Here is a 57,671-nt window from a genome sequence, read left to right on the forward strand (position 1 = left end):
ACGTCCGCACTGAAGTGGTCGCAGGCCTGACAACCTTTGTCACCATGGCCTACATCATCTTCGTCAACCCCAACATCATGGCCGACGCTGGCGTCGACCATGGCGCCGCCTTTGTCGCCACCTGCATTGGTGCAGCGCTGGCCTGCTTCCTGATGGGCCTCTATGCCAACTGGCCGGTCGGCCTGGCTCCCGGCATGGGACTGAACGCCTTTTTCACCTATACCGTCGTCGGCGAAATGGGCTATGACTGGCAGATCGCGCTCGGCGCTGTCTTCCTGTCCGGTGTGATATTCGTGATCCTGAGTTTCTGGAAGATTCGCGAGTGGCTACTGAACAGCATTCCGATGAGTCTGCGCTTCGCCATGGGCGCCGGCGTCGGCCTGTTCCTCGGCCTGATCGGCCTCAAGACCGCCGGCATTGTGGTCGACAGCCCGGCGACACTGCTGACCCTGGGCTCCTTCACAGAGCCCTCGGCCCTGCTCGCCGCACTCTGCTTCCTGTTGATCGCCGTGCTGTCGCACCACCGCGTGTTTGGCGGCGTGCTGATCAGCATTCTGGCCGTGACCGCCATCGGCTGGGCGATGGGGCTGGTTGAGTACCACGGCATCGTCTCCATGCCCCCGAGCCTGGCACCAACCTTCCTGGCCATGGACATAGCCGGCGCCTTTGACGTCGCGATGATAAGCGTCATCCTCGCCTTCCTGTTCGTCAACATGTTCGATACCGCCGGCACACTGATGGCGGTCGCACACCGCGCCAACCTGATTCGCGAAGACGGTTATATCGAGAACATGAGCAAGGCGCTGAAAGCAGACAGCAGTTCCAGCGTCATCGGCGCCCTGGTCGGCTGCCCGCCGGTCACCAGCTATGTCGAGAGTGCCTCCGGCATCGCGGCCGGCGGCCGCACCGGACTGACAGCAGTGGTTTGCGGCCTTCTCTTTGCCGCCGCCGTATTCCTGGCCCCGCTGGCCGGCATGATTCCGGCCTACGCCACCGCCGGTGCGCTCATCTATGTGGCGATGCTGATGATGGGCGGAATGCAAAGCATCAACTGGAAGGATCAGACCGATATGATCCCGGCCGTCGTCACCGTGGTGATGATGCCGCTGACCTTTTCGATCGCCAATGGTATCGCCATGGGCTTTATCACCTACGCGGTCCTGAAGCTGCTAACCGGCAACGCCAACAAGGTCTCGCCCGCCATGTATGTGCTCTGCGCCATTTTCGTGGCCAAGTTCATCTTCCTGTAACGGCGACTCAAGGCATCTTTGCCTGATCAACCCGCCGGCACAACCGGCGGCACCTGGCAGAGACGCCCTAACCCGGCCAGACACTGTACCCCTTCAGCGTCTGGCACACCCGCAGCGGCCTTTCCAGGCCACTGCGGGTCTTTTTGCGTGAGGAGCAACGCATGCTGCTGGAAACCTGGCTACTTTATACCGCGTCGATATTTGTGGTGATTCTGATTCCCGGCCCGCTGTCACTACTGATGGTCAGCAACAGCCTGAATTACGGCATCCTGCGCACCACGCCTGCGTTTCTGGGTGGCGTCAGCGCCTCGGTAATGCTGCTCAGCGCCTCGGCCATGGGTTTGGGCGCACTGCTGATGGCATCGGAACAGCTGTTCAGCGCGCTGAAGATCGCAGGCGCTCTGTACCTGTTTTATCTGGCCTGGCGCAGCTGGCGTGAAGCCAGCCAGCTGAATGCCAGTGCCCTGGCAGAGAAACAGCAGATACCGGGCTTCAACGCCATGTTCTGGCAGGCTTTCGGTTTGGGCGCCAGCAACCCCAAGGACATCCTGTTTTTTGCCGCCCTGCTGCCTCAGTTCATCAGTGCCCAGAGCCCTCTGCTGTCCCAACTGCTCATCATGATTGTCACCTGGGCCTGTGCCGACCTGATCTGCAAACTGGGTTACGGACTTTGCGCCCGCGGTGCGGCAAGGTTCATGACCACGGCATCGAGCCGCGCCTGGTTCAGCCGCTTCACCGCCGGCATCTTCGCCAGCGCCGGCTCCGCAGCACTGCTGAGCCGATAATTCGCCCGCGCAGCGGGCGCCCACGAACCTTTCTAACACCGCAGGCGCTCGCTCTGCGAGCGAATGACCGCCAGGGAAGGTGGGAATCCTGCAAACGCAGGAGCAGTTTTCAGGAGACGCCAGGGAAGGTGGGAATCCTGCAAACGCAGGAGCAGTTTTCAGGAGACGCCAGGAAGGGTGGGAATCCTGCAAACGCAGGAGCGGTTTTCAGGAGACCTCCAGGGAGGCGCAAAAATATCGTTATTGCAGGCGCAGATAACGAGGAAGTACATCCATGTACAAGCCCTGCTCTTGCGCGTCCTTGCGCTCGCAGGATAAGTACATCCATGTACAAAAAAACCCGCAGGGCCGAGGCCGCTGCGGGTTTTTGTGCCACCGGGAAAACTGTGGCGGATCAGCTGCCGCGGTAGGTCGAGTAGCTGTACGGTGAAATCAGCAAGGGGACATGGTAATGATCGTCTTCAGCCGAAATGCCGAAGCGCAGTACGACCTGGTCAAGGAAAGCGGGTTCGGGCAGTTCCACGCCCAACGCACGGTAGTAATCCCCGGCATGAAACAGCAATTCATAGACACCGGCAACAAAAGCATCGCCTTCGAGCACAGGGCTGTCGCAGCGCCCGTCATCGTTGGTTACCGTCGTCAGAATCAGCTCGCGCTCCTGGCCCGTGATACGGTAGAGATCAATCCGGATTTCATTTCCCGGGCGGCCGTGGGCCGCATCCAGTACGTGCGTGGTCAAGTATCCCATCAGTTCAAGAGGCCTCCTGCAACGGCCACCAGATGACTGGTGCCATGCCGCTCTGCCTCTCCTCCTCTTCGATCAAGTCTGCTGGTGTTACACCTGTGCCGCGTCGGCTGCGACAAAGGCAGTTTCAGCAACAATATACACAGTTTTTAATTTTTTTGTACACAAAACTGGCGCCAATTTGCTATCTACCCCCATGAACAGCACCTCAAGACCACCACCCCCGCAGCCAGCGCGCCTGAGCGGAGAAACAAAGCTGCTTCTGCGGCAGTACGATGCTCATGAAACACACAAACAAATGGCAAATTTATTTACAATGAGTAATATTTTTTGTATACAATAAAACACATCAATGCTTCCACTTGGAAAACTGGAAGCTGAACATGAAGCCCTACACCGGAATCGAGATAAGGAGTCGCCCTGTGAGCAATGATTACCCACGCGACCTGATTGGCTATGGGGCCAATCCCCCGCACCCCCACTGGCCGGGCGACGCACGCATCGCAATCTCTTTCGTCCTCAACTATGAAGAAGGCGGCGAGCGCAGCATCCTGCATGGCGACAAGGAGTCCGAAGCCTTCCTGTCGGAGATGGTGGCAGCCCAGCCGCTGCAGGGCGAACGCAACATGAGCATGGAGTCGTTGTACGAATATGGCAGCCGTGTTGGCGTTTGGCGCCTGTTGCGCCTGTTCAAGAAACACGATATCCCGCTGACAATCTTTGCCGTTGCCATGGCCGCCGAGCGCCATCCCGAGGTGATTCAGGCCATGCACGCCGCCGGTCACGAAATCTGCAGCCACGGCTACCGCTGGATCGACTACCAGTACATGGATGAGTCCGAAGAGCGCGATCACATGCAACGCGCCATCGACATTCTGACCCGGATCACCGGCGAACGCCCGCTGGGCTGGTACACCGGCCGCACCGGTCCAAACACCCGTAACCTGGTGATGCAGGAAGGCGGCTTCCTTTACGACTCCGATACGTACGACGACGACCTGCCCTACTGGACCGACAACAATGGCAAGGGCCACCTGGTTATCCCCTACACTCTGGATACCAATGACATGCGCTTTACCCAGGTGCAGGGCTTCAACTGTGGCGAGCAGTTCTATCAGTATCTGAAGGACGCCTTTGACGTGCTCTATGCGGAAGGCGCCGATGCGCCCAAAATGCTCTCCATCGGCATGCACTGCCGTTTGCTGGGCCGCCCGGCGCGCATGGCGGCACTGGAGAAGTTTATCAAGTATGCCAGCAACCACGACAAGGTCTGGTTCACCCGCCGCGTTGATATCGCGCGTCACTGGCATGAAACCCACCCCTATGCGCCGGAGGGAAGCAAGTGACCCAGTTCCAGACCTGCACGCCCAGCGCCCTGGGCCGCGATGCCTTTATCGAAATGTTCGGCGACATTTACGAACACTCGGCCTGGGTTGCCGAACAGGCGTTCGATCAGGCACAGGCCGCCGGTAACCCATCTGCGCTCGACAATGTCGAAGCGCTGCACGCACTGATGGCCGCACAGCTCATGCAGGCCCCGCATGAGGCCCAGCTGGCGCTGATCAATGCTCACCCGGATCTCGCCGGCAAGGCCGCCGTGCGCGGCGAGCTGACTGCCGCCTCCACCTCCGAGCAGGCCGGCGCCGGCATCAGCGAATGCAACGCCGAGGAGTTCCAGCGCTTTACCGAGCTCAATGCGGCCTACAAGGACAAGTTCAGGTTCCCGTTTATCATGGCGGTCAAAGGCAGTAACCGGCACCAGATTCTGGCCGCGTTCGAGGAACGCATCCATAACAGCCCCGAACAGGAGTTCGCGCGGGCACTGGCCGAAATCAACAATATTGCGCTGTTTCGGTTACAGACCCTTTAAGGGCTGATCCGTCACGGGCAACATATACAAAGGAATAGAGAGACGATGAGCACACAGAATTTCGACAAGTACATTAACCTGGCTGACGCTCGCCTGGGCACCAAAGCCGTTTCCGTCACCGACGACTGGTTTGCCGATGTTAATCGCCTGTTCCAGGCGGAACCGGCCGTCTGGAAAGAAGGCGTGTTCGATGACAACGGCAAATGGATGGATGGCTGGGAATCCCGCCGCAAGCGCTTTGAAGGCTACGACTCTGCAGTGATCCGCCTCGGCGTACCCGGCACCATCAAGGGTTTCGACATCGATACCAGCTACTTTACCGGCAACTTCCCGCCGTCGGCATCCATCGATGCCTGCTTCTGTGCCGAAGGCGATCCCAACGAAGACACCCAGTGGGAAGAAATTCTTACCTCTGTCGAGCTGCAGGGCGACAGCCACCACCTGCACGCCATTAGCGATGACCGCGCCTGGACCCACCTGCGCTTTAACATCTATCCGGATGGCGGCGTGGCACGCCTGCGTGTCTACGGCGTACCGTACCGCGACTGGAGCGCGCAGAGCAGCGACGAACAAATCGACCTGGCTGCCGCCCTTAACGGCGGTCGCGCCCTGGCCTGCAGCGACGAGCACTTCGGCCGCATGAGCAACATCCTCAACCCGGGCCGAGGCATCAACATGGGTGATGGCTGGGAAACCGCCCGTCGCCGTACGCCGGGCAACGACTGGGTCATCGTCGCGCTGGGCCACCCGGGTGAAATCGAGCGTATCGTCGTCGATACGCTGCACTTCAAGGGTAACTACCCGGACAGCTGCTCCATCCAGGCAGCTTATGTAGAAGGCGGCACCGACTCCCAGATAGAGGCACGCAGCCTGTACTGGCGTGAACTGCTGCCATCCCAGAAACTGGAAATGCACCAGGAACACAGCTTCGAAGCCCAGATCAAGGATCTTGGCCCGGTTACCCATGTGCGCCTGAACATTTTCCCTGATGGTGGTGTGAGCCGGCTACGCCTGCTCGGCCGCATAGCCAAGAAAGCCTGAGGCAACACCGCCATGCAAAGGTTAAAGATTGAAGCGCTGAGCAAGGAAGCCTTCGCCCCTTTCGGGGATCTGATCGCCAGTGAAGGTCATGATTTTTTCATGATCAACAATGGCTCCACGCGCCGCTACCACCGCCTTGCGGAGGTCGAAACGGGCAGCGAAGGTACACCAATCATCAGCATTTTCCGGGCCCAGACGCTCCCCATGCCGCTACGGGTACGCATGATGGAACGTCACCCGCTGGGCAGCCAGGCCTTTATTCCGATGCGTGGCAACCCGTTCCTGATCCTGGTAGCGCCGCCGGGCGATGATCTGACATCATCCCAGCTGCGTGCCTTTTACAGTGACGGCTCCCAGGGCGTGAATTATCGCCCTGGCGTCTGGCACCATCCGATACTGGCGCTAACCGATCAGGACGAGTTTCTGGTGGTCGACCGCGCCGGGCCCGGCAATAACTGTGACGAATTTTTCTTTGCCGACAGCGAAGAAATAATGCTCGACCCTAAGCACTAAAAACCAACCCACAAACAATATTATTAGAAGCAATTTGGAGCCGGGAAGCAGTCGCGACAGAGCGTACTGAGCATATACCCAGGTTCAGTCACTGGCCCCGCGGGGCCGGTGCATCTGAGGAGCGAACTATGGATCCGCATATTACTGAATGGCTCAACCTGACCGCCCGCTGGGTACACATGATCGTAGGCATCGCCTGGATCGGAGCGTCTTTCTACTTCGTCTGGCTCGAAAACCATCTCGACCGCAGCAATCCCCGCGAAGGCCTGTCCGGCGACCTGTGGGCCATCCACGGTGGCGGTATTTACCACCTCGAGAAATACAAGCTGGCACCGCCGAAAATGCCGGAAGAGCTGCACTGGTTCAAATGGGAAGCCTATGCCACCTGGCTCAGTGGCATCGCACTGCTCACCATTGTGTTCTACCTCAATGCCGACCTCTACCTGGTTGCCCCCGGCTCTGACATGAGCCCGACCACCGCCATTGCCATTGGCGTGGGTGCGCTGATTGCCGGCTGGTTTATCTACGATTTCCTGTGCGACTCGCCCCTGGGCAAAAGGCCCGCCCTGCTGGGCGCCCTGCTGTTCGTGCTGCTGGTCGGAGCCGCCTGGGGCCTGAGCCAGGTATTCAGCGGCCGTGGTGCCTTTATCCATGTTGGCGCCATTATCGGCACCATGATGGTGGGTAACGTATTTCGCGTCATCATGCCGGGGCAGCGCGCTCTGGTCGGTGCCATCGAAGCCAGTCGCGAACCCGATCCAACCCTGCCGGCCAAGGCCCTGCTGCGCTCGCGTCACAACAACTACCTGACCCTGCCGGTGCTGTTCATCATGATCAGCAACCATTTCCCGAGCACCTATGGTAGCGCGTCCAACTGGATGATCCTGGCAGCCCTGGCCGTCCTGAGCGTGCTGGTGCGCCATTACTTCAATACCCGCCATGAAAGCCAGAAGCTGGCCTGGACCTTGCCGGTGGCTGCGCTGGGTATGGTTGCCCTGGCTTTTGTCACCAAGCCGGATACGGGCCCGAAAAGCGTGGTGAGTGATAACAACAGTCAGGCCGCTGCCGTCCAGAGTGTGAAGTTCGACGACGTCTACAATGTTATCCAGCAGCGCTGTACCAGCTGCCACTCCGCCACGCCCACCAGCCCTGCATTTACCACCGCGCCTGCGGGGGTGATCATGGATGAGCCCGACCAGATCAAGCAGCTGGCATCACGCATTAATGCGCAGGCGGTTGCCAGCAACATCATGCCACTGGGCAACATCACCAACATGACACAGGAAGAACGCAACCTGATTGGCAGCTGGATTGCCGCCGGCGCACCAACCGAGTAACACGACACCCTCGCTGGCCGCCTTTCCCCGCCGCCCCGACATTTGTTGGGGCGGCTTTTTGCGTTTCACGCCCCCGCCTGTCGGACTTAACCCCCATCTGCTCGGCAACGGCTCGAAGCACACTGCTGCTAAAATAAGCTCGCTGACCGGACGATCTGCCACCAATTGAGGACCTGCCTGCGCCCCGGGTTAACGAACAATCTGCCTAGCAGCCTGTCGGACTTACCACTGATCGACTGCGGAAAAGCCGAAATTGGTCAATTTATGTACTCTTTTTTGTTAAATAGAACCACTATTCGCCTCAAAAGAGCTCAAAAACTGCCGCAAATCGGTCTTTCCCTCGTTACGATCGGCCAAGCCCGACAGGCTGCTAACAGCGAACACCTGGGCAACAGTGAATACTGATACAGAAAGAATTGTGTACATAATTCAGAATTACTATGGACATTATTTTTGCCATTCCCTATATTGGTCATTACCTGACCAACTAGTCAGCATTGTCAGAACCCGGCACCCCGCGGCGGTTTAAACCCTCGCCCCAACCAGCTTTTCATAAAAATAACTAGGGTAGGCACTTACCATGACAGCGAAACATTCAGGGAGCCAGGCAGGCCCCAACACGAAGCATGATCTGATTTACGGGCTTGAGGACACACCGGCCGTTGGTGCTGCATTCTTTGCAGCTCTGCAACACGTGCTGGCCAGTTTTATCGGCATCATCACCCCGACCCTGATCGTCGGCGGCGTTCTGGGCCTGGGCAGCGAAGTGCCTTACCTGGTGAGCATGGCATTGGTCGTCTCCGGTGTCGGTACCTTTATACAGGCGCGCCGCATTGGCCCGATCGGCTCCGGCCTGCTCTGCGTACAGGGCACCAGTTTCGCCTTCCTCAGCACCATCCTGAGCGTCGGCTTTATCGTCAAGAATGCCGGCGGCGGACCCGATGAAATTCTGGCCACCATCTTCGGCGTCTGCTTTCTCGCCGCCTTTGTGGAAGTGTTCCTGAGTCGGTTCATTCACCGCCTGGGCCGTGTCATCACGCCCGTGGTGACCGGCACCGTCATCACCATTATTGGCCTGTCGCTGATCAAGGTGGGCATGACCGATCTGGCGGGCGGCTTTGGTGCCGAAGACTTTGGCTCCCTTGAAAACCTCGGCCTCGGCGGCCTAGTGCTCGCAACTATCATCATCATGAACCGCTTTCGCAATCCGATGATTCGCCTCAGCGCCGTTATCGTCGGCCTGCTGGTCGGTTTCTCCGTCGCCTGGGTACTGGGGCGCGTCGACTTCAGCGGTTTGGCAAACCTGCCACTGCTGACCGTGCCGCAACCGTTCAAGTACGGTTTCTCGTTTGATATCGCAGCCTTTATCTCCCTGGCTGTGATCTATGTGGTGACTGCGATCGAAACCACCGGCGACCTCACCGCCAACTCCATGGTGTCGAGCCAACCCGTGCAGGGCCCGGTCTACCTGAACCGCATCAAGTCCGGCGTACTGGCCGATGGCTTCAACTCCGCCATGGCCGCGGCGCTGAACAGCCTGCCTATGACCACCTTTAGCCAGAACAACGGTGTCATCCAGCTCACCGGTGTCGCCAGCCGCCGCGTGGCCTACTACATCGCAGGCATACTTGCCCTGCTCGGTCTGTTTCCTTACATCGGCGGCATTTTGCAGCAGATGCCAAAACCGGTACTCGGTGGCGCCACCCTCATCATGTTCGGCACGGTGGCAACCGCCGGTGTGAAAATACTCGCCCAGTGCGAACTGAACCGCCGCAACATGCTGATCGTTGCCGTCTCCATTGGCCTGGGCCTGGGTGTCGCTGCGGTACCCGAGGTTCTGCAGGCCCTACCCAAAACGGTACAGAACATCATCGGCTCGCCGGTCAGCATCGGTGCCTTCAGCGCCATCATCCTGAGCCTGTTCCTGCCGGAGGAGTCTGTCGTCGACGTCGAAGCGGATCTCACCGAAAGCAGCACGCTGGCTGCTGCCAACCAGCCACAGGTCGCGGATACCCCGCAGACCACAAGGACCGAGACATTCGAGGGCAGCAGCGGTGCCAAGCCCCTGGGCGGCACAGCGACCTGACCTGATGTCCTGAGACCACAGTGATCCCAGGCAACCGGGGGCGCGGCACCATGCAGCCCCCGGTCTTTTGTGTTGTGGACAATCTGCGTTACGACTCTGCTGTTTCAGCCCTGCGCCTGCCTTGAGCCGCCGGAGTACGCGGTGGTAAGATTCGCCTCCTGTCGCAGTGATGCCAAGCCCCTGCTGCGCGTAGATCAGCGGCTCACGCCTGGCCCGCAATACAGCAAGGAGCAGGCTTCAATGGCCAGCATTCGCGAACGCAACAAGCACCTGATAATCAAGACCGCCTGCCAGGTGTTTGCCGACAAGGGCTTTGCCGCCACCAAGACCAGCGACATCGCCGACAAGGCGGGTCTGCCCAAGGCCAACATCTACTACTACTTCAAATCGAAGGAAGCACTGTACCGTGCCGTGCTCGAAAGCATTATCGAGCCGCTGCTGCAGGCCTACTCGCCGTTTCATCGCGAAGAAGAACCTGAGCTGGCACTGCGCGCCTATATCAAGGCCAAGGTACGCATCTCGCGGGAACACGCCGATGCCTCCAAGGTCTTTGCCAGCGAGATCATGCACGGTGCGCCACACCTGTCCGCAGAAAGTCTGGAGCAGCTGAAAACAGAGGCCGAGCGCAGCATCGAACGGCTGCGCCAATGGATCGCCGATGGCCGCATGGCACCGGTTGACCCGCACCATCTGATGTTCACTATCTGGGCATCGACCCAAACCTACGCCGACTTCGACTGGCAAATACTCGAAGTCACCGGCCGCAAGAAGCTCCAGGCCAAAGACTACGATACGGCCGCAGAATTAATCACCCGGCTGGTACTCAAAGGCTGCGAGGTACAGCCCCAGGACAGCGCTACCCGCAACGCCTGAGCGATACTCGGTCCCGTAACGAAAACAGGCCCGCTGCCGGAGCAGCGGGCCTGTTGAGCAAGCGTTTAACGGGCTGATCAGAGCCCGTTATCGGCCCGCAGCCCACTCGCCTCGACGCCTGCCATGGCGCAGAGTTCATCGACATCCGAGGTATCACCACTGATACCCACGGCTCCCACGACCCCCCCATCAGCATTGCGTACCAGCACACCGCCCGCCACCGGTACGATGTTGCCCTGGGCCAGGGTATTTACTGCACCGATAAAGGCCGGACGCTGCTCGGCATCCGCCGCGATCAGACGCGAAGGCTTGCCCAGTGCCAGCGCTCCCCAGGCCTTGCCTGTCGCGATTTCGGGCCGCAGCAGGCTGGCCCCGTCTTCACGCTGCAGCGATACCAGGCGTCCAGCCTGATCGAGTACCGCGACGGTTAAGGGCGCCGCCCCAATCTCCCGCCCCTTGTGCAGGGCCGCCGTACAAATATTCAGTGCCGTTGCCAGATTGACTGTCGACATTCTACATCTCCTCAAGGATTACAAGGTTGAACAAAGTCGGTTGGCGTTGCAGGGCACTGAGCCCCCTGCCCGCCTGAATTCAAATGCTGTTATGCACCTATGGCGACCCCGCAGCGCCAGCGGCGTCCAGGCATCCCTGAACTGCGTCATGCTGCGCTGGAATCACGCCAGGCTGTACCAAAAAAAAAGCCTGAAAACCGGTCACAAGAAATAAACATGAATACAAACCGGCTTGAAACAGACTCCATCTATAGCCAAGAAAAACAACAAATCCAACACATTTGTTATATTTTTTTGTATACATATTTTAAATAGACCAATATATAAGAACATAAATAACTGTTTTATAAGCATTTATTTTTTATTGAATATTTTATACAGCCTCAACAGAGGACTTGACCTCAGACGGGGCTAATGCATAGAATCACTCATCGCTATTTTGTACACAATTAATAAACAATAAAGGGCACAATATAATGGCAAAAATGAGAGCGATTGAAGCCGCCATTGAAGTACTCAAGCGTGAAGGCATCGACACCGCCTTCGGCCTGCCGGGCGCCGCCATCAACCCGATGTACGCTGCCATGAAGAAAATCGGCGGTATCGACCACGTACTGGCACGCCATGTTGAAGGCGCCTCCCACATGGCGGAGGGTTACACCCGTACCCACCCCGGCAATATCGGCCTGTGCATTGGTACATCAGGCCCGGCCGGTACCGACATGATTACCGGTCTCTACTCCGCCTCAGCCGACTCCATTCCCATCCTGTGCATTACAGGTCAGGCACCCCGTGCACGCATGCACAAGGAAGACTTCCAGGCAGTCGACATCAGCAGCATCGCCGCCCCGGTCACCAAGTGGGCCACCACCGTACTGGAACCGGCACAGGTACCCTGGGTGTTCCAGAAGGCCTTCAACATCATGCGCTCCGGCCGCCCGGGCCCCGTGCTGATCGATCTGCCGTTCGACGTGCAGATGGCCGAGATCGAATTTGATATCGACACCTATGAGCCGCTGCCCCAGGCCAAGCCGGCCGCAACCCGCAAGCAGGTCGAAAAGGCGCTGAGCATGCTCAACGCCTCCGAGCGCCCGCTGCTGGTCGCCGGTGGCGGCATCATCAATGCCGATGCCTGTGAAAAGTTTGTTGAATTCGCCGAACTGACCGGTATCCCGGTTATACCGACCCTGATGGGCTGGGGCATCATCCCGGATGACCATCCGCAGATGGTCGGCATGGTCGGTCTGCAGACCTCGCACCGCTATGGCAATGCCACCATGCTGGCCTCCGACCTGGTTCTGGGCATTGGCAATCGCTGGGCCAACCGTCACACCGGTTCCGTTGAGGTCTACACCGAAAACCGCACCTTTATCCACGTCGATATCGAACCGACCCAGATTGGCCGCGTCTTCATGCCGGACCTGGGAATCGTGTCCGATGCAGGCGCCGCCCTGGATCGCTTCCTCGAAGTGGCCCGCGAGTGGAAAGCGGCCGGCAAGCTGGCCGATCGCAGCGCCTGGCTGGCCCAGTGCCAGGAACGCAAGCGCACCCTGCAGCGCAAGACGCACTTCGACAATGTGCCCGTCAAGCCACAGCGCGTGTACGAAGAAATGAACAAGGCCTTCGGCAAGGACACCTGCTACGTCAGCACCATCGGCCTGTCCCAGATTGCTGCGGCGCAGTTCCTGCACGTCTACAAACCGCGTCACTGGATCAACTGCGGCCAGGCCGGTCCGCTGGGCTGGACCATTCCGGCGGCGCTGGGTGTGGTCAAGGCGGACCCGGAACGCCAGGTTGTGGCGCTGTCCGGCGACTACGACTTCCAGTTCATGATCGAGGAGCTGGCGGTCGGCGCCCAGTTCAACCTGCCCTACATCCACGTTCTGGTGAACAACTCCTACCTGGGGCTGATTCGCCAGGCCCAGCGCGGCTTTGACATGGACTACTGCGTACAGCTGGCGTTCGAGAACCAGAACGCACCGGAACTCAACGGCTACGGTGTTGATCACGTCGCCGTGGTGGAAGGCCTGGGCTGCAAGGCCCTGCGCGTGACCGAACCGGATCAGATCCAGGCGACACTGCAGCAGGCCAAAGAGCTGATGTACAAGCACCGTGTACCGGTCGTGGTTGAAGTCATGCTGGAGCGTGTCACCAACATCGCGATGGGCACTGAAATCAACGCCGTCAACGAGTTCGAAGACCTGGCCGAACGCGGCGAAGACGCGCCAACCGCCATCTCGATGCTGGATTAAGGCGCGGCTCCTTGTGGGAGCCCACTGCGTGGGCGAATTGCCACCCTTTGGCAGCATTCGCCCGAAGACCGGGCTCCCACAAAACCCTGCCTTCGCCAAACACCGAACATTAAGGAGAGTGCCATGCCACGTTTTTGCGCCAACCTGTCGATGCTCTTCACCGAGCACGACTTCCTCGACCGCTTCGACGCCGCAGCAAAAGCCGGCTTTGCGGGCGTGGAGTACTTGTTCCCGTATGATTTCGACGCGGATGAAATCAAGGCGAAACTGGATGCCAACCAGCTAACCCAGGTGCTGTTCAACCTGCCGGCCGGTGACTGGAATGCCGGTGAGCGCGGTATCGCCTGCCACCCGGATCGCATCGAGGAGTTCCGTTCCGGCGTCGAGCAGGCGATCAAGTATGCCAGGGTACTGGGCAACACTCAGGTCAACTGCCTGGCCGGCATTCAACCCACCGGCGTCAGTGACGAACTGGCCGAAGCCACCCTGGTGGAAAACCTGCGCTATGCCGCCGACAAGCTGCAGCAGGCCGGCATTCGGCTGGTGATGGAAGCCATCAACACCCGCGACATTCCGGGTTTCTTCCTCAACAACACCCGCCAGGCACTGCGCATTCGCGACCTCGTCGGCAGCGACAACCTGAGCCTGCAGTACGACATCTACCACATGCAGATCATGGAGGGTGATATCTGCCCGACCCTGCAGGCCAACTTGAGCGCTATCCAGCATATTCAGCTGGCCGACAATCCCGGTCGCCACGAACCCGGCACCGGCGAACTGAACTACCCGTTCATTTTCAGTTTCATCGACCAGCTTGGCTACGACGGCTGGATCGGCTGCGAATACAAGCCGGCCACCAGCACCGAAGCGGGTCTTGGCTGGATGAAAGAGCACAACATTCTGTAACGATCACCCGTAGGAGCGGCGCCTCGCAGCGAACAGGCCTAGGTGCAATGTGTATTCACACCGGGGAAGTGCCCTTTGGGTACGGCGCTCCTACAAACAGACTCAGGAGACAAGCAATGGCAAAGATCGGATTTATCGGTACCGGTATCATGGGCAAGCCCATGGCGCAGAACCTGCAGAACGCTGGACACACCCTGTTCTTCTCGGAACACCACGACCCGGCCCCCGCCGACCTGCTGGGTGAGCGCGGCGTGGCCCTGGCCAACCCGAAAGAGGTGGCCCAGGAAGCCGAATTCATTATCCTGATGGTGCCCGATACCCCCCAGGTCGACGATGTCCTGTTCCGTGAAAACGGCGTTGCCAAAGGCGTTGGCAAAGGCAAGGTCGTCATCGACATGAGTTCCATTTCCCCCATCGCCACCAAGGATTTTGCCGCACGTATCAACGCCACCGGCGCCGAGTACCTGGATGCGCCGGTTTCCGGCGGTGAAGTGGGCGCCAAGGCCGCCAGCCTGACCATCATGGTGGGTGGCAGCGAAGCGGCCTTTGAGCGCGCCAAGCCGCTGTTCGATGTCATGGGCAAGAACATTACCCTGGTGGGTGGCAATGGCGACGGCCAGACGACCAAGGTCGCCAACCAGATCATCGTGGCGCTGAATATCCAGGCCGTATCCGAGGCCCTGCTGTTTGCCTCCAAGGCAGGCGCGGATCCTGCCAAGGTACGCGAAGCCCTGATGGGCGGCTTTGCCTCGTCCAAGATCCTGGAAGTGCACGGCGAGCGCATGGTCAAGGGCACCTTCGATCCGGGTTTCAAGATCTGCCTGCACCAGAAGGATCTCAACCTGGCGCTGGAAGGCGCCCGGGCACTCAAGCTGAACCTGCCCAACACCGCCAGCGCACAGCAGAACTTCAGCACCTGCGCGGCACTCGGCGGCGAGAACTGGGATCACTCCGCCATGATCAAGGCGCTGGAACACATGGCCAACCACTCGATTCGAGAGAAATAAGTCGATTCGCCCGCAGACCGGGCTCCTACATCCTGCGTAGGAGCTCACTCTGTGCGCGATACACAAAGATCGAGGCGCTGGAGCATATGGCCAACCATTCGATTCGCGAGAAATAAGTCGATTCGCCCGCAGACCGGGTTCCTGCATCCTGCGCAGGAGCTCACTCTGTGCGCGATACACACATAGTGTTCACGGCTGAAGGGTTCTATTCAGAGCCCTTCATCGACTTGGAATCAGGGCGGGGTCCGTTGCCAGCTTTATTCTGCGCCCTGATTCATTTTTTTATCGACACCGGCCAGAGCGCAGCGCGCAGTAGCCAACCCTATACTTTGAACACATCAGTGTTGCGGACTCTCGCCTGCTGCTCAGCCGGCCCGATTCCAGAGCATTGATGCAAGGCGGCGCCCGGCCGCCACATCACCGCCGTTGGAGGACACTGCATATGGCGCCCGACAAGAAAACCAAAATACTGGCGACGCTGGGGCCTGCCACCCGCAGCGCCGCGGATGTTCGTGCGCTGGTGGATGCCGGCGTAAACCTGTTCCGGCTCAACTTCAGCCACGGCGCCCACGCGGATCATGCCGAGCGTTACGGCTGGATTCGAGAGGTCGAAGCCCAGCTCGGCTACCCGCTGGGCATCCTGATGGATCTGCAAGGCCCCAAACTGCGCCTCGGTCAATTCGCCCAGGGCGCAGTGCAGCTGGCACAGGGCGATCGCATCTGGCTGGACCTGGACAGCACGCCCGGCGACGCCAAGCGCGTGAACCTGCCGCACCCCGAAATCATTCAGGCCCTGCAACCCGGCATGTCATTGCTCATCGACGATGGGCGCGTGCGCCTGCAGGTGATTGAAACCCGCGCTGATGCCGTGCTGGCACAAGCCTGCAATGCCGGCGAACTGTCGGACCGCAAGGGCGTCAACGTGCCCGAGGCCGTACTGGAATTGAGCCCGCTGACCGAAAAGGACCGACGGGATCTGGCCTATGGCCTGCAGCTGGGGGTCGACTGGGTAGCGCTGTCCTTTGTGCAGCGGCCCGAGGATATCACCGAAGCCCGCAGCCTGATCGGCGACAAGGCCTTCCTGATGGCCAAGATCGAAAAACCCTCCGCCGTCGAGCACATGCAGGCCATCGCCGAGCTATCCGATGCGATCATGATTGCCAGGGGCGACCTGGGGGTGGAAGTGCCGGCCGAAAACGTGCCGGGTATCCAGAAAAGCATTATCAAGTGCTGTCGCCAGCTGGGTCGCCCGGTGGTAGTGGCGACCCAGATGCTTGAATCCATGCGCTTCTCTCCGGCACCGACGCGCGCCGAGGTCACGGACGTGGCCAATGCCGTATCCGAAGGTGCCGATGCGGTCATGCTGTCGGCGGAAACCGCATCCGGCGACTATCCGCTCGAAGCCGTGGGCATGATGAGCAAGATTATTCGCCGCATGGAAACGGATCCTGACTACCAGGCCCAGCTCGATGTCAGTCGCCCGCAGCCCCAGGCCACCATTCCCGATGCGCTCAGCTGCGCCGTGCGTCGTATCAGTCGAATCCTGCCCGTTGCGGTCCTGGTGTGCTTTACCAACTCGGGCGCCACCAGCTTGCGGGCATCGCGTGAGCGGCCCGGCGCCTCGATTCTGACCCTTACGCCCCATCTGAAAACCGCTCGCCAGCTCACCGTTGCCTGGGGTGTCTATTCCCAGGTGAGCGAACGTTTCAACAGCGTTGATGAAATCGCCACCACGGCACTGGAAGAAGCCCGCCGGCGTGAGATGGCGGTGGCCGGAGATACCGTTGTCATTACCGCCGGCGCCCCCTTTGGCTCTTCCGGTTCCACCAACCTGCTGAGGATAGAAACAGCCTGACCCGCCAAGCATCCCCTTTGTGAATTGGCATAGCGCTTAAGGCCCTGGCAACAGGGCCTCTTTTTTCTGTTCCAGTACAGATCGCTCCCGCCCCGGGACCTGTTTTCATTGCGCCTGACAGGCTGTTTCGCGCGCCTGACGAACAAGCGCTGTTTCAGCCCAGGCTCACTAACCGGCACAGACAACTACGCCCCATTTGTCGGACATACCCCACGTGAATACACGAGATACTGCACGGTTCTGGCTGGATACGCTGCTGCACAGCTATAGCCAGGTTCTGTTCCAATGTCACCGTTTCTGCGGCTTGCTGATACTGCTCGCCATTGCCCTGGATGGGGCGACGGCACTGCTGGGCAGCCTGCTGGGCTGGAGTGGCGCCCTGCTGGGCGCTCGCCTGGTCAGGGCGGATGCAGCCCTGGTGCGGGCCGGCTACTACGGCTTCAATGGCGTTCTGGTGGGACTGGCACTGGGCCATTTTCTGGGAGGCTCCTGGTTCAGCGCCAGCGCTATCCTGCTATTTTCCGCCCTCGGCGCACCGCTGATTCATCTGCAGATACGGCGCTGGAGCATTGCGCCCTATACCAGCGCTTTTGTGCTGCTCGGCTGGTGTGCCTGGCTGCTGGCGACTGGCGCCGGTCTGCTGCCCGCAGCTCAGGCCACCCTCCCGGCAACCGACGGAACGGGTCTGCCCGGCTGGCTTGCGGGTCCGATCCAGGGCCTGGGCCAGGTGTTTTTCCTCGGTTCACTGCCGGCAGGGCTGCTGATTCTGGCGGCGCTGGCGGTCTCGGCACCGCGCAATGCCGCCTGGGGGCTGGGCGGTGCCCTGCTGGGCAGTCTTGTCGCTGCCCTGGTGAGCGTTCTGACTGACACGGCTCTCGTGTCGATGACCGCCATTGCGTCCGGGCTGTTTGGGTATAACGGTGCACTGGCCGCACTGGCGCTGGCGCAGCGCTTTACACGCCAGCCAGGCCTTATCGCCATTGGCGTGGTGATGTCCACCCTGCTGCAGCCCGGTTTTTCCCTGCTCGGGCTGCCCGCCCTGACCGCACCCTTTATCCTTGCCTGCTGGCTGGTGTGCATTCTGGCTGGTGCCCTGCAGCCCCGGCCCGGTGTGGCGCCTTAATAGCCCGCATCCACGTCATTTAAGACAGGCTGGACGAGGCGGGCCGAGTGACGCAGCAGGAGCAAGCTGACCGCCCCATACAGACCGATTACCACCAGTCCGATCCACTCGATCTTGAGCGGCGTGAACTGGAACAGCAGCACCAGCCCGTACATCAATAACCAGTTACCGATGATATAGGGGGAGAACCCAAATCGTTCAACGGTGAAATTGAGGTTGGTGGTGTAAAGACGGATCAGCGAGTCGAGGGAGTTAATCACGAAAATCACGCCGACCACCAGCATCGACAGTTTTAGCACGCCGCTGAGCACCAGCGCCTGCTCGAAATAGAAATAGAGCACCGAGAACCAGATGGCGATCGGAATCGACGGAATCACCAGCATGGCCAGGCACAGCTGCCACGCCGACAGCCCGCCCACAAAACGGGCAACAAACTGGCCAATCATGATGCTCCACGAGAACCACCAGAACAGGTAGAAGGCGTGGTAGTCACTCATTGGCGTAATAAAACGATGCAGATTGCCGAAGTAACCCGACAGATTCACCAGGCTGTTGGAGAACGCCGTCGCCCCCATGCCGGCATTCAGCGCCAGCAGTCCGATCAGGGCGAAAAACAGCCAGGTGGAACCGATACTGAGCCATTTGACATAGCGTACGTCCGAGCTGGAAAACACGGCCAGCAATACCACGGCGGCGGTGAGGCCATAACGCAGCGGTTCGGATATCCCCTGGGCGTAGTCCGGCAGGTAACTGAGAAAGAGAAAGCCGGTAAAGGCGCAGGTGCCGATGATGACCAGATTGTTGATGAACTTGATCGCCGGGATTTCGAACAGCTTCAGTCGCGGTTCGACAATGACGAAATAGAAGGTTGTGAGGAAATAGAACGCCCAGACCAGGAAACCCCAGAATCCGAACTCGATCGCCAGCGGGTTGGTAAAAGCATAGGCCGACTCTTCGGCATAGACCGGAAACTCGCCGAGCGGAAACATGATCAGCCCGACATCGAGCCCGGACGTAAAGAGAATGGCCGTAAAGGCGAACAGCGACGTGGGCATCGTCCCCTGACAGCGCAGCCGCCCCCAGCGCAACAGGATAATCACGACCATCAGCAAGGTGGCAACGATGGCGCAAGACAACAGAATATTCATGAGTGGATCCTCGGGATATTAAGGGATTTCGACACGACCAGGGAGCCAGAAGGCTTTGGCAATGGATGAGATCGGTCGCGCTTGTCCCTGAAAACATCCTTATTATTTTTAGTAAATTGAACGTTTAATTAAATTAAATATCCTCCCTAATCTGTAATCGAACATCTCTGCATACGGCCTGGGCCATTCCAATTACGACATGCCGCCTGGCGGTAAAACAGCGATGGAAATCCGCTTGCTCGATAATTTCCAAAAAAGTACCGAGCAGTGCACCGGTATGCACAGCCTCCCGTGTTGAAGCCGCTGCCAAAAACAACGATCATGTCCGCCCCAAGTGTTACTCGCCACCAGGAATCCCCATGCCCAAGGTTGGAATGCAGCCGATTCGGCGCAAGCAGCTGATTGAAGCCACCACTGCCGCCATTCATCAGTACGGCTACGCCAATACCACGGTCGCGAAGATCAGCAAGATCGCTGGGGTTTCCACCGGCATTATTCACCACTATTTCGACGGCAAGAATGACCTGCTGGCCGAAACCATGCGCCAGTTAATGCGCCAGCTGACCGATGAAATTTACCGCAGCTGGAGCCAGGCCAGCTCGCCACGAGCACGCATAGCCGCCATCATTGATGGCAACTTCTCAGACGAGCAGTTTGCTCCCGAAGTGGTGACCTGCTGGCTGGCGTTCTGGGCCGAGACGCCCCACGATGCGGCACTGCAACGGCTGTCCGGCATTCGGGGAGCCCGCATGCGCTCCAACCTGCTGTACAACTTTCGCGCACTGCTGCCCGCCGATGAAGCCCAGGATGCAGCCTTGCTGCTGGCGTCCCTCATCGACGGCCTGTGGATTAACTGCGCCCTGGCGAGCCCGACCGCGGATGCCGCCGTCGCCCGCCGACTGGCACACCAAACGCTGGCCCGCCTGCTGCACGAGGCGGTTTAAGCCGGCGGGTTCAGCCGCTGGCGTTCCTGCCACTGCGGATCGATCCATACGTCTACGCCGGCATTCGGCAATGGTGCTTTGCCCAGAATCAGATCGGCGGCCTTTTCCGCCACCATGATTGTCGGTGCATTGAGATTGCCATTGGTGATGGTCGGGAAAATGGATGAATCCACCACCCTCAGCGCCGCTATGCCACGTACCCGGCACTGCGCATCCAGCACCGCCATGGCATCATCGTCAGCCCCCATCTTGCACGTGCAGGAGGGGTGGTAGGCGCTCTCGACATTCTGCCGCACCCAGGCATCAATCTGCTCGTCGCTCTGAATATCCTTGCCCGGCTGGATCTCATCACCACGGTAGGCATCAAAGGCAGGCTGGGCGATGATCTCGCGGGTCAGGCGAATAACGGCACGCCAGTCGATGACATCCTGTTCGGCCTGCAGGTAATTGAACCGAATGCTCGGCGTATCCGTGGGATCGGCCGAGCGAATGCGAATATGGCCTCGACTCACCGGCTTGTTGGGCCCGACGTGTACCTGAAAACCATGCCCATCAAAGGCGGCCTGGCCATCGTAACGCATCGCCGCCGGCAGGAAGTGATACTGCACATCCGGCCATTTCAGCCCGGCACGCGAGCGGATAAAGGCACAGGATTCGAAATGATTGGTCGCGCCCAGGCCATTCTTGAACATCATCCAGCGGGTGCCGATCAGGCCCTTGCTGATCAGGCCCAGCTTGCCGTTAAGCGAGATCGGCTGCTTGCAGCGGTACTGGAAGTAGACCTCCAGATGATCCTGCAGGTTCTCGCCCACACCCGGCAGCTCATGCTTTACGGCCACCCCGGCCTGTTCGAGCACGGCACGCGGCCCGATGCCCGAAAGCTGCAGCAGCATCGGCGAGCCCACTGACCCCGCCGACAGGATGACCTCGGTACCCGCCATCGCCGTTCGCGTTTTACCACCGACGCTGTACTCCACACCCGTGGCACGCTTGCCCTGCAGCAGGACGCGATGCGTCGTCGCCTTTGAAACCAGGTGCAGGTTGGGCCGTTTCAGCGCGTCGCGCAGATAGGCGTTCGAGGTGGACGCCCGCACGCCGCCCTTGACGGTCATGTGCATGGGGCCAAAGCCCTCCTGGCGATAACCGTTGTAGTCGGCCGTATCCGGATAGCCGGCCTCGACACCGGCATCGATAAAGGTCTGATACAGCGGATTGAGACGCATCTCGTTGCCGTTACAGGTCGACAAGGGCCCGTTGCCACCGCGATAGTCATCGGCACCGCCCGCCCAGGTTTCAGCCCGCTTGAAGTACGGCAGGCACTGCTGATAGCCCCAGCCCGTCACGCCCTGCTCTTCCCACTGATTGAAATCACAGGCATGGCCGCGCACATAGACCATGCCGTTGATGGACGATGAGCCCCCCAGCACCTTGCCCCGCGGACAATGCAGGCGCCGGTTGTCGATACCGGGCTCCTCTTCTGACTCAAACGGCCAGCTGTATTTGGGCGAGTTCATCGGATAGGACAATGCTGTGGGCATCTGGATAAAGATGCTCTTGTCGCTGCCACCCGCCTCGATGAGCAGCACCTGGTGCTTGCCGCTCTCGGTCAGGCGGTTGGCCAGCACACAACCGGCCGAACCGGCACCGATGATGATGTAGTCGTAGCTCTGTTGCTGTGTCATGTGCTCTCCCATGGCCGGCGATAGCGTCTGAACGGGCCGAAGCCTTACTCGGTCACGCCCACCGCTGGCATCATTAATATGCAATGCCACCAACATAATCTATTTTAATTAAACGTTCAATCAACTTAAACTGAAAAGGCATCGCCAGATCATCGATGGCCCTGACTCCAAAAGCGAAAAAGCCCCGCAGTTGCGGGGCTTTTCCATCACATCCACTGGGCTCCCGTACAGGATGTCCACGGTGTTGCACTTGGTGACTTTGATATCAGCGGATCGGGTTATCGTGGCAGGCTCCTGCCACGATGGGGCAGGCGATTCTTGCGATTCAGGACACTAAATCGCGAGCGGCTGTCAGGCGCACATTCACTGCAGCAATACGCCGGCCTGCCAGATCATCCGCACAGAAAGCAATGTGAGAATCCAGTTAAAAATCCTGCCAAAATGATGATCAGGCAGTTTTTTCAGCACATGCAGCCCTATCCATGTGCCGATGGCACCACTCAGGATCATGGCCACCAGCAATGGCAGCCAGGGCCCTATTTCAAAACCGGTCTGATTGAATACCGCAATTTTGCAGATATGCTGCAAGCTCATGGCCGCAGCGAACGTGGCGACCGTCTTGAAGCGATCCTGAAAGATCTGTTTCAAAAAGGCCCCGATCAAGGGACCGGTAGCGCCGACGAACAGGGTAAGAAAGGTTGTCACGACGCCCACAATCGCAGGCCCCCAACGCCCCAGAACCAGCTTTGGCAACTTGGGGCCCCAGCACAGATAGAGGATGAACCCGGCGATACTCAGGTACATGACGGCAGGCGGCAAGGCCACCAGCACAAAGCTGCCCAGGAGCGAGCCAAGCAGGGCTCCCGGTAAAAAGGCAAGAATCAGCCGCCAGTCAATATGGTGAAAACTCATGCCGGCACGCCCCGCGTTGGACCCCAGCTGCACGACCCCATGCAGCGGAATGATCAGCTGAGGTGGCACCACCTGGGCCATGACTCCCAACAACATGATGCCCCCTCCGGCCCCCAGGCTCGCGGTCAGCAAGGAGGTCAGACCGGCCGTGCCCACCAGCAACAGGAATATGAATGGCGTAAGTCCATTCAGTATGTCTTCCAGCATTAAAGTACTCCGTCATCACCTGGCAGCCGGGCTACCGCACGCACTTTGCCTATATTTCCCGCTATAAACTGAAAAACCCCGCATCCGCGGGGTTTTGAATAATATCCAAGGTAAGGATTAAAACGGTAATTTACGCATAAATCACTAAACGACCACACTAAATTCATAAAAAATATAGTAAATACAATGATCTAAGGAACAACAAGCCGACAAAGACAACACCAAAATGTAGATTAAGGCCCATAAATCCCGATTTCGGGCCTTTTTATCAACATTTATAGATCAAGAGGCTCATCGGCTCTCCGCTCAAGCTGCCCCCCCTGTTTTAGGGCCAGCTAAAATTAGGGTTCCTCTGGTCATTATGTTGATCCAGGAAGGCCCAGGCGACACGTCGCCCAGTGACTCATGTGGCCTTCCGTCATTGTACTCTATGAGCAACTTCTCGGTAATTTCGCTTGACAGTATGCTGGCTGACCAGGATGTATATTCGCCACATTGACTCAGCTCATCCCCGCCGGCTTGGTCTTGGTCTTCTTGTAACTCCCGATCTTCCGTTTAAACGCTGCTAGATCGATATCGGCTGTACTGATCGAAATCTGGTTCCCACCATGGCTATGGGCAATTAGCTTGTCATAGGGTTCCTTGTAGGGAGCCTGAATGGTGGAACCACCGAACTCGCCAATGTTGGTGATTACGACATGCTGGTACATGTGGTACTGAAGCGCGGCGGCCATATTGTCGAAGGTGTTAACATCTCGGTTATGGGCGGCGATGACGAATAGATCGGTTTTCCCGCGCAGGTCTGCAACCAGATTAATGTCAGTCGCGTCGTAACAGATCGCCCCCGTTAGCGTGAACGGCCCTTCAGGATGACCTACCAGCTCGATAAGGTGCTGACAGGGGCGGTAACCGGTGATCCCCATACCTTTCTCCGGTTTTGTCATAAACTCTTTGCCTTGATCTCTGATGATCCACTGGCGTCCGGTGTCACGGTAGTCGGGGATAAACCAGCGCGCCTTGTTGATGCGCACACCCTGGTGGTCAGTAAAAACCAGTCCAGCAAAAACAATCGCCTGGGTCTTGTCGGCCAGCCGCTTTATGACATCCTGATCGTCCGGATGAACTGCCACTTCAGGGAATACGATGAGGTCCGCTTTAGGCTTTGGATCCTCTTTGTCCGCTTTCAATTTGGCTTCAAGCGTTTTCACAGTAAGTGCACACACGTCCAGCAGGTGAGCGCGATGCCGTGACCGCATTACAGGATTATTCAGTTCAGGATCGGCAAGGCTAAAATCGGCATAGCGGGGCAGCAGTTGCTGAACCGTGACCACGCGGAAACGATCATTTTCTTGCTTAGGCCGTTTCACTATTGTTGGTATGAGCGGCAGCTGCGACGATTTGCAGTAAAGCTCGTTGAGATATGTAAGCCTCGTGGCTAAACATTGCTTAAGTGTTTTTAGCCCCACAATCGCCTTGATGTCATCGTGGCGGATATGTGATGACTCAAACCCTGGCCACTGCAGGCAACGCATCAGTAGTTCAGAGGTCCAGGTGCTTAGGGTAGAGTACTCCCCGACCAGCGCCTCAGGGGCATGCATCATTCCCATCCGGCGCTTATACCAACTGGTCCGCAAGCCTTTGTAAGTAACCGTCTTGCCGGCCTTCCAGCGGCTGCCGGTGAAGTCGGCACCTCCGAGTGCCGCGGCCCTGAGAATTGAACCCAGCCAGTAGATCTTTTGGCACTGTGTATCCTCTAGATCAACAGCCAACCAGTCTGGCACCACAAAGCGCGGGTCGTCAGTCGGTCCGTTACCCGCAGTACAAACAATATTGGTTACTCCAGGCAGGTAAAGCTTGTCCCATGTAAACGGGGAATCAGGCTTCACATTGATTGCAGTGGGTGAGCGGCCTGATGTTGTTTTACCGTGCTCGATTAAGTCAATGAGCCCCAAGCCCAGCTTGATAAGCGCGCTCTCATGCTCGAAGCCGTTGCTCTCAGAGGCGATGACTTTTGCCAATCGCTGCAATCTGACCGCCGGTGAAGTACCGACCTGAGGCGTAGCCCACCTGAAAAGATCCAGTAACGGCTTATCCGCGCCGGGTTTTTTTAGCTGCTTCCATAACGAGAGCCAGAAGGGGCCGCCCCGCTTGGCAAACACTTCAAGCGCCGCATACTGTTTGCCATCGAGATCGGCGATATACGCCATGAAATCCGCTGCGTAAGTGTCAAAATTACCTGTAATCTGACCTGCAACTTCGAACAATGCTCTGAACTGTCTCTGGTATCTATCGGGCAAACTTCCCGCCAGGAGACGATGCAGGAATTGATGGTGCTGAAGTAATTCTTCGCTGCTCTTCTCCAAAACGGGCTTGTTAATGACCGCCAGCAACATCAGCGCCTGGCGTTTGACAAAGACCAGGGCTGTGCCGGATGCGATGACCTTCTGGGCGTACCGGCTGATTAACTCGATGACCGAGTGAGGTGTCAGACTCGATGGGTAATCAACCACCTGGAAGTAGCCGTTAAAGTCCGCAGCACAGCGAAACAGGTCGGCCAGCAGGTAGTCCATCATTGCGGCGGTATGCTCGTTATCAACCTCCTCTGAGAAGGAGCTGCGACGATAGATCGCCTTCAGTACCGGCTCGAACAGATCCGCGCAGGGGTAGATTTCAAGTGCTTTTCGCAAAACCAAACCCAGCGAGGGATCTCGCATCCACGCCAGAATCAGCTTCTTTGCCAGCAGCTCGCTTTCGTTATCGGTGTTTTCAAAGTTGGCACTGCCGTCGCCATCGATGCCCAGAGTCAGTTTTCGTTTGCTTCTGACAATGCTTTCCAGCCGGTTGGCCGCGAATCGCTTTAGGGTGTCGGGACGGATGTCGTGGTCAAAGCCCGTAATTTGCAGCAGAGGCTGGTCCACTATAACCGTCTTACTCGGTAGCTGGTCATCTTCGACCGTTAATAAGCTCTCCAGTATACCGGTAGCGGAATCCAGCATATCCCTGTCGGCCGGGCCACTCAGTTCGCTCTGAATCGTTTCGATCCGCTTGGCCATGCTGCCGCTGTTGTCGAGATCGGGTAACGGCGTAACCTTGGTCTTGTCCTCGTTTATCGCCAGTTCGTCGCCACCATACCGCTTGAGCAACTGAGTAGCGCAGGCGTTAACAAGATCGGCGATCTCTTCAGCACTGTGTTCATCGGTACTGACCACTAACCGCAGGTCATCCACATAGCGGCAATAGTCATGCAGCACCAGTTCCTTGGTTGAATCCAGGCTTGAGCCGATGAGTTCTCCAAATTTTCGATCAAAATCAACTAGGTAGGCATTGGCGAAAAAGCCTGCCGCAACCAACCCCTGAGGGAGCCCTTGCTCAATCGCGCCCATCTTGTGCTTCTCAGCCAGAGCCACATCATCGGCGCTCCACTGCCAATCGGTGATGCGCTCAAAGGCTTGCCAGAAGTCAGGACACACTTCCTGTTTGAAATTCTTGCTGATTTCTTGCAAACGCTGTGACAGGGTCTCGCGCTTAATAGTGTTATAGAACTTTGCCAGATCCAGGTTAACGATAAACACCGACTCTTCATCGGCCTGTTGCTCTGAGACGACACGGCCGGTGGTGATCGGGCGTTTAAGAAAGTTTTGATAGTCGGTGTAGAACTTGCGGTAGGTTTCGCTGTTGCCCCAACGAAACCAGGCTTTATCCGATGCTTTCCAATCACAGATCAGCCGATTGCCGTAGCTGTAAACACGCCGAGCTAATGCACCCTCGGCTCCATCCTTTTTATGGCTGCAATCACCCTGGGCGGACTCCACCGCATCCGCCAGGCACAGCATGGCTGCACTGGCCCAGGTTTGGTCACGGATCGTTAGATGCGCCAACGGCCGGAGCGGTATTTTCTCATCATCTCGCTTCGTGTCACTTTTCTCGCTTGGGTGCCAGCCCTCTGCATCAATGACCCAAGCCTCACTCTTCGCAGCAGGCACAAGCTCCAATGGATGTAGCGCTTTGCCATCTTTGAGAGATTTGGCCCAAATTTTGGCATTATCTTCGATGCCAAGAGCCGAGACATCCAGCGCCAAGGTATCGGCGTACCAGTTGAACGTGCGGATATAGCCGTGGGTCTTTTTCCACGCCTGCGCCATCACTACCTCGTCGGTGAGATAGTCGATGGTCGGTTTCAGTCGGCGATACTTCTCTTCAATGAGCTTCATTCTCGGTCCTTGAGCGGTTTATCCGACGGCTTTTTCCACCAAAGCATCGGCTAGGTGCAGCTGGGTCTGCTGGGCCTGTTGCAGGCGCTCTTTAAGCTGGTCGCAGAGGGTCATCAGCTGGTCGAGTTTGGCGACGATACGGTGCTGTTCACTAAGACTCATAACAGGAATTAAAGCCTCCAAAACCTTGGCAGGAGAAGTATGTCGAACAGTGGTGCCTGTACAAGTTCTCGCCAACTCAGACCTCAAAAACCGACAATTAAAAAACCAGTATACGAATTCAGGCGCTATAGCTTCGCTATAAGTTGTTAGTTTCCCAAGACGCTGGTTATGCAAATACACATTTTTATCTTTTGGTATGAAAGCTGCGCTTCCAAGCAGGCCAGGAGCCTGTTCTGTCATTGGTATGATTAAGTCTCCTGGTTCCAAAAAGAACTCACCGTTTAGCGGACCATCGTAGTACTTTGTTCTATTACCTCGATGCCTAAAGCCGCCTACTTCGTGGAAGTTACCAGGTGTTGTCAAGATATAGGGAGTTGCCTCCTCAACAAAATATTTACTCTTGAACGCATAGCCATGCTGAAGACTCAGGACATCACCAATTCTTGCCCACCCCAGCCCATTCGGCAGCGCAAACGGCTTCTCATCATCACCAATCGGCGGCAGTGGCTTCTGCTTCTTGATCTTCTTCTCTTTCACCAGCCGCGCCTTATCAGCGGCGATCTTTTCCAGCAGCACGGCCGCGGGTTCGTCGCTGGGGTCTTGGGGGACGAGTTTACCCATGAAAGCCAGTTGCAGAACGGTTTGTTTGAGCTGCTCGATGCTGTGGTCGGTAGTAAACAGGGTGTCGAAATGCGCCGCGATGCGGGTCCAATTCTGTTCCAGCTCGGCGGCATCGCCGCTGCCGGTCAGGGTCGCCAGCAGGGTTTCGACCAGCGTGGCGTGGACGTCGATACTGGCTTCGGTCTGCTGCTCCAACTGATCGCACAGTGCCATCAGCTCATCGACTTTGGCGACGATGCGGTGTTGTTCGGCAAGAGGAGGCAGTGGCAATACAACTGACGCCAAAGCTTTACCCGACATATTTGAAATTCCAACACCTTTACGATATTGGTCAATTTCTCCAGTAGCGCTTAGCTTTTCAAAGACTCTGAACATGTAGTACGGGCTAATGGCACCAAAGAACCTCGCGCGATGAATATGATTCTGAAAACATACGTCATGCTCGCGATTCCATACAGCGGCTCTACCAGCGTCACCACCCTCGCAGATTAATAAATCGCCTTTTGTGGCAGAGCATTTATCAAGCTCTTCATCTTTTATTAACATCTCCCGAACGCTGTCTAACTCAAAGCGCCCCCAGTAGAGGTTGGATGTTGTGAGGTAAGGCCTAGCGATGCCTGAGTTTCGTCCTTTGTCCAGCGTTTTACCCGAATTATGTTGAGCAATATCACCGAAACGCACCCACTCCCAGTTTTGAGGTAATGAAACACAAACCTCATTATCAGAGACCGCAGCCTGTGCCTTAGTTTTTTTTAACTTCTTCTCATTCACCAAATGTGCTTTTTCGGCTGTAATCCGTTTCAACAGCACCGTGGCCGGTTCATCATTCGGATCTTGCGGCACCAGTTTACCCCGCACCGCCAGTTCCAGGATCAGCTCACGCAGCTTCTTGATACCATACAGATCGAGTTTCTTACTGCTGCCCCGGCCCGCAGACGAACGGGTCTGAATTGCAGACGTCCAGATCTCGATATTGGAGGTGATCAAATCTTCAGGTGCATTAGCGGTAACGACCAGAGAGCTTGTTGCATCCATGACTACGCCCCCTTACCCAGCGCATCGCTCAGAATGGCTTTGAGCTGGTCACGCAGCTCACCGATCTGCTGCTGCTGCGCGGCATAGTCAGCCAGCAGCTCGTCGGGATCATGGCTGACCACGTCACCCACATGGGGGTTCTTGATATCGAGGTTGAAGTTGCGGCCGATGACTTCATCGATACCCACCTTCCAGGCCTGCTCGTTTTCGATCCGTGCGGCAAAGCCATCGGCCTCGTCGCCCCACCAGTCGATCTCGGTCTGGAACTCTTCAAAACGCATCGGTTTGGTCTTGTTGTAGTTCTTCACGCCCTCCGGGTAGGGATGCTCGTAGAACCATATTTCCCGGGTGGGTTGGCCCTTGGTGAAAAACAGGATGTTGGTCTTGATGCCGGTATAAGGGTTAAACACGCCGTTGGGCAGCCGCACGATGGTGTGCAGGTTGCACTCCTCGGTCAGCAGCTTCTTGATCTTGGTCTTCACGCCCTCGCCGAACAGGGTGCCGTCGGGCAGCACTACGGCGGCTCTCCCCTTTTGAGCCAGTACCTCAATGATCAGCTGCAGGAACAGGTCGGCGGTTTCGCGGGTCTGCAGCTCGGCGGGGAAGTTCTTCTCGATGCCGTCTTCCTCGGTCCCGCCAAAGGGCGGGTTGGTGACGATCACATCGATCTCTTCATCCCAGCTGGAAAGCGGCTTGTTCAGGGTATTGCCGTGTTTGATCTGTACCGGCACCTCAATACCATGCAGCAGCATGTTGGTGGTGCAGAGCAGGTGCGGCAGCTGCTTTTTCTCGACGCCGTGAATCTGCTGCTGCAGCGTCTGGTGGTCGGCGGCGGTTTTTACGTAGTTGGCTTTCACATGGTCAAACGAGCAGGCCAGGAAGCCGCCGGTACCGCAGGCCGGGTCCATGATGCTCTCGCCGAGCTTGGGGTCGATACGGTTGACCATAAAACGGGTGACGGCACGCGGGGTGTAGAACTCACCGGCGTTCCCGGCGCTTTGCAGGTCGCGCAGGATCTGCTCGTAGATATCGCCGAACATGTGCCGCTCTTGCGAATCGGTAAAGTCGATCTCGTTGAGCTTGTTGATTACCTGGCGCAGCAGGGTGCCGTTCTTCATGTAGTTGAAGGCATCGCTGAAGGCTTCTTTCACCACAAAGCCGCGCGGGTTCTTATCAATCGGCGCGGCCAGGCTTTTCAGGTCGCCGAACAGCTCGTCATTGACGAAATCCAGCAGCTCGTCACCGGTCATGCCCTGGTTGTCGGCCGCCCAGTTGCGCCACAGGTACTTTTCCGGAATCGGAAAGCGGTAGTCGTCCAGCTCCATCTCCAGCTCTTCTTCCTGGGCGTCGAACACCTTCAGGAACAGCAGCCAGGAAAGCTGACCCAGGCGCTGGGCATCGCCATCAACGCCGGCGTCTTTGCGCATGATGTCCTGGATGGATTTAACAACAGAGCTGATCGACATAGTTTTCTCTTTTACCGTTACAGGCCAGGCATCACCGCAAGGGTAAATTGCCGGGCCATAAAATAGGGATTACGCGGAGTGCGGCACGCGGCGGTAGATCTCGGCTTCCAGCTCGCTGACGGCATCCAGATAGCTTTGCTTGTCTCCAAAGCCTTTCTTCACGATTTCGATCGGCCGGCCCAGCTGATCGAAGGGTTTGACCTTGAGCACATGGATGTTCTCGATCTCCTGCACCCCGTCATCGGCATACTTATCCAGCAGGGTGCTGAGTACCGTCTGGGCAGTGCCGCTGTATCTGGCGAAGTAATTGCGCTTCTTGACGCTCTCAGCCCGCTCTTTGCGGGTCAGCGGCGGCTGATCATAAACCACATGGCAGATCAGGTCGAAGGGATCGAGATCCTTACCCACCTCCTGCGCCAGCACGTCCCACAAAATGCCTGCGTCCGCCAGCTCATCAATAATCACCTGCTTGCGCTCGGCCGCGTTCCACTTTTTGGTGAACTCATCAAGCGAGGCAAAATGCCCGGCCATCGATTTGCGGGTGTAGTCCTTAAACGACTCGGTCACCAGCTTGCCGTCGGTATCGTAATACTGCACCCGTTCGGCAATGGCTTTGACCGCCACACCGTTCACATGAAATTTCCTGACCCTGGGTTCGTCTTCGTCCCATTCGCCATCACCGAGAACGGGGTCACCATAGGCGCCGTGCTCATCTTCGATTCCACCATCGGGATGATCCGCGGGCTCATCCGCAACATCGGGATCAATACCGTTGATGATGTCATCGACCTCAGCGGTGCCATCGATGATGTCATCGGGGGCGACCGTGATCACCCGCTCAGGTGTACCGTCAAAGCGCTCGTCGGCAAAAAGTTCGGTGGCCTTTTTGAAGTCGAGGATGGTAAACCAGAGCTTGTTGTATTTGTCGTCAATACGGGTGCCCCGGCCGATGACCTGCTTGAACTTGGTCATCGACTGGATGGTTTGATCCAGCACCACCAGCTTGCAGGTCTTGGCATCCACGCCGGTGCTCATCAGCTCGGAGGTGGTGGCGATCACCGGATAGGGCTTTTTCGGGTTGATGAAGTTATCCAGCTGGGCCTTGCCCAGTGCATCATCGCCGGTGATCTTCATCACGTATTTTTCGTTCCGGGCAACCTGTTCCGGGTTCAGGTTGACCAGCGCACGGCGCATTCGGTCGGCGTGATCGATGTCATCGCAGAACACAATGGTCTTGGCCATGGGGTCGGTGCGCCCGAGGTAGCTGGTAATCGTCTGGGCCACCAGCTCGGTGCGTTCATCTACAACCAAGGTACGGTCGAAGTCCTTCTGGTTGTAGATGCGATCCTCGACTAGCTCGCCCTTTTTGTCGATCTGTCCTTTGGTAGGGCGCCAGCCCTGCAGATCGATATCGATATCCACCCGCACCACCTTGTAGGGCGCCAGGAAGCCATCTTCGATCCCCTGTTTCAGCGAGTAGGTGTACAGCGGGTCTCCGAAGTAGTCGGAGTTGGAAACGTCTTCGGTTTCCTTGGGTGTCGCGGTGAGGCCGACCTGGGCTGCACTGCTGAAGTACTCCAGAATCTCGCGCCAGGCGCTGTCTTCGGCGGCGCTGCCCCGATGGCACTCGTCGATAATAATCAGGTCGAAGAAGTCCCTATCAACCTGCTTGTACGCCTTCTGAGACTCTTCCGGGCCGGTGAGGGCTTGATAGAGCGCAAGATGAATCTCGTAGGCCGGATCCACGGTACGCCCGGTCACCTTGGTCATGGCCTGGCCAAAGGGCTGAAAGTCGTTGATCAGGGTCTGGTCGACCAGAACATTGCGATCAGCCAGAAACAGGATGCGTTTCTTTGCGCGCGCCTTCCACAGCCGCCAGATGATCTGGAACGCCGTGTAGGTCTTGCCGGTGCCGGTCGCCATGACCAGCAGGACCCGGTTCGAACCGAGCGATATCGCTTCGATGGTCTTGTTGATCGCCTGCAGCTGGTAGTAGCGGGGTGACTTGCCACTGCCATCGTCGTGGTAATCCTGGGTAATGATCGGCAACTGCGCGTCGGTAAACCCACGCCAGGTACAGAACCGCTGCCAGAGCTGCGCAGGCGTGGGGAAGTCTTGCAAAAGAATCTCGGTTTCCAGCGCGGCAGGATTAGTCTTGTCATGGAAGACGAAGCCATCACCATTGGTGGCAAAAATAAACGGGACTTCAAGCAGGCCAGCATAATCCAGCCCCTGCTGCATGCCCTTACCGATCTCGTGCTTGTTGGCCTTGGCTTCGATGACCGCCAGCGGCATGCCGGGCTTGTGGTAAAGCACGATATCCGCTGACTTGACCTTCTTGCGGGCAGCCGCCTGGCCACGCACCACTACCTTGCCATCGCGTAGCTTCACTTCCTGCCGGATCTGGGTCATGTCATCCCAGCCCGCATCTTTGACAGCCGGCAAGATGAACTTGCTGATGATGTCGGTTTCTGTGAGCTTTGCTTTGTTGATGCCTGCCATGGCTGCGCTTTCCGTAAATCCGAAGATGGCTGTCAGTTTCGCACAAAAAGCCGGAATTGTACGGGCTTATACAGTCACGTTCGGAACACTACTGAACAGCAGAGGAAACAGGAATTTTCAACAAATAACAGATAAAAAAAATCTCCACCCCATGTATTTCAACAGGATGGAGATTTTTCTCAACAAAGATAAGTTATGCGTTCATCAGAACGGGATATCGTCGTCGAAATCATCAAAGCCCGGTGCCGGCTGCTGCGGCTGTTGCGGGGCCTGCTGCGGACGGGACTGGGCCGGAGCCTGGTTGCCCTGGGGCTGCTGATAGTTCTGCTGCGGCGCCTGTTGCGGGCGCTGCTGACGCGGCTGTTGCGGCTGTTGTGAATAGCCACCGCCGGTATCCTGGTTGTAGTTGTCGCCACCACCTGAACCACCACGGCCGCCCAGCATCTGCATTTCGCTGGCGACGATTTCAGTGGTGTACTTGTCCTGGCCGCTCTGATCCTGCCACTTGCGGGTACGCAGTGCGCCCTCGACATAGACCTGGGAACCCTTGCGCAGGTATTCACCGGCAATCTCGGCCAGCTTGTTGAAAAACACCACCCGGTGCCATTCGGTGCGTTCCTGCATCTGCCCGGTGTTCTTGTCTTTCCAGCTCTCGCTGGTTGCCAGTGTCACGTTGGTCACTGCATTGCCGGAAGGCATGTAACGCACCTCCGGATCACCGCCCAGGTTGCCTACCAGGATTACTTTGTTAACGCCGCGTGCCATCGGTTTCTCCACTTCGTTCTGCAGGGCTTGCCGTCACCGCCGGCAAGCTTTCATATAGCCGTGAAGGATAACATACACCACAACATTTCGCTGCGCCTGCACATGATCAACAAGCCTGGTTTTCCGTCATCCCGGCCCGGCCGGACGAGGCGTCATCCTTGCCATCCCGCGACCCCGGCAACAGGAGCCCCTGACCACAGGTTATTTTTTCATATCGCCAGCGACCCGCAGATGCAGACGGTTAAGCAGAAACGCGGTAAGACAGATAGAGCGCACCCCTTTTACAGCGTCACGGTGTAACGCATCAGAGGGCTTTCACCGCCCCCCAATCGGCTTCTGATTCAACCTGCCAGCCATTCGAAGGGGTTTGCCAAAGACGCAAGCCGATAGTTCCAGCCTTGGCCCACCGGGTACGCACAGCCGCGAAGCCCGGCATCACGGTGCCACAATGAATTACGGGCTCGGCTGACAAGCAACACTGCCCGGTCGTATCAACGCCCAGTCATTGATATCAGCGCCACCTGCCTTGGTATTCTTATAAGGACCAAGTGGCAATCTGTGGAAACTTCAACAGCAGACCCAGCACAACCAGCTGTATCAGGATGAAAGGAACCAGCGCACCAAAAATGTCCTTGAGCGATATCTCCGCCGGCGCCACGCTCTTCAGATAAAATGCCGCAGGACCAAAGGGCGGGCTGATATAGGACACCTGCATGTTGATGGCAAACAGGATGCCGAACCACACAAGGTCAAAGCCCAGCTGGTGCACGATGGGCACGAAGATCGGCAGACAGAGCATGGCGATCCCGATCCAGTCCAGAAACATCCCCAACAACAGGAAAATCAGCATCATCACCAGAATGATCACCAGCGGGGCCACATCCAGGCCCATAATGGCGGAGGACACGAAGCGGTTACCGCCCATCAGGTTATAGACACCAACCAGGCAGGCAGCACCGATGCCAATCCAGACGATCATGCCGCAGGTTTCCAGCGTCTGGCTCAGGCTTTCCTTCAGCATCGACAGGCTGAATTCACCCCGCAGCTTGACGGCCAGCATAACGGCGGCGGCGCCCATCGAGGCCGCCTCAGTCACCGAGGCGATGCCGCCATAAATACTGCCAAGCACCAGGCCGGCAATCACCAGCGGATAGGCCATGCCCTGCACGGCTTCACGCCAGCTCAGTCTGGGTTGATCGTTATGTACCGCGCTATGCGCACCACCCATTTCAGGGTAACGCCAGCAGATAAAGATGACATAACACATGTAGGCAGCCATCAGCAGAATGGCGGGCACAAGCGCCGCCTTGAACAGATCGGCAATCGATACGCTGGAAATCAGGCCATAAATAATCAGCACGATCGACGGCGGGACCATGGTACCCAGCGAGCCGCCGGCACAGACCACACCAATCGCGATGCGCTTGTTATAGCCCAGGCGAAGCATTTGCGGCAGTGCGATCACGCCCAGCAGCACAATTTCACCGCCAATAATGCCGGAGATGGCTGCCAGAAAGAATGCCACTACCAGCGTCTGAACAGCGACACCACCTGGCAACCGGCCTGAAAAAACCCGCATGGAATTAAACAGGTCCCTGGCCATTCCCGAGCGATCCAGCAGACCGGCCATAAAGACAAACATGGGTACGGCTACCAGCGAGTACTCCGTAACAAAACCGAAAATGCGGCTTGCCACCAGCGGGATGGCACTCGTGCCAAACCAGCCCAGCGTGAATAGTACCGCCACCAGACCCGTAACAAAGGCCAGCGGCAGCCCCAGCACCAGCAAGCCGAATATAGAGGACACAAGCAGGTAGGTTGCGATTTCAATAGTCATGGAGCAGTACCCGTATCAGCGACTGGTTATTTCTTGTTCTTGAAGTACCCGCAGAAGCGGACGAGCAATTGCAGGGCCATCAGCACAACAGCCAGCAGGATGACAATCTTGGTAAATGCCGGCAGCGGGGAGTTCCAGGACGAACCTGACGTTTCCAGGCGCCAGTCACCGGTAGGCGCATGCGTGGCACCATAAGCCAGCACCCAGGCGGCATAGCCAATGGCAACACAAAAGCCGATACCCAGCAGCAGGTTAAGTAACTCCAGCCAGCGGCGTTTTTTCGCCGGCAACAGATCCAGTAGCACCCGAATCTGAATATGCCGGTTACGCGCCAGTGCATAGGGGCCACCCAGTGCAAAAATCGAGGCCACCAGGAAAATGGTGGTTTCATGCACCCAGGTGGTCGGTGCATTGAAGACGTAGCGCGAAATTACTTCGAATACACTGATCAGCATGGCAACCAGTACCAGCCAGGCAGCCAGCTTCCCGGCTTGCTCAACCCGTCGGTCCATGGCGGTAATCTCCTGCTCGGCAACCGGCAGGGCGGTATCCAGCTTGCCGGCGACATGCACGGCAGACTGCGTATGACTTTCGTCAGACGCGGTGGTGTTATCGTTCATGATGTAATTCCTGACTCAAGCCCCGCCGGCCAGCGGCGGGGCTGATATCGCGGGACAGGTCAGAGCAGACCTTTTTCTGTCAGGTACGCCTGGATGGAATCCACAGCGTCTTTGGTATCGGCGTTTTTGCTGCGCCAGGTGTCCCACTCGGAACGCGCAGCGTTACGGAACTGCACCAGCTCGGCCTCAGACAGCGTCGTGATTGTGACATCACCGGTTTCACGTGCCTTGGCCACCTGTTCCAGATCCTTCTGTTTCAGTTTGCTGATCAGATTATCGGTGAACTCATCCACCGAGTGCTCCAGCAACGTTTTCTGCTCCTGTGTCAGGCCATCCCAGATAGTCTTGTTTATCGAGATCGACTTCATCGGCAGCGAATGGAATCCGGGATAGGCCGCGAAGGGCGCGTACTTGTGGTAACCCTGGCTGTAGTTCGTCGAGAACACGGTGTAATCGGCCGCATCAATCACGCCCTTTTCCAGCGCCGTGAACACCTCTGAGCCCGGCAGGTTTACCGGTGCGGCTCCGACCAGTGAGAAAATGTTGGAGACCATGCCTTCAGGCGCACGAATCTTGAGCCCCTTGAAATCGCTCAGATGCTCGATCTTGCGCTTGCTGATCAGGGCCTCGGCGCCTACCGCACCGGCACGGATCAAATGCACATTGTAGGGCTCCACCAGCTTGTTATAGCGGGTTTCACCGCCGGCATTACGCATGTAGTCCAGAAACTGATAGGGATCAGACCAGGCGCCGACCATATTGCCATAAATGGCAAAGGCCGGATTCTTGCCAGAAAAGTACCCTGGATCACTGATATGCCCCTGCAGGATTCCAGCCCCGACGGCTTCCAGCGTTTCCCCATTGCCAACGATAGCGCCGCCCGGCAGGATCTCGATGTTGATCTCACCCTGGGTTTCGTCGGCCACCGAGCGCGCCCATTCCTGCGCGATGCCATACTCATCATCACCGGCATTGACATTGATTTGGAATGTCCAGTCTTGGGCGGCAGCAGCTGTCGAGCTCAGGAGACAAGCAGCTGTCAGGGCCAAAAATCCCGGGATCATGGGTGTATTGAGCAGTTTCATGCAATTCTCCGTTTGTTTTTGTTATGCACAATCACGCCAGTCTTCGTATGTCGCGACTACCAGTACACGGCAAGCGAATCAACGAGGAGCAAGTGGCTCAAGGCTAAACAGCTTCGATATACTTAACAAATACCAAATATCGGTATAAATATATTCATTTGAATATACATGGTATGCGTAACAGCGGAGATTCCCTTGAAGTCAGTGAACGCGAACTGGTTTATCCGGGCCAGATTGAAGCAGCGCCATCTGCTGGTATTGGCAGCCTTGGGTGACACCTGCAATCTGAAACACGCCGCCGACGGGCTGGGCATTTCCCAGCCGGCGATTTCCAAGCTTCTGAAAGAACTCGAAGATGCCCTGGATGTGCAGCTATTCGAACGTCAAGCCCGGGGTGTGATACCGACCCCCTACGGTGAAACCATGATTCGCCACGCGCGCCATCTGCTAAGCACCCTGGACGGCGCCTATGCAGAAATCAATGCCATGCGCCACGGACAAAGCGGACAAGTCCGTCTGGGCACGATACTGACGCCCTGTGCTGACCTGATTCCAGAAACGCTGAACAAGGTACGCAGATCCCATCCGGATCTGGAAATAAGCATTCAGACCGGCTCCAGTGAGCAGCTGCTGGCGGCACTCGATGACGGCGAGCTGGACATTCTGGTGGCGCGTTATATCGACAAGCAGAACCAATACAGTTTTCATTATGAACCCATGTACCAGGAGCCCATCAATGTGTGCGCGCGTGCAGGTCACCCGCTGATCCGTGCGGGTCGCCGCCTGTCACCTGCCGACCTGCAGCACGAAGACTGGGTACTGCCACCCGGCGGCAGTGTGATGCGGGCAGAATTCGAAGCCCTGTTCTACCGTGCCGCCATGTTGCCGCCAACGCGCATTGTGACCGCCGAGAACCTGCTGATAATCACCAATCTGCTGGAGCAGAACAATATGCTGACACTGCTGCCCGAGGGAGTCGTGCAACACTACATGCGGTATAAGCTGCTGACCCAGGTGCCGCTGGAAACCGACGTTCAAAAGGATCTGGACCGGAATCTGGCCCCTTACGGGCTTATCGTGCGCGACAAAACGGTACTCTCACCGGCAGGCAAGGCCGTGCTGGAGGCTCTGCGCCAAGGCAAGAACAACCGCTATCCGGGATAAGACAGCAGCCTGATACGCCGCCGTTTAAATGACCGGACGCTGGGGTCCTGGCGCGACACCAGGCCCTGCATCACCAGAGGCGTTGGCCGCTGCGCTAGGAAGGAACCTGGAGCCCCCCCAGAGGCGGCACCTGATGTGCGATCGTTCCGCTGGAGGTGCCATTCTGCTATCTTAGCTGCCTATTACCTACCCCACGGACACGGAGTCACCGTCGTGCAGACACCCGCCCCAGAGACGCTGTTCAATCCTGTTAGTGTCGACAGACCGGACCGGTTTGACCTGACGCTCTGGAACCTTCCGGATGTGCGTAACAATCTCCTGGCATTCTGGTCACCCAAGTCCTACCGTGCCCGCAGCCTGTCGTTCAAGCTGCTGAATCAGCCGTATTTTGTCTGTAACTCGCCCGATACCGTGCGGCGGGTATTTCTGGACCGGCATGATAATTACGATAAAAAGAGCCCCCAGATGCGCCATGCGCTTGAGCCTCTGCTCGGCGACGGACTTTTTGTCAATGATGGGGAGCTGTGGAAAAAGCGCCGTGCCGCCTGCTCGCCGCCTTTTGAAAGGGAGTTTCTGCCCGGCTTCGGCGAAATCATGTCGGCCTCGGCCACGGAAATGGCCGAAAGCTGGGCACAAAAGCCGGATGGGGCCACGATCGACGTGCTTAACGAGATGGCGCGCCTGACCGCGCAGATCATTGGCCGCACCGTTTTCGGCGATGACGTGTCCGATGCCGATGCCGCCCAGGTGGTCAGCGGCTTTACCGACTACCAGCATACGATTAACCAGCTCGACCTGGCGGACACCTTCGGCATTCCACTGCTGAAAAGATTCACCAATCCGTGGCGCCGCAAGAAGGCAGCCAAAGCCGCTGCCCAGGTCCATAAGGTCATCGACCAGATCATCGAACGCTATCAGCGCGGCGAAAAACCCGACCGGCTGACACTGCTGTCGGTACTGCTGGATGGCGATGTGGGCACCTCCGGCAAGGGTGGCTGCCCGCTGCATGCCGAGGCGGCCCGTAACGAGGCGATCGTCATGTTCATGGCCGGACACGAAACAACGGCCAATGCGCTCAGCTGGGCCTGGTACCTGCTGGATGGCTGCGAGCGATCCCGGGACAAGATGTATGCCGAAATTGACAGCGTGTTGCAGGGACGGGCTCCCGGCTTTGACGACGTGGCCAACCTGCCCTTTACCCGCGCGGTATTTGAAGAAGCCCTCAGGCTATACCCGCCGGTACCGCTGCTGAGCCGGCAGGCACGTGAAGAGGACGAAATACGCGGCAGAAAAATCAAGCCCGGCACCATCATGCTGGCGGTTCCCTGGCTGCTGCACCGCCATGAGCTGGAATGGGAGGCCCCTGAAGCCTTCTGGCCCGAACGCTTCCTGCCGGGCGCCCCGCGCCCGGACAAGTTTGTGTATATTCCTTTCAGTGTCGGCCCACGTGTCTGTCTTGGCCTGCGCTTCGGACTGACCGAAGGAGTGCTCTGCCTGGCAACGCTGGCACAGCGCTATCGCCTGCGGCTGCCAAAAGATCACAAAGTCGAAATCGAATGCCGCCTGACCCTCAGGCCCAAGGGCGGCCTGCCGATGGTGCTTGAGAAAAGAGGCTGACAGCTGCGCCCCAAGGCGCCTTCCTTTTAGTGTATCAGTGCGAATCAGGCTCGCTGTATCAGCCCGTCGACAGATAAAGACGCAGCAGGCAGGCGCATTAAAAAAATCCCGCAAAACCACCCGACTTGCACGGTACCTGATGGTAAGCGCAGGCACATCCCCAGATGTAGAGGTTAGATTTGTGACGCAAAACACGACCACTGACACCTTCAAGCACATCCTGCTGGTGACCATCGGCACGCTCGGCGATGTGCTGCCCTTTCTGGTCATTGGTCGTCACCTCCAGCAACAGGGGCTCAGCGTCACCATCGCCACTCACGAGCATTACCGGGACAAGGCCGTGGCCTACGGACTCGCGTTCGAAGCCATTGCCGACACCGATCTGCAGCAATTCTCGTCGCACGAACATGCGTGGCATCCGGAACTGGGCGTGAGCGTCGCCGTGGACAAACTGCTGCTGCCCATGCTGAAACCGGTATTCGAGCTCACTCAACGCCTGGCGCTGCAGCCCGATGTATTAACCCTCGCCCACCCCCATGCCCTGGGGGCCCGTATCGCACAGGATCTGCACGGCTTTCCGATGTGGACCCTGTATCCCAGCGCCTGGCTGTTCCAGAGTGTGCATGCACGCCAGGCGTATCCCCGCGTCAACATGAGCTCGACAAGCACGCCGGGCAACGTGCCCGTGCGGTATCGCCTGATGGACTGGCTGGCAGATCGTGTACTGGGCAAGGCGGAACTCAAGCCGGGCATACTGATAGGCAGGAAAAGGCCCCTGTGGGAACGACGTTTGGGGCGCTCCATGTTTAGGCGCGTCTCAGACGATATGCTCGCAAAGCCGGTCAATAATCTGCGTCAGCGGGTCGGGCTGCCCAAGATACAGGGCGTCCTGACGACCTGGTGCCACTCACCGCAAAAGGCGGTCGGGCTGTTCCCCTCCTGGTATGCCCAGCCCCAGATAGACTGGCCCCGGAATCACCTGCTGAGCGGCTTTGTCGAAGCCAGGTCCAGTGCAGCCTTGCCGGAAGACCTGCAGGCCTTCCTTGATGCCGGTGAGGCTCCCATCGTATTTACCTTTGGCTCGGAGAAGCTGGATAACAGTGCAGCCTTTAAGGCGGCGACGGATGCATGCCGGGGGCTGGGAATACGTGCCGTGTTTATCAGCGCGGATGACGCCGATGTGCCCGCAGAACAGAGCGGGGATATTTTCTTCGTTCGCTTTGCACCGTTCGACGCCCTGTTCCAGCACATCCGCTGCGTCGTCCACCATGGCGGCATGGGGACGGCCTCTGCCGCTCTGCGTGCCGGCATTCCGCAATTGCTGGTGCCTTACAGCTATGATCAGCCTGACAATGCCGTACGCCTGCGCGGCCTGGGCGTCGGTATCACCCTGGCACCGGGGCTGTTCGATACCGAGCACCTGGTCGCAACCATTCGCGAGCTGATCACCTGCGAAACGGTGCAGGAAAATTGCCGCCGCTACGCCCAGTGCATTCGCAACGATAATGCGCTTGAGGTCATCACCCGCGAAATATCGACCGCAACTGACGATCGCAACTGTCTATCGTAGAACGGCCGTCAGCATGACCGGATAAAGCGAGGTTCGGCCAAGCGATGCGGTCAGACCAATGGTTTCGATCTATTGCGGGCAGCCATCACAGCCTGACAGATACCCATTGTGCCGACCACAAGGCTCAGCAGTGTTTTACAGAACTTACCTCGCTGCATAAAAACTCCTTTTACTTTTGATTATTAACTTGGCGAACAAAGCCGATGAAGGTCCGAATAGACAACGGGCCGGAATTCATTTCATTGGCGCTGGCTGAATGGACTGAATGGGCCGAAAACAACAACGTTGCACTGGGGTTCATCGAGCCGGGCAAGCCGATACAGAATTCATATATCGAGCGCTGCAACCGAACCTGCCGCCATGAGGTGTGGGACTATTATATCTCCAGTACCCTGACCGAGGTGCGAGATATCACCGAGAAGTCGCTCATCGAATACAACCACGAAAGACGACATGAGTCACTGGGCGAATTGTCGCCATGAACCTTACTGGCTCAACATAACGACCGGATCAACTCTAATAATAACTGGTACTAAAACAGGGAGGTTTACAAAGCCTCTTTCTTCTCAAACTGTCAAAAATGGAACAGCCTCGAATAAAAATTCTGAAAAATATACCGCATAAAACCGTCTCTAGTTAGAGACAGATCTTCATCGTTCTGAGACCGACTTAATATTACTGAACTTTGAAATTTCATGTTAATTCGCTTTTATTACGGCCATAGGAAACAAATGAAATAATCCATTAACGCGCGACTATCATTGTCACCCCGCAAGTGTGACATAAACTTATTCGCTCTCACGAGCAGTCGACTAACTCTCCCCTCGAGCGGTAGTTGAACTGAAAATGGCAAAACCATCGAGAGGTGGTGACGCAAAGTTTCCGGTCTTACGGACTATTCCGACGATAGCGGGACCGCCAGTTATGAATACCGACACGTTTTCATCTTCGCGTTCTTGTATTGCCTGACGACAAACCGGCCCAGGCCCTCGGTCACATCTTAAGACTTACGCTACAAGAATCGAGCAGCCCTCGCCAAGGGCCGCCCAACTGTATTTTCAGACCCCAACGGAATCGCGAGTCCCCACCATGTTGCATGAGCCGATTCGACAGCTTTTGGCATCGCCTGCGTTTCCCCGCACCGTCAGCCTGCTGCTGGCGCTGCTGGCGCTGCTCGAAGGTGCCCAGATCGCCCGCGCTTTCTCGTCCGCCGCGTTACCGGTGACGGCATCGGCTGCATCCGGTCCGGAGAGCGCGACAGCCAAACGTATCGACCTGGACGCCATTCGCCAGGCCCGGCTCTTCGGGGCCGCCGGAACGCAAGCGGCCCAAACGGAGCCCAAACCGGCGGCCTCGCAGCGCAGGAGCCGCCTCGATATCCGGCTGCTCGGCGTGGTCAAGGCGCAACAGGGCACGGACTCCGTCGCTATCCTGGCTGAGTCCGGCCGTCAGCGCGCTTATACGACCGGCGAACGGCTGAAGGGGAACTCCGGCGCGGAACTGGTCGAAATCACGGCGAACCGGATCCTGCTCGACGTATCCGGCGAACGGCAGTTTATTGAACTGGAAAAAATGAAATGATCAGCCTCAATACACTCATGCGCCCGGTCATCATCCTGACGCTGGCGCTGATCGCGGCGGGCTGCGCGCCCTTCGCCCAGCTGAAGCCCAGCGGCGATGCCGTCGGGCCCAAGGCGCAGACCGCCCTGTACGACGAAAGCCTGGCCCTGATGGAAGCGGGCCAGCACGCCGCGGCGGCACAGCGCCTGGGCACGCTACTCGCGAGCGAGCCGCGCGGCGACGACCGCAGCCGGGCGTTGCTGGCGCTTGCGTATAGCCAGCTCAAGCTCGGCCAGCCTGAGCGCGCTGCACAGCTGGCCAGCCGTGTCATCGCACAAAACACCCAGAACAGCCCGCAGGATTACGCTCTCTACCTGCGGGCCAGCGCCCTGCTGGCCGAGCAGCCGGCTCCGACGCCGGGCCAGGCACGCCAGGCCGCACTTGATCTCGAAAACCTCGGCCGGCACTACCCGGACAGCCGCTACGCCACCGCCACCCGGGAAACGCTGGCCGGACTCCGGGAGCGCCTGGCCGCAACCGAACTCGAAACCGCCAGGCGGCAACTGCAGGACCGGGCCTACGTCGCGGCGTTGAACCGCTGCCGCTACCTCATCGAGCGATACCCCGGAACGCGGGCGGTTCCGGCCGCACTGGAGCTGATGGTGACCGCCTACCGGCAACTGGGACTGGATCAGCTGGCAGACAACACCCGCGCCATTCTGCAAGGCCGGACACCCTGACCCGACAATATTCTGCAGCCGTCCGCCGGAAGGCTGCGAACTTACACCATGAGACGGATGTAACCGTGCATAATTTCAAGTTCAACGAGCCAGTAGCAGTGTCTGTTCAACCGCCACGCCGGGCGGCCGCAAAGGGCACCGCAACCCGCACACGCACCGCGGCGGGGGCGTTCAGACGGCTGGCCGCCGGCACCCTGCTCGCGCTGCTGGCAGGCACCGCCTCCTGGACGGCCCAGGCCGCCGAACCGGACACCGACACCGGCGGCTACAGCCTGGACATGCGCGATACCGAAATATCGGAATTCATCGCCACCATCGGCAAACTCACCGGTAAAACCATCATCATCGACCCGCGGGTACGCGGCAAGGTCACCGTCAGCAGCCCGAAATCCATCACCCGCGAGGAGCTGTACGAGATTTTCCTGGTACAGCTGGGCGTGAACGGCTTTTCGGTCGTCGACGTGGGCGACAATATCCTCAAGGTGATTCCGCAGCAGGCGGTCAAACTCGAGGGCGTGGAAGTCCAGGGCGACAACAGCGCAGCCCCGAACAGCAGCGAGAACATCGTCACGCGCGTGGTGCAGGTGAACAACGTCGATGTGGACGCTCTGGTGCCGATCCTGCGACCACTGGTGGATAACCAAACCGGCATCATCGCGCCCTACCCCGCTTCCAACGTCATCCTGATCACCGACCGCGAATCCAACGTGCGGCGCCTGCTCGACATTATCGTGCGGGTCGACAAGGCGGACACCGAGGACACCGAGATCGTCCCGCTGAACAATGCCTCGGCGCAGGAGGTCAGCCAGACGCTGATGACGCTGTTGCGCGAGCGGAACAGGGGTGGCAAGAGCACGCAGGCCCCTCCCCAGGTCACGGCGGACAGCCGCACCAACAGCCTGCTGATTCGCGGTAACGAGTCCAGCCGCGACTACCTGCGCAAGATCGTCCGTCGCCTCGACGGCGAGGTCCGCACCGACAACAACACCCGGGTGCACTACCTCAAGTACGCCAAGGCGGCGGATCTCGCCACTGTGCTCGAGAGCGTCACCGGCACTCTGGTCAAGGATGAAAGCGGCAGCCGTGGCAATGACGAGGAAAGCCGCGCCAGCATCCATATCGAGGCCCACGAGGCCACCAACAGCATCGTGCTCTCCGGCAGCCCCAGGATCATCCGCAGCCTGACGCAGCTGATCGAGCAGCTCGACATACGCCGCGCCCAGGTGATGGTCGAAGCCATCATCGTCGAAATGTCCGAAACCCGGGCCAAGGAGCTCGGGGTGCAGTGGCTCCTGGCCGGACGCGACAACGGCGACAGCCTCACCTTCGCCGGCACCAACTACAACAACCTGGGCAACGGTCTCAACGGGATCGCCGCCGCATCCAACAATGCCGACGCCCAGGGCAATATCCTGTCCGGCATCGAGGGGCTTAGCGCAGGGGTGGGCAAGCTCGATGCCTCGGGTCTGAATTTCGGCGTGCTGCTCAAGGCGCTGCAGAACGACAACGAGTCCAACATTCTATCGACCCCGAGCCTGGTGACCATGGACAACGAGGAAGCCTCGATACTGGTGGGCAGTGAGGTACCGGTCGTCACCGGCCAGACCATCGGCGACAACAACAGCAACCCGTTCCAGACCATCGAACGCCAGGAGATCGGCATCAAGCTGCACATTACTCCACAGGTCAACGAAGGCAGCGCGGTGCAGCTGAAGATCGAGCAGGAAGTGTCGTCGCTGACCGGCGTGCGCGGAGCCGCCGACATCATTACCGACAAGCGCGAGATCAAGACGTCGGTGATGGTCGACGACGGCGCCACCATCGTGCTCGGCGGCCTGATCGACGACGACGTCCAGGAGCAGGCTTCGAAAGTCCCGCTGCTGGGAGACCTGCCGTTCATCGGTCGGCTGTTCCGCTCCGACAGCAGCCAGATCACGCGGCGCAACCTGATGGTATTCATCCGCCCCACCATTATCCGTGACCGCAACACCCTGACCGAGGTCAGCAGCGCCAAATACGGCTATATCCGCGCCCGCCAGATGCTGAGCGAGAACGCGGACGTGAACCTGTTCCCGGACGAGGCGCCACGGGTGCTGCCCGAGTGGACCGGCATGGGCCCGGCGTCACTCGAACTGCTGCCACCCGGAAAATAAACCATGGCCACGCTACCGAACAGCGACCGGAACACGCCGGTCGACGATGCTGGCACCGCGCTGCAGCTGCCTTTCGCCTTCGCGGACCGCTATCGCCTGGTGGTCGATGGCGAGGCCGGTGCACTGAGCTGCCACTATCTGCCGCAGACGCCGGTCGAGGCGATCCTCGAGGCCAGGCGCTTCCTGGATGCCGAGCTGACGCTGGTCCCAACCACGCCCGAGGAACTGGAACAGCGCCTCGGCCGCCTCTACCAGCACAGCGGCCAGGCTGACATGCAGCGAATGGAGCAGATCGGCGACGACGACGACCTCTTCGAGCTGATCGACGAACTGCCGGAAAGCGAAGACCTGCTGGCCGCCGACGGCGACGCACCGATCATCCGGCTGATCAACGCCCTGCTGAGCGAGGCGCTGCGCGAAGGCGCCTCCGATATCCACATCGAGCCCTACGAAAAAAACCTCTCGGTGCGGCTACGCATCGACGGCGTGATGCGCGAGATCCTCTCACCCAACTACAAACTGGCGACGCTGCTGTGCTCGCGCATCAAGGTCATGGCCAAGCTCGACATCGCCGAGAAGCGGCTGCCGCAGGACGGCCGCACGGCGCTGCGCATCGGCGGCCGTGCCCTGGATGTACGCGTCTCGACCCTGCCCTCCCGCCATGGCGAAAGGATCGTGATGCGCCTGCTCGACAAGCAGACGGCCCGCCTCGACCTGTCCGACCTCGGCATGCCCGAGGCGACACACCGGGCCTTCCGGCGCCTGCTGCTGCAGCCCAACGGCGTGATCCTGGTGACCGGCCCTACCGGCTCGGGCAAGACCACCACCCTCTACGCCGGACTCGGCCTGCTCAACAACCGTTCGCGCAATATCCTCACCGTGGAAGACCCGGTCGAGTACGCGATCGAGGGCGTCGGCCAGATCCAGGTCAACAGCCGCGCCGGCATGACCTTCGCCAAGGGCCTTCGCGCCATGCTGCGCCAGGACCCGGACGTGCTGATGATCGGCGAGATCCGCGACGTCGAGACCGCCGAGGTCTCGATCCAGGCGAGCCTCACCGGCCACCTGGTACTGTCGACCCTGCACACCAACAGCGCGGTCGGCGCCATCACCCGCCTGCGCGACATCGGCATTGATCCCTACCTGGTGGCCTCCAGCCTCAAGGGCGTGCTGGCGCAGCGCCTGCTGCGGCGCCTGTGCCCGCACTGCCGCACGCCGGCGCGCATCGACCAGGACGAAGCCTTGAGGCTGAACAGCCCCGCGTTCGAGGGCACCGATGCCTTCGCAAGCCAGGGCTGCGACGCCTGCAACCAGACCGGTTATCGCGGGCGCGTCGGCGTCTACGAACTGGTCGAGGTCGATGCCGACCTGGCGGTGCTGATCAACCAGGGCGCCGGCGAAGTCGAGATGCAGCGGCATCTGCAGAACCGCATGAACTCGCTGATGGACGAGGCGCGCGAGCTCGTTGCGCGCGGCGTCACCAGCGTCGACGAAGTCCTCCGAATCGTACGCAGTGACTGACAAGCATGGCCGCCTTTAACTACCGAGCCCTGACCGCCGACGGCGGCGCCCGCAAGGGACTGATCGAAGCCGACTCGCCGCGCCAGGCCCGCGCGCTGCTGCGCGAACAGGGCCTGATGCCGACGTCGGTGGAAACCGCCAGCGCGGCGAAACCGGCCCGCGCCGGCCGGCCCCGACTGGCGCGCGCGCTGCCGGCGCGCGACGTCGCGCTGCTGACGCGACAGCTCGCCACCCTGATCGACTCCGGTCTGCCGCTGGAGGAAGCCCTGCTGGCCGTCTCGCGCCACAGCAACGATGCGCGCCTCAAGTCGACGGTGCTGTCGGTGCGCGGCCGCATCCTTGAAGGTCACAGCCTCGCCTCAGCGCTGTCGGAATACCCACGCAGCTTCAGCGAGCTGTACCGCGCCATGATCACCGCCGGCGAAGAAACGGGACACCTCAGCGCCGTACTGCTGCGGCTGGCAGAGCACGGTGAACGGTTGCAGCAGATCCGCGGCAAGGTCCAGGTTGCGCTGATCTATCCAACCATGCTGACGCTGGTGGCCATCGGCGTTATTGGCCTGCTGATGACCTACGTCGTGCCCAAGGTGGTGGAACAGTTCACCCACACCCAGCAGACGCTGCCGTTCCTCACCCGGCAGCTGATCCTGATCAGCGATGGCCTGCAGCAGTACGGCCTGCACATCCTGGCGTCGATGGCGCTGCTGGCGCTGCTGGCACGCTGGTACCTGCACGACAGCGGCCGGCGCACCGGCTGGCACCGCATGCAGCTGCGCTTGCCGCTGCTCAATACCTTCGTGCTGGGCCAGCAGTCGCTGCAGTTTGCCCGCACCCTGGCGATCCTGGTGGGTAGCGGAGTCGATCTGCTGCACAGTCTCAAGGTCGCCGCCGGCCCCATGACCAACCTCTACCTCAGGGGCGCGGTGCTCGATTGCATGGAACGGGTCCGGGGCGGCAGCTCGCTGTCGCGCGCGCTGGAACAGTCCGGCCCCTTTCCGCCGCTGCTGGTATACATGATCGCCAACGGCGAGAGCAGCGGCGAACTGGAAAGGATGCTGGACAAGGCCGCGGAAAACCAGGAAGCGGAATTCGAGACCCGCGTCGCCTGGCTGCTGGGGCTGTTCGAACCGGCCCTGATACTGACCATGGGCGTGGTCGTGCTGGGCATCGTGCTGGCAATCCTGCTGCCCATCCTGGAACTCAACAATATCAGCTCGTATTAACGGAGACCGACAAGTGACGTCAAACATCAAGCAAACCGGACAACAGGGCTTCACACTGCTGGAGATCATGGTGGTTATCGTGATTCTGGGGTTGCTGGTGGCCATGGTGGCCCCCAATGTGCTGCAGAACCAGGACAAGGCCATGGTCGAAAAGGCCAGGGCCGACGTTGCCCTGCTGGAGCAGGCGCTGGACATGTACAAACTCGACAACTTCCAGTACCCGACCACCGATCAGGGGCTCGAGGCCCTGGTAACCAAGCCGACCACCGGACCGGCACCCAAGCGCTACAACCCCAACGGCTATATCAAGCGCCTGCCTACGGATCCCTGGGGTAACGCCTACCAGTACCTGCAGCCGGGCGTCACCCGGGCGTTCGATATCTATTCCCTGGGGGCGGACGGCGAATTGGGTGGTGAAGACCTTGCCAAAGATATCGGCAACTAGGGGTTTGTCGAACTTAATGCTGGTCTACTCGGCTCGGGCATCCTGCTTCGCTCTGCCTCCTGCATCCATGCAGTCGTGCGGAGAAGCCCGACAGGCTGCCAGGGGCTTCACCCTGCTGGAAATGATGGTGGTGATGGTCATCCTCGGGCTGCTGTCGGTCGCGGTATCGCTGGCACTGCCGGACAGCGCCCGGCAGCGCCTGGACACCGATGCGCAGCGGCTGCGGGGTCAGATCGGGCTGGCGATGGAACAGGCGATCTACCGCAACCGCGATTACGGCCTGGGTGTCGGCGAGCACGGCTACGGCTTCTTCGAGCGCGACGGCGAGACCTGGCTAGCGCTGGACGGGGACGCCCGGCTCGAGCCCTATCCGCTCGACGCCGACAGCCGCCTGCGTCTCAGCGTCTGGGGCGAGCCGGTACCCACAGAGGGCACCGGCCGCGAGCCGCAGATTCTGTTCCTCTCTGACGGCCAGGTCAGCGCCTTTGAGCTGTGGATCGACCACGACGGCGTGCCGACACACCGGCTGATCACCGCAAGTTTCGCCGGCGACCTGCGCCTGCTCGAACCGGAGCTGCCATGAAACCCTGCACTCAGCGCGGCTTCACCCTGCTGGAGCTGCTGGTGGCCCTGGCCATCTTCGCGCTCTCGGCCGGCGCCCTGCTCAAGACCCTGGGCGAACAGGGGCGCAATGCCGGCCAGCTGGAGGCTCGCTATTTCGCGCAGCTGGCCGCCCGCAACCAGCTGTCGCGGCTACACCTGCAGCCGGCCTGGCCCGACCTCGGCGAGCGCGATCACGACATCGAACTGGCCGGCCGCCGCTTTGCGCTGACACAGAGCGTGCGCAAAACGGACAGTCCCTCCATCCGCCGCGTCACGCTCAGCGTCAGCGGCAACGCTGGACAGATTCTGGCCGAGCTGGAAGCCTTCATGGGACCCCGGTCATGAGGCGTGCAGCCGGTTTCACCCTGCTGGAAGTGCTGGTGGCGGTCGCGCTGCTGGCGATGCTGGGGCTCGCGGCGGCGCTGACGCTCAACAGCGGACTGCGCAGCCAGCAGACACTCAGCGAGAACCTGAGCAGCCTGCAGCGTCTGCAACTGGCACAGCAGCTGATCCAGCGCGACCTGGAGCAGATCGTCGCGCGCAGGGGCCGCGGCGAACAGGGTGATTTCCGCGACCAGCCGCTGGCCGCGGGTGAAGACGGTACCCTGCTGGACTTCTACAAGACCGGCCGGCGTCAGCTGCAAAGCCGCATGCCGGGCTCCGACCTCGAACACCTGCGCTACCGCTTTGAAGACGGACACCTGGTGCGGGACGCCACCCCGCTGATCGACACCCCCCCGGACACACCCTGGCACAGCGTTACCCTGCTGGATCAGTTGAACGGGGTTGAACTGCGGTATTTCTACGACGGCGACTGGATAGACCAGTGGCCACCGGTGCGCGCCGCCACCTTCGGCGGGCATGTCAGCCGCCTGCCGCTGGCCCTGGAGCTGACGCTGAACACCGAGCGTTATGGAGCGGTAACGCAGATCATGCTGCTGCCGGATGCCTCCTGATGACCGCTCCCCCGAGTTCGAGACAGCAGAACGCCGGCGTCGCCCTGATGATCGTATTGCTGGTCGTGGCGATGATCAGCCTGGTCGCTGTCCAGATCGGGTCGCTGCTGCAACTGGGTATCCGCCAGGCCGGCAACCGCGAACAGTACCAGCAGGCGCAGTGGTTCGCCCTCGGCGGCGAACGCCTGGCGCGGTCGCTGATCGAATCGGCGTTCGAGCACGACAAGCGCATTCATCCGGGTCAGGCCTGGGCGATGCCCGGCCGCCGGTACCCGATCGACGGCGGCTCGATCCGGCTCGACATCCGCGACCAGGGCGCCTGCTTCAACCTGAATGCGCTCAGCGCCCTGACCACCGACCAGGACGGCAGCAAGCAGAAGCCGCCCCAGGCGGTGCGCCAGCTCGCCAGCCTGATACAGGCCCTGGGCGGCAGCGAGGCGGAAACGGCGCAACTGCTGGAACCGCTGCGTGACTGGCTCGACGAAGACAACCTGACCACCGGGCTCCGGGGCGCAGAGGATCTCTACTACACCGCGCGGCAGCCGCCGTACCTGCCGGCCAACGGCCCGCTGGCGTCCCTGTCGGAGCTCGGTTTCATCCGCGGGTTCCGCCGCGACGACGACTATGTGCCGCTGTCGGAAGAGCTGCGGCCCTGGCTCTGCGCGCCGCCCGACCGCGACCTGCTGCTGAACCTGAACAGCCTGGGCGCCAACAGGCTGGCACTGCTGTCGGCGCTGTTCGAGGGCAAAGTGCCGACCGACCGCCTGACGCAGGCTCTCAATGCAAGGCCTGCCGGCGGCTTTCGCAGCGCCGACGAGTTCTGGCAGCGACTGGCGGGCGACGAGTCCCTCGCCGGCCGGCTCGATGCCCAGGTGCGTCCGCAATTACGCGTGACCTCGGACTTTTTCCTGGCGCGCATCGAGGTGAACCTTCATGAGACGAATCTGGTGCTGTACAGCCGGATACAGGTGCGCAACGATCAGACGGCCGTCTACCAGCGCCACTACGGAGCTTTGAATGAGTGAATTTCTGCTGCTGCAGCTCGGGCGGCGGCCCGACGAGCCCATCGAATGGCTGATCTGGAACCCTGCTGAGTCCTGCCGTCTAGACGGCGGCGTGCTGGCCGGCGCCGACGAAATGTCGCAGCTCGACGCGGCCGCGGCCGGGCGGCCCTGTTACGCCCTGCTGCCCCAGGAACAGGTGCTGGTCACCGAGGTCCGACTGCCCAGGGCCGGGCGCGCAGCTCTGGCCGCCATTCCCTTCCAGCTCGAAGAGCAGCTGTGCGAGGATCCGGCAATGCTGCATTTCGCCGTTGGCCGCCCCGATGCGCAGCGCCGCTACCCGGTGGCCATCATCTCGCGGCTCCTGATCTCCGCCTGGCGCGACGCTCTGGCGGCGACCCCGCTCAGGATCCAGGGGCTGTACGCCGACGCCCAGAGCCTGAGGCCGGACCCCGGCCGGGTGCAGCTCCTGCGCCGGGGCTCGCGGCTGCTGATCAGCGGTCCCGGCGGCACGCTGGCCATCAACGCCGCCGAACTGGAGCACTGGCGCCCCCTGCTGGAGCGGCAGGAGGCGCTGGAATGGCCCCAACCCGATAACGTTGAATCCTCCCTGTCGCAACTGGCGGCGCGGCTGGCGCCGGAGCAGGCCATCAACCTGCTGCAGGGCGACTACCGATTGCAGGACCCCGACGCAAGCCGGCTGCGCCGCTGGCGCACCCCCGCGATCCTGGTCCTGGCGCTGCCGATCCTGGGCTTCGCTTCTTTGGGCCTGGACAACTACCGCCTCGTCCAGCAGAAATCGGCACTGGACCGGCAGGCAGCGGAACTGTTCCGGGAGGCCCTTCCCGATGTGCGCCGCATGGTCGACCCGCGGACCCAGATGTCGCAACGGCTCGACGAGCTGCGCCAACGCCAGCAGGGGCCGATGCTGCTGCGCCTGCTGGAAAGAACGCTGCCGGCCTTTCGCCGGCACACCAGCGTTCGGCTGACCGGTCTGGGTTTCACCGAGAACGGCCAGACGCTGACGCTCAGCCTCGAAGCCGCCGACCCCGACGCGCTCAAAAGCTTCGCCAAGGTGCTCGCGGACGAGGGTCTGCGGTTCCAGCCGGCACAGCCCCAAAACCGCCAGTCACACCGCAGCCTGCAAATTCGCATAGAGGGAATCGAACCATGATCCGGACCTGGTTAGAAGGGCTCGAAGGACGCGAAAAGCGCCTGCTGATCGTGGGTGGCCTGCTCGGGCTGGCCATGCTGCTGTTCCTGCTGTGGCGTCCCCTGGCGGCGGCACAGCAACGCCTGCAGACACAGGTGGATCAGAGGCAGGCGCTGGTCGACTGGATGACCCGGGCCACGGCGGAAATCAGGCAGTTGCAGCCCGGCGGCGGCGATACGACATCGTCAGAAGGCCCGCTGACGCAGCGGATCGAGGCCTGGAGCCGCCAGCTGGGGCTCCAGGCGAAAACCTTGCCCGGCAACGGCACCGAGATCAAGGTGACGCTCGACGGCGCCAGCTTCGACCGGGTGCTGGACTTTGTTGACCAGGCCGGACGGGCGGGCCTGCGGGTGAGTGGCGCCGAGATTCGCGCCCTGAAGACGCCCGGACAGGTGACGGCCAGCCTGACCCTGAGCCCCTGAGATTCCGTTAACCGCCTTGACGCCACCCCGCTCCAGTCCCGTTTCCCCGCGGGCGCCAGCTGGAAGCTCAAGGTGATCCTATTTCTGGGCGGATGCGCCTTGGTCTGTCCGCCCGGAACCTAGTGGCGCATTTCGCACCGCCGCTTTCGCGTGCCGTATCGGCCATAGAGCCCGCTCGGTGCGCATATGAGTCTCATCAGACATTCGATTCGCCCGCAGGCCATATCAAGGTGCCGCGGCAGCCTGCCGCCCGAAGTCGTATTATTGATGAAGCGGGTCTATAGATATCAGCGGTTGACAACATGCTGCCGCAATTAGCTGCAAAGGGTTCGCCGATGCAGATAAATATATCAGACTGATTACGGATTCATTAATAAACGAGCTCGTTAGTCTGCACATATTTAATACAAGTCCAATCAATATCCTTTGAATAAATCCTATTCCCCATGATGGATATCAATATTCGAATCTCTATAATTGAATTTTCAAGCCGTCTCCGATTAGGAACAAAAACATCTTAACTGTTTCTTAAATTAAGTTTTTCTACTAGATTAGCGATTTAATGTTCAATAATTACATCGCCGTGAAACACTTGAAATAATATGTTAATCGAAAATATTCACCCTCCACGTCTGTGAGGTGATTATTTAGATTCCTCACGGACAGTTGGCTAACTCTCCTTTCTGGTGGTAGCTAAACTGAAAAAGGCAAACCCACCGAAAGGTGGCGACGCAACGTCTCCGGTCTAACGGAATTTTCCTATGATAGCGGGACCGCCAGTTTTGAATGCCGGCACGTCTTACGTGTTCGCTTCTTGATATTACATTTTGACCCTGAATATTGATGCCGTGACATCATGCAACGCGGCGTTGTGACGTCCGTATTCTTGATGTAGCGGTAGGGGAAAAGGATTTCAGGCAAGGCTGCGGGCAACCGCCTTCTGGGAAATTGAAAAATATTATTCGATATGCAAAGGAATTATAATGCGTATTAAATGTAGTAAACCGGCACTCCCAATGCTGGGAATGCTCATGGGTGTAGCAACCGCCGCTGTCGCAGAACCCTATCTACAACCGGGTCCCGAGCCGACCCTTCACACACAGCAGGCCTTTGCACCGGAGAGCAACTTCACTGCGAAGTGGACTCGGGCGGACGCGCGCCAGATCAAGCGAATGTCTGACCCGACGGCCGGCTCACGTCAGAACTCGATGCCTGCGGAATACACCATGCCCGACGTCCCGCAGGACTTCCCCGACATGTCGAACGAACAGGTCTGGGTGTGGGACTCCTGGCCTCTGACCGACGCTGACGCGAAGCAGTACAGTGTCAACGGGCAGGAAATCATCTTCTCCCTCGTTGCCGACCGGAACCTCGGCTTCGACGAGCGCCACGTATTCGCAAAGATCGGCTACTTCTACCGTCCGGCCGGCATCCCCGCTGACCAGCGACCGGAGAACGGTGGCTGGACCTACGGCGGCCTCGTCTTTGACGAAGGCGTCACCGGCCAGATCTTCGAGGACCAGTCCTACAGCCACCAGACCCAGTGGTCAGGCTCGGCGCGCATCTTCCCGGGCGGCGAGATCAAGCTGTTCTTCACGGATGTCGCCTTCTATCGTGACCCCAATGGCGGCCCGGACATCAAGCCGTACGACCCGCGGATCGCGCTCAGCGTGGGCCATGTGCATGCCAACAAGAACGGCGTGAAGTTCACCGGCTTCGACAAGGTCATTTCGCTGCTCGAGGCAGACGGCACCTACTACCAGACCGCTGAGCAGAACCCGTACTTCAACTTCCGCGACCCATTCACCTTCGAGGACCCGGCTCACCCAGGTGAGACCTTTATGGTGTTCGAGGGCAACTCGGCCATGGATCGAGCAACTGCCCAGTGCGACGCGGATGACCTCGGCTACCGGGACGGCGACCCCTACGCCGAGACCGTAAGGCAGGTCAACGAGTCGGGTGCACCCTTCCAGATCGGCAACGTGGGTCTGGCTAAGGCATTGAACGACGACCTTACCGAGTGGGAATTCCTGCCGCCGATCCTGTCGGCAAACTGCGTAACCGACCAGACCGAACGGCCGCAGATCTACCAGCAAGACGGTAAATATTACCTCTTCACCATCAGCCACAGCACCACCTACGCGGCCGGCATTACAGGCCCCGAGGGCGTGTACGGCTTCGTGGGCAACGGTATCCGCAGCGATTACCAGCCGATGAACCAGGGATCCGGCCTGGTGCTGGGTAACCCGACGAACCTCAACTACTGGCCCGGGACCCCGTTCGATCCCGACTACAACCAGCACCCCGGCCAGTTCCAGTCGTACTCGCACTACGTGATGCCTGGTGGTTTGGTCCAGTCATTCATCGACACAATCGGCGTCAAGGACAACTTCCGTCGCGGCGGCACCCTGGCACCCACCGTGAAGATCAACATCAACGGTGACTCGTCGTCGGTTGATTATTCCTACGGCGTCAACGGCAATGGCCTGGGTGGCTGGGCCGATATCCCGGCTGAGATCAATGTGAACCCGGGCGGGCAGGTCAAGCCGCTGAAGTAACAGCGCCTCTGATTATATTTGCTCAAACTTAGGAGGGGTGGGATGCAGTGCCTATACAGGCCGGCGTATCCTTCCCCTCTCTTGTCTTATCAGGGCGACTGCAGCGCAATCTCGAAAAGCAGCCCCGTTTTCCTGCTGCACGGCAGGAAATCTAGGGCGCGCGGCGTCTACCTGTTTTTCAATTGATTTCGTGCTGACCAGCGACATCGAGGTGTTCTTTGAGTACCTTCGGTGAACCGTTTCTGGTCAACATTTCGATACGGAGGATTATGAGACACAATCTCATCCCAAGATCTGCAACGCGCCAGCGTGTAACGGTTTGCGCGCTTGTCGCGCTCTTCACTTCTAGCATCGCGGTAGCCGTCGTTTTCGGATCCAGTTCTGAAACTGCACCCGATGCCGCACGGTTGTCCCCGTTACCAACTGAAGCATCCCTGTTCTCGCGCCCGGCCGACTGGGCGCCTTATCGGCCCGCCGTGCACCTCACCCCCGCCAAGCACTGGATGAATGATCCCCAGCGCCCGATCCTGATCGACGGCGTCTGGCACTACTACTACCTCTACAATGCCGACTACCCCCAAGGGAACGGCACCGAGTGGTATCACGCGACCTCGACCGACCTGGTGCACTGGCAGGAACATGGCGTCGCGATCGACAAGTACAAAAACGGCCTCGGCGACATCGAGACCGGCAGCGCCGTGATCGACACAAATAACACCGCAGGCTTTGGCGCCGGCGCGGTGATCGCCATCATGACCCAGCAGCACGAAGGCGTGCAGCGCCAGTCTCTCTTCGTCTCGACCGACGGCGGTTATCGCTTTGAAGCCTACGACGGCAACCCTGTCATGGACAACCCGGGCGCCGATCACTGGCGTGACCCCAAGATCATCTGGGACGACGCCCGCGACGAATGGCTCATGGCACTCGCCGAGGGCCACAAGATCGGCTTTTACACCTCGCCCGACCTGAAGCGCTGGACGTACCAATCGGGCTTCGAGCGCGACGACCTGGGTATTCTCGAGTGTCCCGACCTGTTCCGCATGTCGGTCGACGGTGACCCGGCAAAAACGCGATGGGTGCTGGCGACAGGCGCGAACGGTTTCAAAAAAGGCAGGACCACGGGAACCGTATACTGGACCGGTGACTGGGACGGCGAACGCTTCACCGCGGACCAAGACGAACCGCGCTGGCTCGACTCGGGCGCCGACTTCTACGCCACCGTGACGTGGGACGACCCGCGCCAGAACGACGCCGAACGCCTCGCCTCCCGCTATGCCATCGGCTGGCTCAACAACTGGGCCTACGCCACCAGGCTCCCGACCGACGACTGGCATGGCGGCGCCAACTCGATCGTGCGGCGCATCGAGCTGCGGTTGGTCAACGGCAAGCCAGTGCTCGTCTCGCAGCCCGTAAACACAGTCGACCAGCTTGAGGGCAATGCCGAGGTGCGTTCCAAGGTACGGGTGACGGCTACCGCGAAGACAACACTCCCCCAGCCGGAATCCGATGCCTACCGACTCCGGGTCGAGCTTGACGCAGCCTCAGATGCCAATGAGGTCCGGTTCCGTCTCAA

The 57,671-nt window shown here is 59.2% G+C and carries 45 protein-coding genes, 1 pseudogene and 2 riboswitches (2 of these 48 cut by a window edge); of the genes and pseudogenes, 33 read left to right on the forward strand and 13 right to left on the reverse strand.

Annotation, left to right across the window (positions count from 1 at the left end):
- Both F451_RS0117190 and F451_RS0117195 read left to right on the forward strand, forming a co-directional pair.
- Positions 1 to 1,250 carry the 3' portion of an NCS2 family permease gene (locus tag F451_RS0117190; protein ID WP_240476508.1) on the forward strand. Its footprint begins 94 nt before the window's first position, so the window shows 1,250 of its 1,344 coding nt (coding positions 95–1,344); the start codon falls outside the window, past its left edge; its stop codon occupies positions 1,248 to 1,250.
- Positions 1,251 to 1,411: 161 nt separating this feature from the next.
- On the forward strand, positions 1,412 to 2,035 hold the full coding sequence (locus F451_RS0117195; RefSeq protein WP_020682638.1) for a LysE family translocator: 624 nt from the start codon (positions 1,412 to 1,414) through the stop codon (positions 2,033 to 2,035).
- Between the two features lie 394 nt (positions 2,036 to 2,429).
- On the opposite strand, the gene uraH is transcribed toward F451_RS0117195, so the two are convergent.
- The gene (gene uraH / locus F451_RS0117210; RefSeq protein WP_020682640.1) at positions 2,430 to 2,783 is read right to left on the reverse strand and encodes a hydroxyisourate hydrolase; all 354 of its coding nucleotides are present in this window, start codon (positions 2,781 to 2,783) and stop codon (positions 2,430 to 2,432) included.
- Between the two features lie 419 nt (positions 2,784 to 3,202).
- On the opposite strand from uraH, the gene puuE reads away from it, so the two are divergent.
- The 7 genes from puuE (at position 3,203) to F451_RS0117245 (ending at position 10,500) form a co-directional block, all read left to right on the forward strand.
- Positions 3,203 to 4,126 carry an allantoinase PuuE gene (gene puuE, locus F451_RS0117215; protein WP_020682641.1) on the forward strand — a complete coding sequence of 308 codons (924 nt, stop codon included), beginning with the start codon at positions 3,203 to 3,205 and terminating at the stop codon, positions 4,124 to 4,126.
- Positions 4,123 to 4,650 (forward strand): 2-oxo-4-hydroxy-4-carboxy-5-ureidoimidazoline decarboxylase, encoded by a 528-nt coding sequence (uraD, locus tag F451_RS0117220; protein WP_020682642.1) that lies wholly within the window; start codon positions 4,123 to 4,125, stop codon positions 4,648 to 4,650. The genes puuE and uraD overlap by 4 nt, the downstream gene beginning before the upstream one ends.
- 45 nt (positions 4,651 to 4,695) lie before the next feature.
- Positions 4,696 to 5,691 carry an allantoicase gene (gene alc / locus F451_RS0117225; protein WP_020682643.1) on the forward strand — a complete coding sequence of 332 codons (996 nt, stop codon included), beginning with the start codon at positions 4,696 to 4,698 and terminating at the stop codon, positions 5,689 to 5,691.
- A 12-nt stretch (positions 5,692 to 5,703) separates the two neighbouring features.
- Positions 5,704 to 6,204: an ureidoglycolate lyase gene (locus F451_RS0117230; protein ID WP_020682644.1), complete on the forward strand. Its 501-nt coding sequence runs from the start codon at positions 5,704 to 5,706 to the stop codon at positions 6,202 to 6,204.
- Between the two features lie 128 nt (positions 6,205 to 6,332).
- On the forward strand, positions 6,333 to 7,541 hold the full coding sequence (locus F451_RS0117235; RefSeq protein ID WP_020682645.1) for a urate hydroxylase PuuD: 1,209 nt from the start codon (positions 6,333 to 6,335) through the stop codon (positions 7,539 to 7,541).
- A gap of 580 nt (positions 7,542 to 8,121) precedes the next feature.
- Positions 8,122 to 9,627 (forward strand): nucleobase:cation symporter-2 family protein, encoded by a 1,506-nt coding sequence (locus tag F451_RS0117240; RefSeq protein ID WP_020682646.1) that lies wholly within the window; start codon positions 8,122 to 8,124, stop codon positions 9,625 to 9,627.
- A gap of 141 nt (positions 9,628 to 9,768) precedes the next feature.
- Complete coding sequence (locus tag F451_RS0117245) at positions 9,769 to 10,500, forward strand: TetR/AcrR family transcriptional regulator (protein WP_240476507.1); 732 nt, start codon at positions 9,769 to 9,771, stop codon at positions 10,498 to 10,500.
- 77 nt (positions 10,501 to 10,577) lie between these two features.
- Here the strand turns inward: F451_RS0117245 and F451_RS0117250 are convergent, their stop codons facing one another.
- Positions 10,578 to 11,012 carry a GlcG/HbpS family heme-binding protein gene (locus tag F451_RS0117250; RefSeq protein ID WP_020682648.1) on the reverse strand — a complete coding sequence of 145 codons (435 nt, stop codon included), beginning with the start codon at positions 11,010 to 11,012 and terminating at the stop codon, positions 10,578 to 10,580.
- A 476-nt stretch (positions 11,013 to 11,488) separates the two neighbouring features.
- On the opposite strand from F451_RS0117250, the gene gcl reads away from it, so the two are divergent.
- The 5 genes from gcl to F451_RS25880 all read left to right on the forward strand — a co-directional run bounded on the left by gcl (position 11,489) and on the right by F451_RS25880 (position 18,155).
- Positions 11,489 to 13,264, forward strand: coding sequence for a glyoxylate carboligase (gene gcl / locus F451_RS0117260; protein ID WP_020682650.1), 1,776 nt, complete (start codon positions 11,489 to 11,491; stop codon positions 13,262 to 13,264).
- Between the two features lie 123 nt (positions 13,265 to 13,387).
- Positions 13,388 to 14,170, forward strand: a complete 783-nt coding sequence (hyi, locus tag F451_RS0117265; protein ID WP_020682651.1) for a hydroxypyruvate isomerase — start codon at positions 13,388 to 13,390, stop codon at positions 14,168 to 14,170.
- 47 nt (positions 14,171 to 14,217) lie between these two features.
- Positions 14,218 to 15,177, forward strand: coding sequence for a 2-hydroxy-3-oxopropionate reductase (locus F451_RS0117270; RefSeq protein WP_420835279.1), 960 nt, complete (start codon positions 14,218 to 14,220; stop codon positions 15,175 to 15,177).
- Positions 15,178 to 15,619: 442 nt separating this feature from the next.
- The gene (pyk, locus tag F451_RS0117275) at positions 15,620 to 17,032 is read left to right on the forward strand and encodes a pyruvate kinase (RefSeq protein WP_020682653.1); all 1,413 of its coding nucleotides are present in this window, start codon (positions 15,620 to 15,622) and stop codon (positions 17,030 to 17,032) included.
- A gap of 214 nt (positions 17,033 to 17,246) precedes the next feature.
- Positions 17,247 to 18,155 (forward strand): urea transporter, encoded by a 909-nt coding sequence (locus F451_RS25880; RefSeq protein ID WP_169434530.1) that lies wholly within the window; start codon positions 17,247 to 17,249, stop codon positions 18,153 to 18,155.
- On the opposite strand, the gene F451_RS0117285 is transcribed toward F451_RS25880, so the two are convergent.
- The gene (locus F451_RS0117285) at positions 18,152 to 19,303 is read right to left on the reverse strand and encodes a BCCT family transporter (protein ID WP_020682655.1); all 1,152 of its coding nucleotides are present in this window, start codon (positions 19,301 to 19,303) and stop codon (positions 18,152 to 18,154) included. The genes F451_RS25880 and F451_RS0117285 overlap by 4 nt on opposite strands.
- A 359-nt stretch (positions 19,304 to 19,662) precedes the next feature.
- Between F451_RS0117285 and betI the strand changes: the two genes are divergently transcribed.
- Entirely contained in the window at positions 19,663 to 20,247 is a 585-nt protein-coding gene (betI, locus tag F451_RS0117290; RefSeq protein WP_020682656.1) for a transcriptional regulator BetI, read from the forward strand.
- Here the strand turns inward: betI and betA are convergent.
- From betA to dctP, 10 genes are all read right to left on the reverse strand, one after another.
- A complete protein-coding gene (betA, locus tag F451_RS0117295; RefSeq protein ID WP_020682657.1) occupies positions 20,244 to 21,929 on the reverse strand; it encodes a choline dehydrogenase in 1,686 nt (561 codons plus the stop codon). The genes betI and betA overlap by 4 nt on opposite strands.
- A 363-nt stretch (positions 21,930 to 22,292) precedes the next feature.
- Positions 22,293 to 23,048, reverse strand: coding sequence for a sulfite exporter TauE/SafE family protein (locus F451_RS0117300; RefSeq protein ID WP_020682658.1), 756 nt, complete (start codon positions 23,046 to 23,048; stop codon positions 22,293 to 22,295).
- A gap of 500 nt (positions 23,049 to 23,548) precedes the next feature.
- Positions 23,549 to 27,259, reverse strand: coding sequence for an RNA-directed DNA polymerase (locus tag F451_RS0117305; RefSeq protein ID WP_020682659.1), 3,711 nt, complete (start codon positions 27,257 to 27,259; stop codon positions 23,549 to 23,551).
- Between the two features lie 18 nt (positions 27,260 to 27,277).
- Complete coding sequence (locus tag F451_RS0117310; protein WP_020682660.1) at positions 27,278 to 29,077, reverse strand: restriction endonuclease subunit S; 1,800 nt, start codon at positions 29,075 to 29,077, stop codon at positions 27,278 to 27,280.
- 2 nt (positions 29,078 to 29,079) lie between these two features.
- Positions 29,080 to 30,543: an N-6 DNA methylase gene (locus F451_RS0117315; RefSeq protein ID WP_020682661.1), complete on the reverse strand. Its 1,464-nt coding sequence runs from the start codon at positions 30,541 to 30,543 to the stop codon at positions 29,080 to 29,082.
- Between the two features lie 69 nt (positions 30,544 to 30,612).
- Positions 30,613 to 33,045, reverse strand: coding sequence for an EcoAI/FtnUII family type I restriction enzme subunit R (gene hsdR, locus F451_RS0117320; protein WP_020682662.1), 2,433 nt, complete (start codon positions 33,043 to 33,045; stop codon positions 30,613 to 30,615).
- A 204-nt stretch (positions 33,046 to 33,249) separates the two neighbouring features.
- Complete coding sequence (gene ssb / locus F451_RS0117325) at positions 33,250 to 33,810, reverse strand: single-stranded DNA-binding protein (protein ID WP_020682663.1); 561 nt, start codon at positions 33,808 to 33,810, stop codon at positions 33,250 to 33,252.
- Positions 33,811 to 34,345: 535 nt separating this feature from the next.
- Complete coding sequence (locus F451_RS0117330; RefSeq protein WP_020682664.1) at positions 34,346 to 35,647, reverse strand: TRAP transporter large permease; 1,302 nt, start codon at positions 35,645 to 35,647, stop codon at positions 34,346 to 34,348.
- Between the two features lie 26 nt (positions 35,648 to 35,673).
- Positions 35,674 to 36,267, reverse strand: coding sequence for a TRAP transporter small permease subunit (locus tag F451_RS0117335; RefSeq protein WP_020682665.1), 594 nt, complete (start codon positions 36,265 to 36,267; stop codon positions 35,674 to 35,676).
- A 59-nt stretch (positions 36,268 to 36,326) separates the two neighbouring features.
- Positions 36,327 to 37,352, reverse strand: coding sequence for a TRAP transporter substrate-binding protein DctP (dctP, locus tag F451_RS0117340; protein ID WP_020682666.1), 1,026 nt, complete (start codon positions 37,350 to 37,352; stop codon positions 36,327 to 36,329).
- A 204-nt stretch (positions 37,353 to 37,556) separates the two neighbouring features.
- Here dctP and F451_RS0117345 point away from each other — a divergent pair, with 204 nt between their 5' ends.
- The 18 genes and pseudogenes from F451_RS0117345 to F451_RS25895 all read left to right on the forward strand — a co-directional run.
- Positions 37,557 to 38,516 (forward strand): LysR substrate-binding domain-containing protein, encoded by a 960-nt coding sequence (locus F451_RS0117345; protein ID WP_240476509.1) that lies wholly within the window; start codon positions 37,557 to 37,559, stop codon positions 38,514 to 38,516.
- A gap of 213 nt (positions 38,517 to 38,729) precedes the next feature.
- Positions 38,730 to 40,133 carry a cytochrome P450 gene (locus tag F451_RS0117350; protein WP_020682668.1) on the forward strand — a complete coding sequence of 468 codons (1,404 nt, stop codon included), beginning with the start codon at positions 38,730 to 38,732 and terminating at the stop codon, positions 40,131 to 40,133.
- A gap of 181 nt (positions 40,134 to 40,314) precedes the next feature.
- Positions 40,315 to 41,703: a glycosyltransferase gene (locus tag F451_RS0117355; RefSeq protein ID WP_020682669.1), complete on the forward strand. Its 1,389-nt coding sequence runs from the start codon at positions 40,315 to 40,317 to the stop codon at positions 41,701 to 41,703.
- Between the two features lie 188 nt (positions 41,704 to 41,891).
- Positions 41,892 to 42,185 (forward strand): annotated as a pseudogene (locus tag F451_RS25885) (integrase core domain-containing protein); the annotation flags it as partial.
- Between the two features lie 356 nt (positions 42,186 to 42,541).
- Positions 42,542 to 42,626, forward strand: a riboswitch (cyclic di-GMP riboswitch).
- Positions 42,627 to 42,792: 166 nt separating this feature from the next.
- A complete protein-coding gene (locus tag F451_RS0117365; protein ID WP_020682671.1) occupies positions 42,793 to 43,284 on the forward strand; it encodes a type II secretion system protein N in 492 nt (163 codons plus the stop codon).
- Positions 43,281 to 44,003 (forward strand): outer membrane protein assembly factor BamD, encoded by a 723-nt coding sequence (bamD, locus tag F451_RS26840; RefSeq protein WP_020682672.1) that lies wholly within the window; start codon positions 43,281 to 43,283, stop codon positions 44,001 to 44,003. Before F451_RS0117365 ends, bamD begins: the two co-directional genes overlap by 4 nt.
- Before the next feature lie 98 nt (positions 44,004 to 44,101).
- Positions 44,102 to 46,156, forward strand: a complete 2,055-nt coding sequence (gene gspD, locus F451_RS0117375) for a type II secretion system secretin GspD (RefSeq protein ID WP_156826541.1) — start codon at positions 44,102 to 44,104, stop codon at positions 46,154 to 46,156.
- A gap of 3 nt (positions 46,157 to 46,159) precedes the next feature.
- Positions 46,160 to 47,677: a type II secretion system ATPase GspE gene (gspE, locus tag F451_RS0117380; RefSeq protein WP_020682674.1), complete on the forward strand. Its 1,518-nt coding sequence runs from the start codon at positions 46,160 to 46,162 to the stop codon at positions 47,675 to 47,677.
- Positions 47,678 to 47,682: 5 nt separating this feature from the next.
- Positions 47,683 to 48,900: a type II secretion system inner membrane protein GspF gene (gene gspF, locus F451_RS0117385; RefSeq protein ID WP_020682675.1), complete on the forward strand. Its 1,218-nt coding sequence runs from the start codon at positions 47,683 to 47,685 to the stop codon at positions 48,898 to 48,900.
- Between the two features lie 13 nt (positions 48,901 to 48,913).
- A complete protein-coding gene (gene gspG / locus F451_RS0117390; protein ID WP_020682676.1) occupies positions 48,914 to 49,345 on the forward strand; it encodes a type II secretion system major pseudopilin GspG in 432 nt (143 codons plus the stop codon).
- 4 nt (positions 49,346 to 49,349) lie between these two features.
- Complete coding sequence (gene gspH, locus F451_RS0117395) at positions 49,350 to 49,928, forward strand: type II secretion system minor pseudopilin GspH (protein ID WP_156826542.1); 579 nt, start codon at positions 49,350 to 49,352, stop codon at positions 49,926 to 49,928.
- A complete protein-coding gene (gene gspI, locus F451_RS0117400; protein ID WP_020682678.1) occupies positions 49,925 to 50,293 on the forward strand; it encodes a type II secretion system minor pseudopilin GspI in 369 nt (122 codons plus the stop codon). The genes gspH and gspI overlap by 4 nt, the downstream gene beginning before the upstream one ends.
- Positions 50,290 to 50,904 (forward strand): type II secretion system minor pseudopilin GspJ, encoded by a 615-nt coding sequence (gene gspJ / locus F451_RS0117405; protein ID WP_020682679.1) that lies wholly within the window; start codon positions 50,290 to 50,292, stop codon positions 50,902 to 50,904. Before gspI ends, gspJ begins: the two co-directional genes overlap by 4 nt.
- Positions 50,904 to 51,929: a type II secretion system minor pseudopilin GspK gene (gene gspK / locus F451_RS0117410; RefSeq protein ID WP_020682680.1), complete on the forward strand. Its 1,026-nt coding sequence runs from the start codon at positions 50,904 to 50,906 to the stop codon at positions 51,927 to 51,929. The genes gspJ and gspK overlap by 1 nt, the downstream gene beginning before the upstream one ends.
- Entirely contained in the window at positions 51,922 to 53,079 is a 1,158-nt protein-coding gene (gene gspL, locus F451_RS0117415; RefSeq protein ID WP_020682681.1) for a type II secretion system protein GspL, read from the forward strand. Before gspK ends, gspL begins: the two co-directional genes overlap by 8 nt.
- Positions 53,076 to 53,540: a type II secretion system protein GspM gene (gene gspM / locus F451_RS0117420; protein ID WP_020682682.1), complete on the forward strand. Its 465-nt coding sequence runs from the start codon at positions 53,076 to 53,078 to the stop codon at positions 53,538 to 53,540. Before gspL ends, gspM begins: the two co-directional genes overlap by 4 nt.
- 696 nt (positions 53,541 to 54,236) lie before the next feature.
- Positions 54,237 to 54,321, forward strand: a riboswitch (cyclic di-GMP riboswitch).
- A 250-nt stretch (positions 54,322 to 54,571) separates the two neighbouring features.
- Positions 54,572 to 56,098, forward strand: coding sequence for a glycoside hydrolase family 68 protein (locus F451_RS0117425; RefSeq protein ID WP_205624031.1), 1,527 nt, complete (start codon positions 54,572 to 54,574; stop codon positions 56,096 to 56,098).
- Between the two features lie 269 nt (positions 56,099 to 56,367).
- Positions 56,368 to 57,671, forward strand: the 5' portion of a protein-coding gene (locus tag F451_RS25895) for a glycoside hydrolase family 32 protein (RefSeq protein WP_051103961.1). The gene runs 352 nt beyond the window's last position; 1,304 of the gene's 1,656 nt are visible here — the first part of the coding sequence; the start codon lies at positions 56,368 to 56,370; its stop codon lies beyond the right edge, outside the window.

The sequence above is a fragment of the Marinobacterium rhizophilum DSM 18822 genome (genome assembly GCF_000378045.1).
Taxonomy (GTDB): domain Bacteria; phylum Pseudomonadota; class Gammaproteobacteria; order Pseudomonadales; family Balneatricaceae; genus Marinobacterium_A; species Marinobacterium_A rhizophilum.

Coding starts and splice junctions, on each gene's coding strand:
- gspF (WP_020682675.1), top strand. CDS start 47,683: ATGGCCGCCTTTAACTACCGAGCCCTGACCGCCGACGGCGGCGCCCGC.
- bamD (WP_020682672.1), top strand. CDS start 43,281: ATGATCAGCCTCAATACACTCATGCGCCCGGTCATCATCCTGACGCTG.
- gspK (WP_020682680.1), top strand. CDS start 50,904: ATGACCGCTCCCCCGAGTTCGAGACAGCAGAACGCCGGCGTCGCCCTG.
- betI (WP_020682656.1), top strand. CDS start 19,663: ATGCCCAAGGTTGGAATGCAGCCGATTCGGCGCAAGCAGCTGATTGAA.
- F451_RS0117285 (WP_020682655.1), bottom strand. CDS start 19,303: ATGAATATTCTGTTGTCTTGCGCCATCGTTGCCACCTTGCTGATGGTC.
- gspM (WP_020682682.1), top strand. CDS start 53,076: ATGATCCGGACCTGGTTAGAAGGGCTCGAAGGACGCGAAAAGCGCCTG.
- gspL (WP_020682681.1), top strand. CDS start 51,922: ATGAGTGAATTTCTGCTGCTGCAGCTCGGGCGGCGGCCCGACGAGCCC.
- F451_RS0117270 (WP_420835279.1), top strand. CDS start 14,218: ATGTGTATTCACACCGGGGAAGTGCCCTTTGGGTACGGCGCTCCTACA.
- F451_RS0117230 (WP_020682644.1), top strand. CDS start 5,704: ATGCAAAGGTTAAAGATTGAAGCGCTGAGCAAGGAAGCCTTCGCCCCT.
- F451_RS0117240 (WP_020682646.1), top strand. CDS start 8,122: ATGACAGCGAAACATTCAGGGAGCCAGGCAGGCCCCAACACGAAGCAT.
- F451_RS0117315 (WP_020682661.1), bottom strand. CDS start 30,543: ATGTCGATCAGCTCTGTTGTTAAATCCATCCAGGACATCATGCGCAAA.
- gspJ (WP_020682679.1), top strand. CDS start 50,290: ATGAGGCGTGCAGCCGGTTTCACCCTGCTGGAAGTGCTGGTGGCGGTC.
- gspI (WP_020682678.1), top strand. CDS start 49,925: ATGAAACCCTGCACTCAGCGCGGCTTCACCCTGCTGGAGCTGCTGGTG.
- F451_RS0117300 (WP_020682658.1), bottom strand. CDS start 23,048: ATGCTGGAAGACATACTGAATGGACTTACGCCATTCATATTCCTGTTG.
- gspE (WP_020682674.1), top strand. CDS start 46,160: ATGGCCACGCTACCGAACAGCGACCGGAACACGCCGGTCGACGATGCT.
- uraH (WP_020682640.1), bottom strand. CDS start 2,783: ATGGGATACTTGACCACGCACGTACTGGATGCGGCCCACGGCCGCCCG.
- hyi (WP_020682651.1), top strand. CDS start 13,388: ATGCCACGTTTTTGCGCCAACCTGTCGATGCTCTTCACCGAGCACGAC.
- ssb (WP_020682663.1), bottom strand. CDS start 33,810: ATGGCACGCGGCGTTAACAAAGTAATCCTGGTAGGCAACCTGGGCGGT.
- dctP (WP_020682666.1), bottom strand. CDS start 37,352: ATGAAACTGCTCAATACACCCATGATCCCGGGATTTTTGGCCCTGACA.
- F451_RS0117305 (WP_020682659.1), bottom strand. CDS start 27,259: ATGAAGCTCATTGAAGAGAAGTATCGCCGACTGAAACCGACCATCGAC.
- betA (WP_020682657.1), bottom strand. CDS start 21,929: ATGACACAGCAACAGAGCTACGACTACATCATCATCGGTGCCGGTTCG.
- F451_RS0117365 (WP_020682671.1), top strand. CDS start 42,793: ATGTTGCATGAGCCGATTCGACAGCTTTTGGCATCGCCTGCGTTTCCC.
- alc (WP_020682643.1), top strand. CDS start 4,696: ATGAGCACACAGAATTTCGACAAGTACATTAACCTGGCTGACGCTCGC.
- F451_RS0117330 (WP_020682664.1), bottom strand. CDS start 35,647: ATGACTATTGAAATCGCAACCTACCTGCTTGTGTCCTCTATATTCGGC.
- pyk (WP_020682653.1), top strand. CDS start 15,620: ATGGCGCCCGACAAGAAAACCAAAATACTGGCGACGCTGGGGCCTGCC.
- F451_RS0117425 (WP_205624031.1), top strand. CDS start 54,572: ATGGGTGTAGCAACCGCCGCTGTCGCAGAACCCTATCTACAACCGGGT.
- F451_RS0117195 (WP_020682638.1), top strand. CDS start 1,412: ATGCTGCTGGAAACCTGGCTACTTTATACCGCGTCGATATTTGTGGTG.
- F451_RS0117335 (WP_020682665.1), bottom strand. CDS start 36,267: ATGAACGATAACACCACCGCGTCTGACGAAAGTCATACGCAGTCTGCC.
- F451_RS0117250 (WP_020682648.1), bottom strand. CDS start 11,012: ATGTCGACAGTCAATCTGGCAACGGCACTGAATATTTGTACGGCGGCC.
- hsdR (WP_020682662.1), bottom strand. CDS start 33,045: ATGGCAGGCATCAACAAAGCAAAGCTCACAGAAACCGACATCATCAGC.
- gcl (WP_020682650.1), top strand. CDS start 11,489: ATGGCAAAAATGAGAGCGATTGAAGCCGCCATTGAAGTACTCAAGCGT.
- F451_RS0117310 (WP_020682660.1), bottom strand. CDS start 29,077: ATGGATGCAACAAGCTCTCTGGTCGTTACCGCTAATGCACCTGAAGAT.
- F451_RS0117235 (WP_020682645.1), top strand. CDS start 6,333: ATGGATCCGCATATTACTGAATGGCTCAACCTGACCGCCCGCTGGGTA.